Origin of the sequence: Saccharophagus degradans 2-40 (assembly GCF_000013665.1) — a bacterium.
In the GTDB taxonomy this organism is placed as follows: domain Bacteria; phylum Pseudomonadota; class Gammaproteobacteria; order Pseudomonadales; family Cellvibrionaceae; genus Saccharophagus; species Saccharophagus degradans.
In genome coordinates, this window is the sequence record NC_007912.1 from 3,332,843 (window position 1) to 3,390,513 (window position 57,671).

The window sequence follows — 57,671 nt, forward strand, 5'->3', positions numbered from 1 at the left end:
CGCTTCGACCACAACTAATAATTCCAATAATTAGGTATCACCATGACAGATTCAGCACTTCCCTCGGGGGAAAATAAATCGTTTGTAATTCTCATTAGTTGTATTGCAACTATTGGTGGGTTCCTGTTCGGCTTCGACAGCGGCGTAATTAATGGCACCGTTGATGGCCTAGTCACGTCATTTGGCGTAACAAAAACGGCAGTGGGTGTGCACGTTGCCTTTATGTTACTAGGTTGTGCCGTAGGTGCCGCAGCAGCCGGTCGCCTTGCCGATTTATACGGCCGCAGGGCAATGCTTATTGTTGCAGCCATATTATTTATTGTTTCTGCTTGGGGCTCGGGCGTAGCAACAGGCATTGTGGAATTTGATATTTATCGTCTACTTGGCGGTTTAGCCGTGGGCGCAGCCAGTGTTATGGCTCCAGCCTATATTAGTGAGGTAGCGCCAGCGCGATATCGCGGCAGGCTCACCACTATTCAGCAGGTTGCCATTATTAGTGGTTTAACCGCTGCATTTTTAAGTAACTATGTGCTTGCGCATACTGCAGGTTCTTCTTTAGAGCCTTTTTGGATGGGCATTGCCACGTGGCGCTGGATGTTTTGGATAGAAATTGCGCCGGCTGCTATCTTCTTTTTTGCACTTATGGTTATTCCAGAAAGCCCGCGCTTTCTTGTTGCCAGCGGCAAAAAAGACAAAGCACTTACTGTGTTAACTAAATTGTACGGCGCGCAAGCAGCCCCAGGTAAAGTTGCAGAAATTGACTCATCGTTAGATCACGACCACAAACCTCGCCTTTCCGATTTAATTAGTAAAGTTACTGGCAAGGTGCGCCCCATTGTTTGGGTGGGTATTGGTCTTGCTACCTTCCAGCAGCTTGTGGGCATTAACGTAATTTTTTATTACGGCTCTATTCTTTGGCAATCGGTGGGTTTCTCAGAAGATCACGCTCTGTTAATTAACGTTGTATCTGGTGCGGTAAGTATTGGCGCTGTGGTGTTATCACTTGTATTAGTAGATAAAATTGGCCGCAAGCCCCTATTGTGGATTGGCTCTGCGGGTATGGCTGTTACCCTTACCTTAACCGCAATTGCATTTGCCACGGGCACACTCGATGCGAATGGCGACCTACAACTAAGTGACAATATGGGCATTCTCGCCCTTGTGGCAGCCAACGTGTATGTTATTTTCTTTAACATGAGTTGGGGCCCTGTTATGTGGGTTATGTTGGGCGAAATGTTCCCCAACCAAATTCGCGGGTCTGGCTTGGCGGTTGCAGGTTTATTCCAATGGGGGTCTAACTGGGCCATCACCATGAGCTTCCCGGCCCTACTGGCTGGCTTGGGCTTAGCGGTTACCTACGGGTTCTACGCCTTGTGTGCCTTTATTTCTATCATCTTTGTTATTAAGTATGTAAACGAAACAAATGGTGTAGAGCTGGAAGATATGGAAGGCTAAACCTTCTGTAATTTTCACCCATAAAAAAGCCGAAACTTATTATAAGTTTCGGCTTTTTTGTTTGGGCTTGTAAAGTAATTGTTAAGCAACTCGCCGATAAGCAAATACTTAGAAAAAGTCGAGGTCGATATCTTCACTTTGCAATTCTGGCGGCAAGCCTTCGTTAAACCATTGCTGATTCTCCATCAGCTCCTCTGGGTCGCCCTCTTCCCACACTCGCATTTGTGTAGCGCCTTCGTCGCGGCGAATAAAAACCATATAATTCTCTTCACCAGCACCTTTAATTCTTACATCACACTCTGGGTATACGTTGTAAAAGAAATCTACTAATGGTGGTAGCGAAGCTTCCGCACCATTGCGCGCAACCATTTCGGCTACTATATAGCCGCTTTCTTTCGAGGGCTGCTCAATGTAAAAAGCGTCATCTTCGGCCTGCTCGAATAACACATCCACATGCTGTGCATTGTTATCACCCACTAGTTCTTTTAATACAGCGCTATAAATTTCGCCATCTTTTAACATAGTAAACACTGCTGATTGTTGTTTGGTATTGTCAAGCTTTATGTAAAGCGTAGAACGCAGCTCCATCGTACTTCTCCATAAGGGTGAGTGAAGCTGGTATTATTTCACTTTCACATGATAAAAACACTACACACCGTTTGGCTCATACAAACCAAATACGAGGCAGAAAGAAGGGCTAAAACGCTAAGCTGTACGGAAGGGGAAATAAAAAGCAGCCCCACAACTAATAGTTAGCTTGGAGCTGCCGAATGCCAACCTAACGTTGGCGAGGGGAAAGTCTACTTAGTTACCGGCATTGATAATTGCGTTAATAATATTGGGGTAAAGTTGATTGCCACTGGCGCGATCAAACAATGCCATACCACCATCACCGGAATAACCGTTATCCCAATAAATAGGCACCATTCCATGATCTACCGCAGATTGAGTAATGTATTGGTTCCAATACTCTCGGTAAGTTTCGTGCCCGGCCACATTCGCGCGCGATACAACCCCGTACTCACCTAAAATTACCGCTATACCTTGATCAACGAAGTTAGTTTTCATTTTTTGGAAAGTCGCATCCACATAAGATTCATTCGCCCATGTTTCGGTAACGCTAGGGTCAGTTGCAATTACGCCCCACTGAGTAATGTTGCTGTTGGTATTTAACGTAAAGTTATAGGGGTCGTAATAGTGTACTTCCATCATTAACCTGTTTGTTGCCGGGTCGGTTGGCACTACCGCGAAGTTCACCGTGTGATCTATGTTGGTATTAAACCCCTGTACCACTAAGTAACGGCTAGCATTAGCGCCACCGGTTGCACGTACAGCATCCACAAACGTTTGGTTAAAGCTATTTTGTACTGTGTAGTATTCGAAGGTGGGCGTACCGTAATCGCCTTCCACCATCACTTCGTTGGTGCCTGCAAACAGTAAGCGACTATCGTAATCTTTAAAGTGATTAGCTATTTGCGTCCACATAATTTGCAAGCGATTGTTAACATATTCTTGCTGTGCATATGTGGGCTGCATCCAACCGCCGTCCCAATGTTGGTTCATTACCACGTACATATCGGCGCTCAATGCGTAGTTCACTACTTCTTCTACGCGTGCAATCCAATTGCTATTGATAACAAAATTAGCTTCGTCCGAGAATTGGCTCCACGCAACCGGAATGCGAATAGTGTCGAACCCAGCAGCTTTTATGGAGTTAATTAATTGCTGCGTAACCATTGGGTTGCCCCACGCGGTTTCGCCACCAATCGCTTCTAGGGAGTTTCCAAGATTCCACCCCAAGCCCATTTGCTGCGAAAACTCTACCGCGCTTAACCCACCAGACGACGAACTAGAGCTTGATGAGCTGCTTGTAGAGCTGGTGCTCGAGCTAGAAGACGAGGATGAACTGGTAGACGAACTGGACGAAGAACTGGATGAAGAGCTAGACGTACCACAGCTGGACACCACGCCCCCGTCGCCCCATTGATCGTTACAGGTGTTTGCACCTATACAGCTTTGGTTGTTTTCCCACCCCCAACCAGTATTTTGATTGGCACAAACAGGGCGGTTTTCACCGTACCAATTACACATTGCAACACAGTTGCCGCCCGAAGAAGAGCTTGATGAACTGGACGATGAGCTAGAAGAGGTGCTTGAAGAAGAGCTAGAAGTCGAACTAGAAGAAGAGCTCGTCGAGGAACTTGAGCTACTCGATGAAGAAGTACTTGAGCTAGATGAAGAACTACTTGAGGAGCTGGAAGAACTTGATGAACTAGAAGATGATCCGCCTTCGGCAACACAACTAATAATGGTTACATTTCTATCGGCGCCATCACCCTGTAAGCCAAATTCGGTAGATTGGCTCGGCTGTAAATTACCATTCCATCCGGCATCTACGGCAACATAATTACTGCCTTTTGTTACTGAGGCGTTCCACGAATTAACAATATTTACATTGCCGCTATACGCCCATTCGACCCGCCAACCGGTAATGGGGCTAGAGTCATTATTGGTAACTTTCATTGCACCGGTAAAGCCGGCGCCCCAATCATTACTGATTGAATGCTCACACTCAAGGGCACTTGCTTGGCTAGCCATTAGCGATGCCGCAAACACAGCCCCACCAAAGCCTAGCGCACGCAGCGCTTTGCTGAATTGATGTTTCAACATTTTATTATCCTCTTATTATTTCGTTTTTTAAAAACTGAACTGCTTCTAGCCGCGCACTTAATACAAAGCGCGAGTAACGGCTTACTTCGCATTAAAAACACAGCAAAACAAAACGCACTTTTGCTTTAAAACGCAAAGCTAACCAACTTAATTAACCCAAGTTTGCGGGCTGCACAGCCCCACCGGTAATAGGTAAACAACGTGTAAGTTGGCTAATGCTGGTATCCATACACTGCATAATCCCCTGCCGCAGCAAGAGCTAAGGGAAACGATTAAACGCGCGATGCGCGGGAAGCATTCGACCGCTGCGCTAAGGCAGCTTAAAGAGGACATATGGATGCTTCGCAAACATGATTTGTGAGCGACGCCGGCTTAAAACCAGCTCCCACTCACTTAAATTATCTTTTTGGCAGCCTGATTATCACTTCACCACCATATTTTATTTGTAAATCACAATATCACAAGCAAAACATCGTTGCTAGGCAAACTAACGTGCGTAACTTAACAGTTAGCTAAACTTACCAAGCCGTATAGATGTAGCGCGGCTCTCATAGTTGCCATTGGGCAAAGGCCGCGTTTTAAGGTATTGTCCTGCCCTTAACCACTAGCCTGATGGAGCAACCATGCCAAGAGCCGCCGCGCGCCATATTTTGGTAAAAACCAAAAGTGAAGCAGAAAAATTAAAACAGCAACTTGCCAATGGCGCAGACTTTGGCACCCTTGCAAAAAAGCACTCTCTGTGCGCTTCCGCCAAGCAAGGTGGCGACCTAGGCGAGTTCAACCCTGGGCAAATGGTTAAAGCATTCGATAATGTGGTATTCAAAAAGCCGATTCTTACTGTTCACGGCCCCATCAAAACGCAATTTGGCTTTCATTTAATAGAAACCATTTACCGAGACTAGCCATGAAAATATATATGTATGTAGACAACCCCGACCTTGGTGAAAACGAACAGGCCATGGTAGATGCCATTGCGCAATGGGTGGGCGAAGACAACCCCCACGCCAAATTTATAAACGCGCGCGACGACGAATGGACACTGGGAATAGAGCTAGAAATGAAAAACAGAAAATTCCTAGCCGAGCCACTGAACGCTATGCACAAACTCGCTTTAAAATATAAATGCGACTTTGTAGTGGGCTACATAGAAGATGGCGAGAAAGAAGATGTGTGCTACTTTGGCAAAGAAGAAGGTAAGCCAGATTTATTTGAGATAGGGAGTTATTTAGGGTTTGGCTAAAGCTAATCTACAAACCCTAACCCCCCCTTATCGATAATAAATAATTCCTAATGGGTAATCGCTAGTTGAGCTTCTAGCGATTATCGAAAGCCTGCTCCGCTAACACCATTGCACCTAGAATGCCCGCTTTATCACCTAGGCCAGGCAACACTAAATATTCATTTATATTTTCTAAAATTGCAGGGCTTTGAATATAGCCGTTAAGCACTTGTACTGTTTTTTCGCGCACACTATTTAACATATGGGCTTGCCCCATTACGCCGCCGCCCAAAATTATACGCTGCGGCGAAAAGCTGCAAACAAGGCTCGCCAGTGCTGTAGCAACATAGCGCGCTTGAAGATCCCACGCTGGGTGATCTGCGGGTAACTCGTGTGCAGGTGTGCCCCAGCGCGCGCCAATAGCTGGCCCTGCAGCTACCCCTTCGAAGCATTTATCACCGTGGTATGGGCATTGCCCGGCAAAGGTATCGTCTGGCTGCTTGGGTACAAACATATGGCCGAGTTCTGGGTGCACTAAACCGTGAATTAATTTACCACCGGCTACTACACCACCACCAATGCCTGTGCCCATAGTAATGTAAATAAAATTATCTAACCCCTGCGCTGCGCCCCACCGCTGCTCACCCAAGGCTGCACCGTTTACGTCGGTATCAAAACCTACCGGCAAATCAAACAAGCGAGCAAATACACCCGCAAATTCAGTATCTGCCCAGCCCGGTTTAGGTGTGCTGGTTACAAAGCCATAGGTTGGCGAATTGCGTTGTAAGTCAACTGGGCCAAAGCTACCTATACCAATGGATTTTAACTGGCCTTTGTATGGCGCAAAAAAAGCGAGTGCCTTGCCTAGCGTTTCTTGGGGTGTTGTGGTGGGAAAGCGCACTTCAGTTAGATCGTCTGGTCCGGAGCCTACTGCACACACAAATTTTGTTCCGCCAGCTTCAATAGCACCAAATAAGTTTTTCATGGGTGACTCGTCAAATTTGTATCTAAGGGTTAAAAACCCATTAATTAAAAAGAAAAAGTTAAATCTAGTCGCGCTTCTCTTGCTGGCATTTGCACATTGGCTTCACCGTTTAACAGCCAATAAGCACGATCGTCAAATACATTGGTTACATTTAACCCCACTTGCATATGGCGATTCATTGGGTAGGCAATATTTACATTTACCAGCGAAGCCGCGCTATTGTTCGCGTTTGTATTAGTTAGGTTATTTGCATAGTCGTAAACCGATGTGTAGGTAACAGCGCCATTAATGGGGGCACTACCTAGCATTGACCACATCCAACCAAGGTTTATTTTTTTGCGGGGCACATCCAAAAAGGCATTACCGCTATTATCTTCTGTTTTTGACGAAGAAGCATTCGCGAACAGTTTTACATTTTTATTAATGGCATAATTTAACTCAAGCTCTATACCTGTACTGGTAAAACCCTGCTCAATATTTATGTATTCGCCAAACTGCGACCAATCCCGTGCTAAATAGCGTGACGTTTTGTTGGAATAAAAAGTAAGCCCCATCAACCAATTATTTAATTCTATGTAGGGTGCTAACTCTACGCTGCGAATGGTTTCTGGTTTTAAATCTTGTAGCTCTACACTGGGTTGTTCAATGCGCACCTCGTTGTTCACCCCCAGCTCTTTTACCGACGGGCCACGCAAGGCCTCTGCATATAAGGTTTTTACACTTAACCAGCGGTTAAACTTTTGCACAAAAGCAATACGAGGAGATACCTGTTGATAGCTTTCGCTGTCGGCACTGCCATTATCTAAGCGTGCCCCCAAGGTAAGCAACGAGCCATCCAATACATCAAATTCATTTTTATACTGCACATAAAAAGATTGTGTAAGCACCGTGGGTGTTTTGGGCGTAACGCGAGAGACACCCGCCACTTCAACGTCTTCGGCTTCGCCATAGCGGCTATCTAAATTAATACCCGCTGTAATGTGTTGCGCACCTTCTAAATGCCAGTGCAGCTCTGTTTGGGCCTGATAATTATGAAATGGATAACTGTAAGCGCTGCGTTCACTTTCTGTCGCATTGTAGTATTCCGCATCTTCCGATGAGTAACCGTACTTAATATAGGAGTGGGAGACTAAATTCGCTGAAAGCTCTTTTTCGTATTTTGCATATGCCAGAAAGTTCTTCCACGTAATGTGATTTTTATCGCTAGAGTAATCGGCCCAGAAGTTACCTAACCCGCCTTTTTTAGACGAGTACATAGCCCCTGCGGTTAAACCGGTTAGCGCGCCTTTATCCCACTGCCATTTACTAAAGGCAAACTCGCTTGTTTGATTGTCGAAGTTTAATTGCGAAGGGTTTGATGCAACGGGTTCTAAGCTTGCTTGCTGCTGGTAGTGGCTTGCGCTTATTAGCCCCTGTGCGGTATCTGTATTAATAAACCGGTTGAACTTAATACTGCTAGTGTTATCGCTAGCTTGTACTTGAACGGCTGTGCCAGGCTGGCTAGAGCGGCGGTTGCTCAGGGCAGGGTTAATGCTAATGACACCATAAAAAGCGCTTACACCATACAATGCCGATGCTGGGCCGCGTAAAAAATCAACTTGGTCGGCAAAGTGTAAAGGCAAATTATGATCAACTTGCGCAGTGTACGCTCGAATATGATTGGCCGGTATGCCATCTATAAGCAATAAGTGGCGATTGTTATCGAACCCGCCCGCCTTTTGACCGCGCGTTTCGAGCGTGTGTTCACCAATATTAGAATAAGTTGAATACCCGGGGGTTAGCGAGGCAAGTTGTGCAAGTGTATTCAAGCCCAGCTTATTGATATCTTGCGCGGCATAAGAAGTGACCGTGCCAGCCGCTTCAGTAATCGATTCGGGGTTACCACTCGCTACCGTAACACGCACCTGTAACAGGTCGGCCAACGGCATATTCCATAGTAGGGCTATGTCACTATCATCCTGCTCGGGCTGCGATTTATTACCCTGCGTATTCTGTGCACCCGCAGCAGCACAAGTAGACAAAGCTACAAGTGTAAAAAATGCTATACGGGACAAAAACGGGGTTAGAACCATGATGAACCTAGAATTATGCGCCAAGCACCTATATAGCATTTATCAAACTATGGAGGTAGGAAAAAAGCCTACAAAATACGAATAGGTACAGGAAAAACAACTAACGGATACATAGTGCCCTCAAAACATTGGTTACTATGCATTTTGTATCACCAACATCACGCCGGTTATTAAAATTAATGCCCCTGCACCTATATTCATTTTGCGCAGTACACTTGGCTTATTTAACTGGGTGCGCACTGCAGCTGCTGCAAGAGCATACAGTAGCATTACACCCCCTACGCTCACCGTTGCTAACAGCATAACAATAAGCGTGTCTTGGAAGGTGATGGTGCTCATATCGTGAAATGCGGGCAAAAAGCCTAGGTAAAACAGTATTGCTTTAGGATTAGCCAGTGTCGTTACAAACCCAACTGTCGCATTGTGGATCGCCCCCGAAGATTGTGCAGCTTGAATATGCATTGGCTTGGGTTTGCGCAATATTAAGCTCAAGCCAATAAAGAACAAATAGCCAATAGCAAAATAACGCGCCCAATCAAACAAATCCCCAAGCCAGTGCGCCGCTGCCGCCAGCCCATACACGGCGGCCACAATATATACATAATCCCCAAATACGATGCCCAGCACAGTCCAGCCACCCCGCTTAAACCCCGAAGCTAACACCTGCGCCACAACAATAAGCACACCGGTACCGGGAATAGCCGCTAACACAAACATAGCGCCAAGTAGCGCAATAATATTGGCTGTAGTCACTTAATACCTTATAACAACAAACAGAAATTCAAATGGCCGGCCAGCGAAGGTGGCACATAGCGCTAGTTTACAGGCATTGGCAGTGTTTCGCGCCCTTCAAAGTGGCAGATTTTGTATGCACAGTACCGCAAAGCTTTAGCCGCTTTTTTAAAGGCGCCACCGGGCGTACGTTTGTTTCTTTTGTGAATGAATTGCGTATAGAAGAAGCCTGCAAACAGCTCGCCTCTACCACTAACGACATAATTGATATTGCCTACGAGTGCGGCTACGGCAATCTATCTAATTTCAACCGGCGTTTTAGCCAAATTCAAAAATGTACACCCTGTGAGTACCGCAAAAAACACCTACAACGCCGCGCTTAGCTAATCCAATGGCTAAGCGCGCCAAACAATAAAACCTGCCAGCCCAATTGTTACATCAAGCCATTAATCCATCGCATTAGTAATAGGTGCCCCAGGGCAATCTAGAATCGCTCTACTTTTCCCAATCCTATTCTCTTTCTCTCGTCCCGGCTCACCAAGTGGTTTAACCATTTCACCGCTTATTGCTTTACCTTAACCTTTATTTGGTAGACAATAAAACATTAACAGGGCGCCGCACCATTACTGCATTGCACTGCCCCTACTAAATGGATTCCGTCATGTTTGATCAAAACAAAATTGTTACTATAAAAGACCAAATTGCCGACCAAATGCGGTCGGATATTATTGCGGGCGAGCTTGCCCCAAATACTAAATTAAACGAGCAGTCGCTTTCTAAACGCTTTGGGGTATCGCGCGGCCCTATCCGTGACGTTTTATTACAATTAACCAAAGAAGGCTTGCTTGTTTCTAAAAACAATTGCGGTGTATCGGTTAATAGCGTACTCGACCCCGCTATGCAAACCCTTATGATTCGTATACGAAGGGAAATAGAAACCCACGCCATTAGCAGTTTAAAAGGCAAGCTAGACGATGCCGACTTTGATGCACTCGACTCCATCCTCAATCGCCTTAAAGATGCTTTTAAGCAAGAAGATTTTATTGAGGTAACCAAGGCTGATATCGATTTCCATCGCTACTTGGTGTACAAAGCGGGCGGGCAAGAATTAGTAAACCTATGGCACCCAATCGTGCTGCGCATGCGAATGAACTATAAGCGTATAACTAACCCTAAAGCGTGTGTTGATGAGCACAAAGCTATTGCTAACGCGTTAAAAGAAGACAATATTAAAGCTGCAAAAGAAGCTCTATTAGCCAATATACGCTAATACGTTTTTGCGCGGCTTAAGGCCGCCCCCCTCCATCTATTTATTCCAAACAAAAAAATACCTGTAGAGCTGCCCCTACAGGTATTTAGCGTTTTACTAAAAAGCTTTTTATTTGCTGCCTAGCCTTTCGGTGTATATTTTCGCATTTACTTCTTTTGCTGCATCCACCATTTCTTGGTACGGCGTGTCGGTAACATCCACAAAACCCACATTGTAGTTTTCACCATCATAAGCTCTGCCCGTTAATGGCGAATCCATATACTGGAACCAGTGCGCGCCTACGAAGTAGGGGTTATCAATTACCGATTGCATATAATCTTTGTACATTTCACCTCTATCGGCCTGCGACGCAGCGTGAATTAAACCGGGGTGATACGAACCGTGATCCATAGCACCTATGTGAAACTCACCGATTATACTCGGCTTATCTAGCTCTGCTAAAAAAGCCCACTTCTGCTTAGGCAAGCCCTCTTTGTAGGAATTATAGCTAACCACATCGGCGTATTTTGCGGCAGCTTTCACTACCTCCATTGGCATTCCCCAATCAGGAAAGCGTGCGCCTAAATACAAGTGGTTCGGCATGTAATGTTCAACCGCGCCGTGTACCACCTTAAAATATTGGTCCGCATAGGCCGAAAGTAACATTGAGTAATCTGCGCGCAGAGTATCGGTTACCGGCAGCGCTTTTACATCTACGCCCAAATCAAACTCAGCCCAAGAACTAAGCTTTAACCCCCAGGCATTGTTTAACGCGGCTATAGTTTTGTATTTGGCTTTAAGCAGCTTACTAAACGCCTGCCTAGTAGGCACACCTTCGCTTGGGCGACCGAGGGTATGAATGGGAATACCGTATTGCGCCTTATCGGAATCGGGGCGACCGAAGCTTTTTTCGTTATCGATAAATACCCCTACGCACCAAGGGCTATTTTTAATTTCTTCTGAAACCACGCGTGCCGTTTCCATAGCGCGCACTTTAAATTCTGGGTCGAATACATCTGGCATTGCGCCCCAAAAATCCGCACCGCTAGATACGGTTTTAAAATCCCCTATTACCCAACCATTCGCGAAAAACGGTATGCGATTGTTGTCGTAATATGCTGGGTCAGTCCAGTTGCCTAGCGAGGTAAAGCCCCAGTTTAGCATTCTGTCTACCGTTACTTCGCGCCACTTATCCAAGTAAGAACCGGGGTAAGTTTCACCGTATTTACGCTCAAGGTTGGCACTGTAGAAGCTGTAGGCTTCACCGCGTTTCAGTGGGCCGGAATGCGCAGAGCGACGGTAGTTATAATGATTTGCGAGAGGGTGATCGTAATCTGGCAACCAGTTAAACATTGCCGCTCGTGTTGGCGATGCTAGGTGGCGCGTAGCAAATGATTTTTCGCTCACTGCCATTAAACCTTTTGAGTCTTCAGGTGTTACATCGTCGGCAGAGCGCTGAGCAACAGTAGCTTGATCGTAATCGTAACCAGTCATGGTAGATGAATTAGATAGGCGAATAATGTCTAAACCCGTAGCAAAGTAAGGGTACCCTTCTGGGTCTACTAGCATCCATTTACCGTTAATTTTTTCTGTGCGAAAGTACCCTGTAGCTTTTAGCTTGGGGCCGGCCAACCAACCGCCAAACTTAGAGCGACTAGGCATTGGCTTGCCATCAAGCTCGGCCAGTTCCACATCGCGCGCTGCATGCAATTCTTCTAAACTATGGATTTTACCCTTGTAATCAACTTTGGCGTTTTGGCCAAACTCGTCTACCAAACCGACAAGGAAGTTTTCATCTTGCGGCGGGTTGGGTTGAATACGAATATTATCGATAATAACTGTTTTATCGTGCATTGCGCTTTGCACACTTAGCGATATTTTAGCAATGCCCGACAAATCTAAATTTTTCACTCCCCACATCCAAACAAACTGCCTATCGTCAGATGTCCATGTAGGCGGGTTAGAACGCAAGCCAGAGGCGAGGTTTAAATCGTTAACGTCTCCACTATCGGGCACTTCTAAATCGTGACCGCTTAACTTGGCGTAGTACGATTGCATTTTACCCACTGGAATATCAATACTGCGGGTAAACACGGCGCCATTTTGGTCGGTAACATCTAAATAAAATTGTGTGGAATGATCGCCAACACTGACTATATCGAAATACAAGCTAGCAGAGGTAAACTCGCTCCAATCCCAAGGCTGCTCTGGCACAATGGCAAGGCCAGTATAACTGTGCTGCTTGGACTGCATCGCCAACTTTAACCCTTTACTCGGCTCGCCATTTATACCGGTATAGGTTTCTATACTTGCACGCGCATTTAAAAAATGAATATTTGAAGGGACTTGATCGTTTTCAAAATCGAATAACATAACGGGCGAAATATTATTTGAGTCTACACCCGATTCAAGCTTACTTGAATTACACGCGCCAATAAAAATTGAAGCGGAAATAACAAAAAGTGGGATAAAAGAGATATTTATTTTCACGAGACCTCCAATTGCACCCATTTATTTTTAAATAATAAGGGCAGCAAATAACTGAATTATTTTCGATATATTTACATGTGCTAAATTAAACCTGCCAATATTATTGACTGTGCATCCAAGCCCGCAAACGCCCCTGTAAAGCCAGCTAGCTCTCCCCTACGAGGGGCACCTTGCGCAACTCCCTTTGCGCTACAGCAAGGTTCGCAATGCACACTGCTGTTATTTCATTCAGCAAAATACACTGTCTTCTTCTCTAAGTACTGCTCTAAACCGTAACGACCATCTTCACCGCCTGCGCCGCTTAGCTTCCAACCGTTGTGGAAGCCTTGGTGCTGCTCACCAATACCGCGGTTAACATACACCTCACCGGCCTCAACCTCGGCAATATATTGATGAATATATTTAAGGTTTTGCGTAAACAAATACGTTGAAAGGCCATACTCACTGTCGTTGGTGTACTCTATAGCCTGCTCAATACTGTTAATTTTAACTACAGGTAAAATAGGCCCAAACGTTTCTTCGTGCACAAGAATATTACTTTGCTGCACATCACCTAGCAGTGTGGGTTCATACCAGTTGCCACCTTCAAAGCCAGGCACATGCGCGCGCTTACCGCCATGCAGCAAGGTTGCGCCTTGCTCAATACCCTTCTTAACCAGCGCATCAATATTTTCTATTTCGCTTTGATTAACCTTGGGACCCATATCGGTATCGGCAGCCATTGGGTCGCCCACTTTTATTGCTTTCACCTTCTCAAGTAGCTTATCCATAAAAGCGGGGTAAATAGATTCGTGTACATACAGGCGCTCGGCACAGGTACACACTTGCCCGCAATTGGCATAACGCGTAGTAAATGCCGCCTCTACTGCGCTTTCTAAGTTGGCATCTTCCATTACGATAAATGGTGCCTTACCGCCCAGTTCTAGCATTACTGGCGTTAAATGATCGGCACTGGTGCGGTAAATACGCTGCCCAGCAGGGGTGCTGCCGGTCATGGTTATTAAGCGGGTTATTGGGCTTTCGCACAGGTGCTGCCCAACAACACTGCCACGGCCGTTTACAATATTGAGTACGCCGGCGGGAATACCCGCAGCATTAGCTAGCTCGCCTAACGCCAATGTTGCAAGTGGCGTTTCTTGGGTTGGCTTAACCACGATAGCATTGCCTGTAACAAGTGCTGGGCCTATTTTTCTGCCCGCCAGTGCTAACGGAAAATTCCAAGCGGTAATTGCCACAACCACACCGCGTGGCACTTTGTGGATATATATTTTTTCGTTGGGGTTATCGGAAGGTAAAATATCGCCCTCTATAGTAAGCGCGTTATCACACGCGTATTCTATAAACGTTGCTGTGGCTTCTACTTCCATTTGCGCAACAGAAAGTAATTTACCCTGCTCGCTCACTAACAGCTTGGCTAAATCATCCGCCGCCGCACGAATATTCGCAGCGAATACACGCAATATTTTTGCGCGCTCTCTGTTCGTTTTTTTTGCCCACAGCTTTTGAGCTGCGTTGGCTGTATCCAGCGCCAACTGCGCATCCTCTACACATCCTGCGGGAATATCGCCTACCTTTTTACCGGTGCTTGGGCTTAGCACATCAATAGCGCCATCAGCTTGTGAAGCTATATATTCGCCGTTGATAAAATTTTTCATGTTATGAATTTTCATATTATCTCCCCATCCAGCCGCCATCGACGACCATCACGCTACCGTTAACATAGCTAGCGGCTTCAGAAGCTAAAAACACCACAGGACCTGCGAAATCTTCTGGCTTACCCCAGCGGTTTTGTGGAATACGACTCAAAATAGAAGTGGCACGCTCTGGGTCGTCGCGCAACGCTTGTGTGTTATCGGTTGCGATATAACCCGGCGCAATTGCGTTAACATTTACACCGCTGCCCGCCCACTCATTTGCCAATGCTTTAGTAAGTTGACCAATTGCCCCCTTACTTGCCGCATAGCCCGGCACTGTAATGCCACCCTGAAAGGTAAGTAACGAAGCAGTAAAAATCACCTTGCCAGAACCGCGCTTAACCATTTCGCGGCCCAGCTCGCGGCTTAGAATAAATTGCGAGTTAAGGTTTACGTTAATAACCTCATCCCACAGGCTGTCGCCATGCTCGGCTGCCGGTGCACGCAATATGGTACCCGCGTTGTTTACAAGAATATCAATAACTGGGTGCGCCGCTTTTACTTGCTCGATAAAAGTATAGATGGCTTCGCGGCTATTAAAGTCACATTTATATGCGCTAAATTTTCTGCCGGTTGCCTCTACCGCCTTTGCAACGTCTGAGCCTTCGCTTTCTAGGCTTGCCGACACACCAATTACATCTACGCCAGCTTGTGCCAATGCAACTGCCATTGCTTTACCTATGCCACGCTTACAACCTGTAACCAGCGCGACTTTACCTTCCAAATTAAAGCTGTTTAATACTGGGCTAGTCATATTAATTACACTCCACTAACGCTTTCATTCCGGCTGGGTTGTTATCCATGCTGGCAAATGCGGTACCTATATCGTTCAAACTGGTTACCGAGCTAATAAATGAATCCACATCAATTTTGCCGCTGGCCACAAGCTCAATAGCGTGCTCGAAGTCCGCCGATTCGTATACTCGCGCGCCCAGCAGTTCTAGCTCTTTCCAGAAGAACTGAAACAGGTCTACCTGTGGCTTTTGCGAATGGATTGCCACCATACAAATACGACCACGCACTGCGGCAACTTTGGTCATGGTTTCTACTGCTGCAGCCACGCCAGATACTTCAAATACTGCGTCCGCGCCTTTACCACCAGTCCACTCTTTTACTACCGCTTCAATATCGTCGGTTACGGGGTTAACGGTTTTAATACCGCGCTCTGCGGCAAACTTTAGGCGCGCTTCGCTCACCTCAGAAATCATTACCTCTGCGCCAACACTTTTTGCTACTAAGGCTACGAGTTGACCGATTGGGCCACCACCAATAACTAATGCTTTTTCACCCGCTTGCAAACGCGTGCGCGCTACATCGTGACAGGCAACAGACAGCGGCTCGATTAGTGCACCTTGCTTTAAGCTCACATTGTCTGGCAATGCGTGAAGCGTGCGCGCTTTAACTGTCCAGTAGCTTTGGAAGGCCCCTGGGCTATCTATGCCCATAAACTTTAGGTTATGGCACACATGAGAATGCCCTGCATTACACGCTGGGCAATCGCCACAGTAATCTAAAGGCCGAACAACTACGCGGTCGCCTACTGTATAGTCGGTCACCCCTGCGCCTACTTCCACTACCGTACCCGACATTTCATGGCCGATAATTTGTGGAATAGAAACACGCTGATCCATAACCCCGTGGTAAATATGCATATCGGTACCGCATATACCAGTGTAACCAACCTGTAGACACACCTCGCCTTCTGCGGGGGGCACTTTAGCGCCATCTACAACGTTAAAACTTTTATTTCCCGCATATTGTGCAGCTTTCATGGTGAACCTCGTTTAGGATTTTTTAGCCAAATGGCCACGTAATAATTCATCGACAAACACAACACCCGTGCCTTCTATATCTGGTGCTAGTGCGTAACCGTTTTCCATTGCTAGCGGTTGTGTTGTGTATTGGTCGATAGGAAAGGAGTGAACTTCTAAATAACCCGCATTGGGCTGAGACGACATAAGTGAAACGTGCAACTCTTGCATGCCGTGACTGCACACCGGTAAGTTGTGTGCGTTTGCTAAACTTGCAACGTTCAACCAACCAGTAATACCACCAATATTAGAAGCATCGGGCTGCAAAAAACCAAGCTTGGCTTGTTGCACGGCATAGGTAAATTCGTGAATAGTGTGTAGGTTTTCACCCATAGCTAGGGGTATTGATATTGCTTGAGCGATATCGGCATAGCCTTGGTAATCGTCTGGCAATGTTGGCTCTTCAAACCAAGTAATATTTTGGTCTTCTATGGCGTTAGCAAAACGAATGGCTTTTTCTTTGGTCATGGAGTAGTTGGCATCCACCATAAATGTGGTATCTTTGCCAATTAACTCTCGCACTGCGCGTACACGCGCAATATCTTCTTTAATATTATCTTTGCCAACTTTAATTTTTACAGCATTAAAGCCCGCGTCTAAATAACCTTGTATATTGCTTAATAGTTTTTCTTGCGAAAAATTTAAATCTATACCGCCGGCATAGCAGCGTGTTTTATTGCTTAAACCGCCCGCCACTTTCCACAGGGGTTGCCCCAACAACTTGCAGCGAATATCCCACAATGCAATATCAACCGCTGACTGAGCAAAGCTAACTAAACCACCGCGCCCAACATAATGTAAGCGCCAATAAATTTCTTCCCATATGGCTAGAATTTGGGTGGCGTCCCGCCCAACAAGCATAGGCTTAATTTCATCGACTAATAGCGAATAGATTGCCGAACCGCCGGACCCACCGGTATAGGTATAACCCACACCTTCTACACCATTTTGGCAAGTGATACGGCTAACTATTAGCTCAAAATAGGTATGATCCCCGTGCTTTGCATCAGACAACACTTCAGCTAGCGGAACCTTGTAATGCTCGACTGCTACGGATTTTATTTTAATTGGGTTACCTTGAGGCAACTCTAATTCCACTATACTTTCCATCAGGCATTTACTCATTTATTTTTACAATCTACAACCTATTGTAAATTGTATACAATCATAGTCAAGCGCTTTGTGCCGTTGAGCCCGCGGCCTTCAAACGATTGAGATACAAAAAACAGAAAGTTCGAAACAGATTGGTATAACAAAAGAGGCCCGTTTTGAGCAAAACGACACAAAAAGAAAAAAAGCGCTCCAGCTCACACCAGAGCGCCAAAGAGACTGGGCATTGGCTTATGCAAGACCAACACCCAAGGCTTGAACAACAATAAAACCTAGCTTGCAGAAGTCGACACGCGAGATGAAGCGGGCTGCTCTCCCGCTAAACCATCGGCAATTTGCTCGATTGTTTTGCCCTTAGTTTCTGGCAAAAACCACCACAACAACACCAAACCGGCCGCACCAGACAAACAGTAAAATAAAAATATTTCTGCCGCGCCCATAACATTTAACTGCCATGGAAACAGTTTTTGCACAAAGAAACTCACCAAACTGGTTACAAATGCAAACATGGGGATAGCCACACCACGCACATGAATGGGAACAATTTCGGAAAACACTACCCACATAATAGGCCCAATAGAAAGGTGAAAGGCAGCAATAAAACCAATAATACCTAGAATTACCAACCAGCCATTCATGGTTGCCGCCAATTGAATAAGCACCCCTTCGTAAGCGCGTGCAGATTCCGCCCCCAAATTAAGCGCCAATGCAGCTTTGTATTCTAGGTCGCTGCTATATTGCACCCCTATCATATTTTGCAGGGCACCCAATTGCGCCTGATCTAAAGTGCCCGCCAACTCAGCAAGGTGTGAAGCCTCCAACAAATAGGTAGCCTCGTTAAACGCCCAGAAACACATAAATAAACTGAGCACCGACCACAACAAACCAACAATAACCAGCGGCCTGCGGCCAAATTTATCTATGCACGATAATGCCACCACCGTAAACACCAAGCTCACAAGCCCAACGATAATTGTTTGCATAAATGCGGCATTAGTTCCTACACCAGTCTGCTCAAACACCATAGGCGCATAGAACAAAATTGCATTCACACCGGTAATGGGCTGCACTATGGCAAACGCCAAACCAACTATCATTGCGCGCTTTAAGCGAGAATCAAACAACATAGAAAATTGTTTAGCAAAAGACGGGGCCAACACTTCACCATGCACGGCATTGCAAATAGAAGCTAAATTTTCTTCCACCTTCTCGGCCGGCACCAACCTTTGCAAAGCGTGCTTCGCATCGTCAATTCTATTTTTAGCTATCAACCAACGCGGGCTTTCTGGAATGCGCAACAGCAGCAACAACCACACAAGTGCAGGTAAAATTTCTACGCCCAGCATCCAGCGCCAAAGGTTCTGCTGAAGGCCAACGGTTTGCACCCACTGGGCACCCGACCCCGCAAGCTCCAATAAAAAATAATTAAAGAAATAAGCCGCCGTTAACCCAACCACAATAGTAATTTGGTTCATAGAAACTAACTTGCCACGCATGTCCGCTGGTGCGATTTCTCCAATATACATAGAAGCCAAAGAGAGAGAGGCGAAGGCCAAACCACCAATAAAGCGCGCCGCTACAAGTGCCTCGTAACTGGGGGCGATTACAGAAAACACCGCGGATAAAACATAGAGCGCAGCAATAATAATAAGAGTGTACTTTCTACCAATTCGATCGCACAAAGGCCCCGCAGCAATTAGCGCAAACAACACACCGAAACCCGGTGCGCTAACCACTGAACCCAACTGCAAATCATTCAACCCAAACTCGGCAGTAACAAAGCGCACCGTGCCGGAGATAAGCGCGGCATCTAGCCCAAAGATAAACCCACCCATTGCAACAATGGCGGCAAACTGAAATGCGGTACGCGATGATACGCCCATAATTACACCTACTTCTCTTTAATAATTATCTTGCTAATTCGTTATTTTTATCTGCTTATGCGCCTGATAAAGAGTATCCCTACCCGTAAAAAAAGCAGCTTTAAACGCCACATTTATAACCTATAAAACTAAGACTTACTTTGATTGTTTACAATTAACCATTTACAATCAGCTCATCTTAACCATCTTTTGCTCGAATATCCACCTAAAATATACGGGAACTCACAATGATAACTAGACCATACACACTACTCACACTAACGCTTGCATTATTAGTAAGCCTTAGCGGCTGTGGCGGGGGCGGTAAATCCTCCACAACAGACCCAGACCCAACCACGCCAGAGCCACAACCCGATACAACCCCTGCAAGCTTTAGCTTCACAGCTACAACAGGTGCTTCTCTCAATAGCACTACCACTTCCAACACCATTACAGTAAGCGGAATTAACACCGCTACCACTGTTAGTGTAGTTAACGGCCAATACGCTATTGATAACGGCAGTTTTACCAGCGCCGAAGGCACGATTAATAACGGCCAAACCCTGCAAGTGCAGGTAACCAATAGCGCCAATTACCAAACCACGACTACGGCCACGGTTACAATTGGCGGAATATCAGCTAGCTACAGCGCCACAACCATGGCAGAACCCACTCAAGGTGTGGCAATTGATGTAAACCCCTATATACGCCATAGCGTGGGCGGCGTAGATTCTTTCGACCGCCGCAAATTTATTACCATTCACGCATCGAATACAGAAAATGACTGGTTTGGCGGCAACGACGCAAGCCTCGGGTTTGCAAATGAATCCGACGACCTTATTACTGAGTTTTTAGAGGGCTACGATGTGTACTTCGGCCGCGATACCGGCGGTATTAGCTGGCATCTTAGCCAAACACTAGAAGACCCAGCCAAACCAGGCTTTGCTGACGAAGCCAACATGACTTCACGCGGTAACGATACCAAAGGCTGGTACACCGTTAACCCATCTGAAATTGCCATTAAGCAGCGTCAGCACGAACATCGCAATACCGACATGATTATTGGCAGCCAGCAACATCCATTCTGGCCAGATGGTAAATTAACCGGCCAAGGTTGGGCGCTTTCGCAAACCGAGACCGAAGCTGAACCCTTTGGCACTGCAACCGGCCACTACATGGCAAACTTTTTAGCCAAATTTTATAAGCAAAGTGAGAGCGACCCTAACGGCCAGCCCAAACCTGTATATGTAGAAGTAATGAACGAACCACTCTACGACTTGGTTGATGCCGCCACTAACCCAACCACCCCCGAAAAAGTTTTCCTATTTCACAATACCGTTGCAGACGAAATTAGAAAACTAAACGACGATGTATTAATAGGAGGCTACACTGTCGCCTTCCCCGATTTTGATTCCAATAATTTCGAACGCTGGGAAAATAGAGATAAGGCCTTTATTGATATAGCGGGCGAAAAAATGGATTTCATATCCATACATTTATACGACTTCCCTAATTTTCAAAATACCCAACGCTACAGAAAAGGCAGCAATGTTGAGGCCACCTTCGACATGCTTGATCACTACACCACGCTTACATTAGGCGCACCACTGCCTTTAATTGTTTCCGAGTACGGCGCACCCGATCACGCATTATTTAAAGCTCCTTGGACGCCCTACCGCGACGGGTTAAAACTAAAAGCATTAAATTCACTGTTAATGAGTATGCTAGAGCGCCCTGACACTTTACTTAAAACTATTCCGTTTATTCCTGTTAAAGCCGAGTGGGGCCGAGATGGTGTACCGTACAACGATCGCTTAATGCGCCAAAAGTTTGAAGCAGAAGGTGAAACAGGTAACGAGTGGGTATACACAGACTTAGTTAAATTTTACCAACTGTGGGCCGATGTAAACGGCACCCGGGTAGACAGCTACGCAGCAGACATGGATATTTTGGTTGATAGCTACGTAGACGGTAGCACCCTATACCTAATACTTAACAACCTTGAATTTAACGACGAAACATTAACGCTTACCGACCTAGGCCTGAACAACAATAGCTTTGTTAGCGGCACTATGCGTCATTTACATACGGTAGATGGCAACCCAGTACTCAGCGAATCGGCGCTCGCTAACATACCTACAAACCTCACTATCGGGGGCGAAGCTACCATTGTACTTGCGTTAAACTTCGAAAATGATATTGCCATTAGCGAAACCAGTGAAGAAACCAAATACTACGCAACCACCTATAAGCAAGCCATAACGGCCAACACCGATATTAGCTTTGCCATTAACAATGTAGCCCTTGGCGATCAAGGTGAAGCAATATTGCGATTAGGCATAGGCAGAGACCACGGTCTTTCTTTGCAACCTAGCGTAAGCGTAAACGGCGTAGATGTTGAAGTACCCAGCGATTACCGCGGTTATGATCAATTCCATAACGGCACCGGCCGCCCCAACTTTTACGGTGTAATCGAAATACCCGTACCTTACAGCGCATTGCAAACAAGCAATACTGTGGTGGTTAATTTCCCAGACAGCACAGGCTTTGTAACCACTGCGGCGTTACAGGTATTTAATACCTCAACCTCAATTACTCGTCCTATGCAGTAATTATTTTACCTATTAGCAAATCACCTAGCGCCCGTTTTCGGGCGCTAGCTTTTTATGGACTATAAAAATGAAAAAAACGTTAGTCTCAACAGCCTGTTTTTGTTTCACACTAGGTTATTTAACACTAGTTAGTTGTACCGCAAAAAAGCAACCTTTAACGGTTACCCCCCCTGCTAACGCTTCCCCCGCAGTAAGCATAAGCACCAATAAAAATATGCACACAGCAAGGTTCACACTCAACCAAGCACGCAATATTCGTTTAGATATAACACTTATAAGCCAGGCTCACAGCGAGCGAATAAGCATTACCAATCACGCACAAATACTTGTAGATAACCTAGATATTCCCAATACTGGCGACAATACAATTAGCGCACATTTAGGTTTGTTGCCTGCAGGCGAGCACACTCTCAATATTTTCTCGCATCACGCCAATGTAAAAATAACTGCAATCACTGCAACCAACTATGCGCATACCCAACCAGTTTCATTCAAAGATATTACTCAAGCTGTTGAGCTCACCACTAACGCAACATGGAAATACGGTGGCCCCTCTATTGCAGACATAAATAACGATGGCTACTACGATTTTTTATTAAGCAACCACCACGAAGACCTGCCGCAATTATTCATAAACAAGGCGGGAGAAAAGGTAGAGCAACAAGCACTGCCACTGCAACAAGGTGACTTTCACGGCACTACGCTGGCCGATTACAATCGCGATGGGTTGCTAGATATTTTAGTAGCCCGCGGCGGTGGCAATGGCACACAGCCAACACCACCTATTTTATTGCGCAATGAAAACGGCAGTTTTAACAATGTTACCAATCAAGAAGGCCTCGCCAATATCGGCGCGCGCGGGCGCTCTGTGCGCTGGCTAGATATGGATTTAGACGGCGATTTAGATATGCTGCTTCTGAATGCGCGCAAATTAGAAAACGAAACTGCACCGCGCAATATAGTATTAGAAAACACACTTATTAGCGCCACCAACACAGCCGAGCACAACACATTTATTTATCGCGCTAGCAAGGTGTTTGAATCTGTAGAGGCAGAACGTGTATTGGTGACAGATTTTAACAACGATGATATTCCCGATTTAATCACCTACACACCGCTTACCTTTTTAAAAGGTAACGGTGACTTTACGTTTACCGATGTAAGCCAACAATTACTGCCCGCCCACCTAATTAACGCCCCCCATATAACCGGCGTAACAGAGTTAGATATAAACAACGACGGCAAACGGGACTACTATTTCGCGCGCGGAATGGTGTATTACGAAATGGCCAATCATTCGTTAGAGTTTAGCCCTGCGCGCAATCGCATAGACCTACGTGAAGCTGGCAGCAAAGGTAGCGGCCATATAGATTTCGAAGCCACAGGCGATGTTACACTGCAAGACTTCTTCCATTGGTTTCGCGGCTACAAGGGCGAGTTTCCACTGTATTTAGGCGAACAAAAGCATCCCACCACCCCGCCAGAAACGCATGCAGTGCACTTCACTCCCAACCTTTGCGCTGGCTGGCCCAGCAACTTAGACGCGAATGGTTGGTACCTCGGCTACCTAGGCAACAACCAATGGCGCTTTGGCTGGCAGCTAGATGGCAATTTATTTTGGGGCTTACGCGCCTCAATAATTGGGGCTACAAATATGACTCCCACCAAGCCCCCGCAAAATAACAATGTACAAGACCTACTTTTGCTTAGTACCGCAAACGGCTACCAAGAAATTGGGGCGCAGGCAGGCATACCCAGTGGCGGTAATCACCAAGGCGTAACAAGTGGAGACTTCAATAATGATGGCTACGAGGATCTATTCGTCTATCGCTTTGGCTTATTACATGGTCGCGTAGCTGACTGGCTGTTGCTAAACACAGGCGACAACCGTTTTATAAGCACTACCCGCCACGGCGCTACCAGCTCTGACGATAATGGCCACGGCGATATGGGCCAAGCATTTGATTTTGATTTAGATGGCCGCTTAGACCTGCTTAGCGGCAGTGACAACCCTGGGCGCTGGTACCTTTACCAAAATACGTCACCTACAGCCAACTACCTGCTTTTACGTTTAGGAAATAGCCCTTCGGGCACCGACCCCAGTGGTGCGCGGGTCAAAATAACCACCCCAACCCGCACCTACTACCGCACCGTAGGCTCTGCCGGGGAGATTCACTCGCAGAGCCTGTTAAACACCGTGCATGTAGGGTTAGGCGCCACACAGCAAGTAACAAGCATTCACGTACGCTGGCGCGACGGCACAGAACAAACTCTGGGCCCACACGCTGCCAACCAACGGCTTAGCGTTGGCTATACTCACCATTAGATTGAACGTTTCGGGGTCACATGGCGCTGCTCGCGAGGTAGCGCCATTTTATTCAATTAAATCAACCACTTTTAACTAAGTAGGCACGCCACATATGCCACGCCACTACGCCTAATAACCGCAACCCTTAGAAACGGCGAAAACTAATGGCAATATTGTCTACAATTTACAGTTGACTATAAATGGTTTATTTGTGACTATTAAGCCATCAGGTTATTAAGCATGCCAAATATGCATTAACCGGATTAATAAGAATCAAAAAATACTACTCGCTCACGAATGCACTTAGCACAATAACCACAGCATTGAGTAGACAAAAATAAATAGTCCTTTGGAGAGATCTACGATGTCAACCATCTACAACCGCTTCAAGCTAACCGCGTTATCCGCGGCAATGCTCACGGCATACGGCACCGCCTATGCCCAAGAAGATAACCCTGAAGCAGATGCCAACATAGAAGAAGTTATTGTTACCGGCATTCGCGCTAGTATCGAAAAATCGATAGATGATAAGCGTTTTTCTAAAAACATTGTCGATACAATTAACGCGGAAGACATAGGTAAAACTGCAGATCAAAACATTGCAGAGGCCTTATCTCGTGTAACCGGCGTATCGCTACAATCGCGCGATGGCGAAGGTACCACCATTACTGTTCGCGGTGCCAATGCCAACCAAAATAACATCACGCTAAACGGCGCAACGCTCACTAGTACAGACTTCAGCCAAGCCGTAGACCTAAGCGCATACTCAGCAGACATTCTCTCTAAAGTTGAAGTAGTTAAAACTCCCAGTGCCGATCACGACGAAGGCTCTCTCGGCGCTAACGTAAACTTAGTTACAGCCAAACCATTAGAGCTAAAAGACAATGTGCGTTCGCTGACTGTTCAAGGGCGCTATAACGATTTTGTTGACGACACAAACCACAAAATTTCGGGCTCTTTCTCGCATACATTTTTAGATGACACCTTAGGTGTCATTGTTACCGCCTATGACGAAACCAGCAGCATTCGCCGCGATCAGTTCCGCGTGGATGACTATGTAGCTTCCAATACAGCTCGTATTGCTCGCGATCAAAATGGCGAAGTTATTACTAATGTGCGCGCAATCGTTCCCTCTGCTATGGGTTACGAATTGCACCAGAATGAAAGCAACCGTCGCGGCCTAACCGCTGGCGTGCAATGGCAGCCAACCGATACTACCGATGTAATGCTAAACGTTACCCATTCGGAACAAAGTTTGGTTAACAGCTTTACAGGCTTAAAAACACGCCGCCCAAATACGCCTAACTTTTTTGAAGGCGAAGAAGTTATTCCTGGCTTTCCCGCTGCTGGTTTTACCGATCCACAGCAAGACTGGTGGACGATTGATACCGACACTCGCACTTTTACAAAGTACGTAAACCGCGCAGGCCCCGGCGACTTAACCACCTCTGAAGGTGGCAGCGATAACACCAACAGTGTTGTCTCGCTAGAATTAAATCAGGACATTACCGACACACTTCGTGTAAGCGTAAAAGGCGGTTACTCCAAAAGTGAACAAGTCACCATCCCCGATAACGCTTGGCTAAACATGCAGAACTACATGCATGTACCCGGGCAAGTGGTAATGGCAATTGGGCCATACGGTAGCGAAGGTGGCATTGAACCCGTTGGTTACGACTGTACTAGCGGCGAATGTACAATGGTTTTTGGCAGCGGCTTTGTAGACTTAGGTGAAAACATTACCGCTTATGAAGAAGTCGATGACGACGGCATATTACAACAGCGTCCAGGCTGGTGGGATAATACCGCCACCACCACTTTCAACCCACAAGATCTTCGTGCACAAGGTATTTCATTCCTAAGCCGCACCGATCGCAAAGTTGAAGATAAAAACCAATCGTTCCAAGTGGATTTCGATTGGGATGTAGATAAATTTGGTTTAACCACAGCGGAATTCGGCGCGAAGTACGCTTCGCGATCTAAATTTGTGGACGATCAATCTTATCAATTTTCTAGCTCCGAAGTAGCCGACATTATTCGCAATGATGAAGGCCACGCAATTGCAGTACCGGGTGGATCACTGCTTGATATTAGCGGTGAAATGATCACGACTGGTGAAAGCTTCCCCTACGACGACTTTATGTCTTCACTTGGTTATGGCCGCGACAACGCCACCATTGGCTGGACACCCGTATCTGGCGTTAAAGCGTTAGAATTAACGCAAGGTGCAGCAGACATTGTTGGTACTCGCGACGACACGGATACACGCAGCGCCGACTTAGACACCATTGCCGCGTATATAAAAACCAGCTTTGCATTTATGGACGATCGCTTAACCGGTGATATAGGTTTGCGTTATGTAGAAACCGAAGTTGTGGCCACAGGTTACTCTGGCTTTACTTTCGCCTCAGACCGAGGCAACAACCTAGAGCGCGTTTTCGATCACGTTAAACTAGCTGAGCTGCGCGACACCTCTTTGCCTGCTTGCCCTGAACCAGGCATGTACTTCGAAGATGAAAACGCACCGCTGGCAATTGAACGCCACCTAGAGCGCATAGATGGTTTAGGTTACGACGTAAATAGTGGCTCCCCCGATACTTGGACTCCAATCCCAGATGCGGGCGCTTGTCATGAACCACTGCTAGCGGCACGTGCAGAATTTATTACCTCTGGCGCAACCGGCGAAGCTCCGTTTGTAAACTGGGAAACCATGCAACGCCACGCCGATATTTCGCAATCACACATCTACGCGTGGGGCGCAAACTGGGGTAAAGAGTTTGACGAGAACGGTGCTTTGGTTAACACCAATCAAGAAGACCGCTCTATTGTGGCAATTCCCACTACAAACTCGCACAAGTACTCCACAATTTTGCCGAGCTTGAACCTAAACTACATTATTAAAGATGATTTGATCGGTCGCTTTGCCATATCCAAAACAATGGCTCGCCCACCTATCGATCAACTCCGCCCAGGTTTCAGCGGTACCGAAGATCCATGGCCAGGCCGTACCAATAACCAAGTGGATATGTACAACACCAAGCTAGACCCGCTTGAATCTAAAAATATCGACTTTTCTTTAGAGTGGTATTTTGACGAGTCTGCCATGGTTGCCGGTACAGTGTTCCACAAAGACATGACTAACTTTGCCACCGTTGAATCTCTGCGTACCTATTTAGACGATTTGCGTAACTTAGACACATCTGTGCCTTACGATTCAAGCCAACTAGCCGTTATTGCAACCGATAACGCCGCGGATGACTACGGTTTAGCAAGTTGTTTTCCTAAACGCAGTATCGCGGATTTCCCATTCGATACGCGCGATGAAAACTGGAGCGACGACCTACGCGACCTTTGCGCACAATTTAACGTGAACAAAACCGTGAATGGCTCGGGCGCAACGGTTACCGGTATTGAATTGCAATACACACAAAGCTACGACTTTTTACCAAGCTACTGGGCAGGTTTAGGTACGTCTGTTAACTACACCTACCAGCAAAGTGAATACGACAAAGAGCAATCGTCCATTGATAGCAACATTACCTTACCAAGCTACCCAGTAGCCGATACGCCAGAGCACACTTATAACGCGACCGTTTTTTGGGAGCATGAAGACGTGCAATTGCGTTTAGCATACCGCGGTAACTCTGACAGCTTAGTAGGAACAGATAGCAACAATGGCCGCAGCGGTCGTACCTGGAACCAAGGCTCACTTTGGAATGAAGGTCGCGCAACATTAGATTTCTCTGCATCTTGGCAAGTAACAGATGCTGTGGATCTAACCTTCCAAGCTATCAACCTAACCGATGCAGAAAATAGAACCTATTTCACTAGTCGCACCTTGGCAATCGACCCCATTCGCGATGAGAACGGCACTATTACCGGCTGGGAAGAATACGACGAAGGCACACCAATGGATAACGACGCAACAACATCTCGCACTGTTGCTCGCTACAAAAACGGTAGAACTTTCCGTTTAGGTGTACGCGTAAACTTCTAACAATAACTAATGCTTGGTGCCAACTCCCAATGAGTTGGCACCCACGTAAAAAGTGGTTTTAACTATGAAAAAATTAAACACGACTAAAATTTTACTTAGCGCAGCCGTTGCTGCATCACTAAGTGCATGTGGCGGCAGCGATAGCAACAGTAAAAGCAGCGCAAACAACGCGCCAACACACAACGGCAATCTATCGGTTACGGTTTCGGAAAACGACCGCGCAAGTACAATTAACTTATTGAACGGCGCAACAGATTTAGATGCCGGCGATGCATTGCGTGTTAGAGACCTAACAACAACCGAAGCTGATCTATCTGGTGTAACAGAAAACTTTTTCCAAATTACGGTTACACCTAGCGCCTACAAAGACTCACTAGACAGCGGCGAAACCAAAGAAATCGTATACACTTACTCGGTGAGCGATGGTAAACAAGATACTCCACGCACACTCACCATAGCAATTGAAGGCTATGATGAAGCACCAGTGTTTAGCAATCTTACTCGCACCTTTAGTGAAGAAGCAGGCTCGCGCACTTACAATTTACTTGAAGGCGCAACAGACGCAGATGGTGAAACACTTAGCGTTGCAAACTTTAGCCAAGCTGAAACCAATATTGACGGTGCAGCAACCTATGCAAACGGCAGCGTAACAATTGATTCCTCCGTTTTTGCCGATGACATAAAAGGCGGCGACACGGTTACATTTGTATTCAACTATGAAATAGCCGATCACAACCACAGCTTGCCACGCACTCTCACGGTAAATGTTACTGGTGTATCAACAGAGCCAGAACCACCAACAGTGAACGACACCATTACAGCAACAATGAGCACAGCCGACAGCCAAGTAATGGTAGACCTTGTCGCATCGCCAGAAATTATCGACTGGAACGGCGATGACGTTACTGCAGACCTCTCAACCCTTACACCGGTTGGCGATGCGCCTGCGTTTAACTTTGCTTTATCTAGCGGTAACACTTTAGTAGTAGAACCTGTTGCCTTCTACAGCCGCCTAGCCGAAGCAGAAACTAAAAGCTTTGCTTACACCTATACCGTTTCTGACCCTGGTGGGTTAACAGCCCAAGCGACTGTTTCACTTAGCGTAACCAAAGATACCGTTGCTGCACATAACGTAATGCCAAACGCAAGTTTTGAAGATGGCACTATGGCAGGTTGGACACAAGTACCGACACAGGCAGATGGCACAGAAGTAGAAAACTTTGCCGCAGTAGTAACGGACGCAGCTAACGCCAAGCAGGGCACCAATTACTTGCAAGTAACTGGTGATGTAAAGCTCTCTTACGATTTAACCGGCCTGCTCGAACAAGGTAGCAGCTACTACGTAGAGCTACCTGCACGCGATAAAAGTTGGGGGAACTGGTACGGTAGCATTAGCGAAGGCCTGACCCTACTTACAGAACGCTTCCGCTTTTCTGATCACGGCTGGAACCCCGGTATCTACCTAAGCCACACAGGAACATTTACAGTAGATGATCGCTATATAGAACCGGCTCTAAAAATTGAATCGGCTGGCAACCTTAAGCTAGATGATATTCGCTTAGTAAAATACGCATTCGAACAAGCGAATAATATTCTTAGTGAGCAAGACAGTACGTTTGAAGATGGCAGCGCTGGTAATTGGGTTTTAGGCGGTAATTCCACCATCTCAAACACTACGGTTATTGATGGAGACTACAGCATTTACGCAACTGGTGGCGGCGCAAACGATATTGTTATGCCCGCTGGCAGCATCCAAAACGGTAAACGTTACTTGCTAGAGTTCGACATTTACAGCCCTGATTTTGCACCCGACAACCACCCTACTCGCGCTTGGATTTTAGATTCAACCGCAGTTGATGGAAGCGGCAACCCCATAAATACCAACGCAGAAGTATTTGCTTCTACCGCTGAATGGCGAACCATCCGCTTCTTGGATGCCGCGACTGTGCGCTGGTCAATGATTTTCGATATTGATCACACCAGCCATTTAGATGATTGGGCAACCCGCGAAACCATGCTGCGTTTAGAAACAAATATTTGGGGCCAAGGTTATACCTACGCGATTGACAACGTACGGTTAATAGAAATTCCTTAATCGGGTTCTGAACAGAGGTAACCCACAGCAACCTCATGTATTTCTGTAGCACTCTGGGCGCAACCTCCGCGCCCAATTCCTCGATTTATCCATCCCTTCAGCAATGATCGGGTGGATTTTTTTTGCCTATTTTTAGTTAGGGCTATACGCACACATTTAAGTAGAACGTAAAATAGATAACCATTACGGCAGCCAAATATGAAAAGACGAGATTTTATTAAAGTAGCCTCCACAACTGTCTCTGGAATGCTAGGTACAGTTGTTACACCCAGCACAGCCGCTTTACAAGCTGCAAAGCGGCCCAACTTAGCAGCGCTTTCACCCGTAGACCCCATACCAAACAATGAGCAGCGCAATTGGCTGGGTAAAGCTTATTGGGGTAACAGATTACAAGACTGGCAAGTAAACAACGGCAGAATAGAATGCCTTCGCGCAGAGGCGAGCTTTGAAGTGCGCACTGTTGCCCTGTTAACTCGCGCCCTAAACAACGCCCACAAACCCGCCCGCTTACGCATGCATTTGGGTAATCTCACCCCGTCTAAAAATGGTTTTTGCGGCTTTTTATTGGGTATAGGTGCAGGTAAGTTAGATTACCGCGCATGTGCCTTAGCCCAGCGTTACGGCGGGGAAAACGGCGGCTTTATGGCGGTAATTGATAGCTCCGGCGAACTTAGCTTTCGCGACTTTAGCAACCAAAACAAGCCAATAGCTTACGAGCAGTTACAACGCACCACTCATAGCCAAACTAAAAAACCGCTAGCCGATAAAGACATTATTTTAGATTGCCATATAGACCCAACCGACCAAGCAACGTTTGATGTGCGCTTAATAGCAAGCGACGCCAAAACTGGCGAAGAGCTCGGTTTTATTGTAAGAACCCAGGTTCCAGCCTCCGAACTACTAGGCGGTATTGCAATGCTTTCCTCACCGCCAGCCAAACAAGCTGGCGCACGCTGGTGGTTTAATCGCATAGAAACTGGCGGAGAAAAAATAAGTATTAACGAGGAACATGCACTTGGGCCTGTTATGGGCTGTTTGTACAGCTTAAATAAATCGGTTTTAAAATTAACTGCGCAGTTTTTACCTATCGCAAATCCACACAAAAAACATGTTCGCTTAGAGTACAAGGCAGCGAAGGATAACACCTGGAAACAGGGTCAAACAAAACCCATAGAAGACGGTTATGTAGCCTGCTTCAGACTGAGTAAGTGGGATTTCTCGCAAGCCTATGAGTATCGAATAGTATTTACCGACGCGCCCAATACCGCGCTGTTTTGCGGCACAATTGTTAAAGATCATCAATCAAGCAAACAGCTAAATATTGCACTTTATTCATGCATTATTCCCACAGCGAAAAGTTTAGATAGAGAAGTTTACGAAAAACTCATTCCACAGGAAGCCATTCTAGGGCGCTATACGCCCGATAATATTTTATTCCCCCACAACAAACTGGTAACACATTGCGATAGTCACGCACCGGACCTGTATGTATTTGCTGGCGATCAATATTATGAAACCTACCCCACCCGCTATGGCCGCGATACACCTGACGCAAAATTAGATACCCTATACCGTTGGTATTTGTGGTTTTGGACTTTCCGCGATTCGGTAAGACACAGGCCCGCCATCGTAATCGCCGACGATCACGATGTGTTACAAGGCAACCTATGGGGCAACGGCGGTAAAGATTCTAGCGATAACACCGAAGAAGGCGGCGGCTTTAGCTGGGCAAAAGATTTAGTACGTATGGTCTATCGCATTCAACATTCCCACAACCCTGATGCGTTTGACCCCACACCCATTAAACACGACATTCCCGTTACCTACGGCGAATTCGAGTACGGCGGTGTAAGCTTCGCCATTATAGAAGATAGAAAATTTAAAACCCCGCCCAATACCGAAGTGGACCCATTACTCACCAAAGGCGAGCTGTTGGGTAAACGACAGGAAGATTTTCTGAAGCACTGGAGCGAAAACAACACTCACCTACCAAAAATATGTTTGACTGCATCCATGTGGGGGTCGCCTCAAACCAAAGGGAATGCCGAGCCTCTGCTAGATTACGATGCCAACGGCTACCCACCGGATGGCCGTACACGCGCCGTAAGCTTAGTTAAAAGAGCCAACGCACTAGTATTAGCAGGCGACCAACATTTGGCAATGGTTGCTAAACAAGGCGTGAATGATTACGAAGATGGAGCATTATTTTTTGCAGGCCCTGCCGCCGCCGCGTTTTGGCAACGCTGGTTTGAAGGTGAAGGCAAGCTAGAAAACAAACGTAACAATCACCCTAACACCGGTAATTTTATTGATACTTTTGGCAATAAAATGCGTGTACTCGCGGTTGCCAACCCCAAATTAACTTACGCAGAATTTAAAGCCAGTAACAAGCACTGGGGTAATTTTGTTGCCGATCACCGCTTAAAAAGTGAAGGTTACGGAATAGTTAAAGTGGACCACACTAAAAAGCAATATACGCTTGAGTGTTGGCCGTGGGATGTGGACCCGAATACCGGAGCACAGTTTGAAGGCTGGCCTTTTGTGAAAAAGTGGCAAGACAGATGACAGTTTGCGCCGACCTGTAGTTCTGTAAAGTATTTTTTTTATATTATCTCTAAAAGAAAACCGGGCTTAATAGCCCGGTTTTTTTATGCTATGTGTTGTGTGAGAATTTACACTAAACACACTTCACTTTTCAGCAGTCAACCTTATCTATTTGGCTCAGAAGTAAATTCCGACACAATTAAGTTTGCTACCGTTAACTCACCATTGTGGCGGAAGTCCACTGCGATGGTATTAGTAGATTGCAATAATTCTACAGGTACTGGAATATCAAGTACGCCGAAGAATCGTTCTGCACGGTTTGCTTTCGGGCCTTTCCAATCTATTGGCGCCTCTATGGCAGTGCCGTTAACAGTAATGCTATCTAGGCTTAAATGGCCGCCCACTTTATCGTCTTCGTCTGGGTAAAGCGATACAGTTAAGCGCAATATTGCTTCGCTGTAGCCACTTGGAACCGAAACGTTATTGATATAAAGCGTTTTAGCACCGCCTGCAACCGAAATGCGATGTGGTTCTATACCGCCACTTACACTCTCACCAAAGTACTTTTTCTCTACTACGGTGTTATTTACCGCAACACTGCTTGCAAGCGTATAACGTAATACCACAGTCGCATCGGCGGCTAGAGTAACCGTTTTAGGTGCAGCGCTCATATGATGGCGATCAAGATGCGTCTCTTGAATATCGAAATGCATGTTGCGCAATTCAACATTTTGCACGCTGGCTATACCGCTTACATCAAGGTTGACCGTTGTGTCGGCCGCTTCTAAGTTGTTAAGAATAACGAACAGCTCGTTACCTTTCACATAAGAGTCAACCTGTACATCCACATCAGACGATTTAGAATCGACACGAGTGCCGTCTATATCTGCCCACAACTCGTAGAACTTTATGTAAGAAGACCATTCCCAATTACCACTGTTGAGCTCATCCTCAATTAACATGGCGTAATGGTAACGAGTAGTACAGGCCACTGCATCATCGTAGCCACAACCACCAGGCAGGTAGCCCCACAAAGGTTTGGCAGGAGTAAATGGTAGAGATTTTATTACGTAGTCTGGGCGCTCTAGGAACTGCATTAACATGCCATTAAACGCTTTGATACTTGCAATATCGTAACGCTCTTCGTGGGCGCGATTATCCCAAGCCCCATTAACTGAGCCGTACTCCGAAAGTACGATTGGTTTACGGTTGTTAAAGCCGTTACGTTTTACATCGTACCACTCCATCATTTCTAGCATGGCAGAGGTGTGCCCACCACGACGAACAACAGTAGTATCACCAACATTCTCTCCTGGCCAGTCATAAATGTGCACAGAGTAAAAGTCCATGTTGTCGCCGGCCGCATCCATAAAGCCTTTCCACATTACATCCCACTGATACCAATCTTGGTCGCGAGTATCATCTACAGTGGTAGCCATAGCATTGCGATAAAAAGCGCGAGCTTCTGCCTGCAATACTTGGTCATCGTTTGTAATCCACTGATCGTAAGAGTCATCGGCAAAACGCGAAATGCCATCGCGACGATAGAAGTCGTGCTGTCCCCAAGTCATACCACCAATGGGAGGTGCTTCTGCGCCAAGGTGATCGCGAATTTCTTGCGCAACCAAGTTGTGGTACTCCCAGATGGCCTCTTGATTGGTTACCATAAACTGACCGGTTTTCATTTTCATATCCGGTTCGTTTACTACTTCCCAATACTCGGGCAGCTGCTCACCTACATAGCCGTTTGAAGCGTTCGCAAAATAATGCTCCATATACTGTCCCACCCATGCTGCAGATGTTTCAATATTTTTAGGCTGCCAACCGCTCCAGGTAAACGCGTTAGGGAACCAACTTAAGGTAGGGTACAACGCGTGCGGGTTAGTACCGGCAATTAATAATTGTTTTTCGGCACTAAAACGTTTGAACAATGGGTTTTGGTCATGCGCTTCTCGCAACCCTTTACCGCGCTCAACCATGTAGTCCATATTTGGCCAGTTGGGCTTATTAGGATCTTCGGTAGTGTCGTTAAACTTCCACGTTGCCGAACCGTTATCACGCCCCATGTAAACATCTAGGGTGTTGAATAGGTAATTTAACTTATCGGTATGCCCTACCCAATCTGGCTCGTGAATAGCCGTGTGAGCAGTCATGTGACGACGGCGGCCGAAATCAAATACACCATTTACAGAGCGCTTAAAGTTAGCATTAACACTTACGTTAACAACATGTGTATTTGCCACTTGCGACGAAGAACAACCCTGTTCGTTAGCGAATTCTAACGCAGGCGTATTTGCGCAGGTGTCTTCGCTGTTTGCAACACCGTCGTTATCGGCATCGCTTCCAGAAAACACACTACACCCTTGGGCATTAACGTTCATACCGTAAGGCGTATTACCACATTGATCGGCACCGTTTAAAACGCCATCAAAGTCATCGTCGTCACCACCAGTACTTGTACAACCTAAGGCGTCAACAAAATCTCCTGCTGGTGTTGCATCGCATTGATCAATTTTATCGTTAATACCATCTTCATCAGTGTCTAATTGCGACGGTACACAACCTTCAGCGTTTGCCGTTTCATTGGCGGGGCTACTTGGGCAGTTATCTGATGTATCTGGTACACCATCGTTATCCCCATCTAGCGCTGGGTTAATTGGCCCAACACGAGTCAAAGTGATGCTATCAATATTAAATTGAAAATCAGCAGACCCTGCACCTGTAATACGAATAGTGTTTATACCACTATAAATATTCAGCTGGCTTTGCGCGGTGAGATTATAAAATGCATCCCAACCACCTTGATCCGTTACGGGTGTAACACTCTTCAATGTTAAGTCACCTTTGTGATCTGTAACCATTAGGCCAACGGCTACATCAGAGGCCACACCAGTACCCACTCTGAAGCTGGCTTCATACAAACCGCCTGCATCTAAGTCGACATAGAACTCTAGGTAATCACCGCTGTTAAAATAATTAACCGCGTTGCCTGGCGATAGAGAATAAATTTGTACTTCGCCACCTACCTTTTGAAAGTGCTCGGCTTCTAACTTAAACGAGCCACTTACAGGAACGGGGTCGCCATCGGGCTCTGGCTGAGGTTCTGGTTCTGGCTCTGGTTCTGGCTCTGGCTCTGGCTCTGGCTCTGGCTCTGGCTCTGGCTCTGGTTCTGGCTCTGGTTCTGGTTCTGGTTCTGGTTCAACATTTCCCAGGGTGAGCTCGAAGAAATCTAAATTCCACTGCCAGTCATTAGTGCCAGCACCAACAAGTTTAACTTTATTTGAGCCAGCAGCTAACTCAACGGTTTGCGCACTGGCAACAGAGGTAAAGTTATCCCAACCAACAGCCGGCACAGGTGTTTTACCCTGTGAAACCCAAACATTATTTTTTAAAACAAAAAACTCTACTTCACTACCGGAAGCAACACTGGTACCAATAGAGTATTTTAATGCGTATGAACCGGCAGCCGGAGCAACTAAGTTGTATTCAACGGCATCGCCTTTGTTTACAAAGTTTATCGCCGTTTTTCCATTAACAGTATAAATACTCACCGGTGTAGGCTGACCATCGGCGAAAGTTCCGCTCTGCGCATTAAAGGCTTCGGCTTCAGTTTTTACTAATTGAGGGCTAGGATCGGGATCTGGATCAGGCTGAGGGTTAATAGCGCTCTCTAGGGTGAGAGAAATAGAATCTAAATTCCATTGCCAATCATTAGACCCCGCACCATATACACGTAAATTTACAGTGCCCGCAGGTAAGATTACCTCATGACTTGCATTTAAAGGCTGAAAACTATCCCAATGACCAACAGGCACATTTGTTTGCCCCTGCGATTCCCAGCTACTGCCATTTTGTACGAGTAACTCAATAGCCGCACCACTGGCTACAGATGTACCAATAGCATATTGCACATTGTAATAACCGTGGGTAGCTACATTAATTTGGTAATCGGTATAGTCTGCTCGGTTTACATAGTTAATAGCGGTTGCGCCATTAACACTATAAACGCTAACTTTATTGGGTTGTCCGTCCACGTAGGTGCCACCCTGCGCCACAAAGTTTTCCGCTTCGATTACATAATCGGCGGCACCAGCAGCAAGTGGCAGTACACTCATGCTTGCAGCAATTGCTGCTCGCAATATATGTACTTTATTTTTATTTAAATTTCGCATGATAAAAGCGACTCCGAATTTTTTTGGTAGTCCAATTTCATTATTGTTTTACTCCAACCTCGTGATTTTTCCGTTAATCACATAGAGTTCTGCGCAAGTATTGCCAAAGCAAAGCGCTATCCCTGCAACTAAATACTCACTTGCAAAAGTGCTGCCCACCAAAAGTAGAAAAAAGTACTGCTAAATGTGTAATAACAAATGGCAAACTATTAGTGCATGCACATTTAAATTTTTCTTTGAATGCGGCTGTAAAAAGCCTTTTGAAGTGCCAGTCAATTTATTTTTATAAATTACAACGATCTGTTACTTAAACGCTCAGAACACATTATTGAAGACAGCAGAAACTTTATATCATTTTTGTATACAATTTACTATAAACATTATTCAGATATACTACCCCCCTATCAGAATTGGTATTTGGCGCAGAAAAATATTGAGGAAATAGCGATCAAAAATGAAATTAAAATAAGTCTATTTTTCAAAGGGTTAGAATTCGCAGGCTGCAATTAGGAGAAACCCGAGATAAAAATAGGCGCCAGAAAGGCAAAAATTGCTTAGCGAAGAAGGTTAACTAAAAGGTAAAAATTAGAGCAAAGTCACACCAACGGGGGAAGTATTACACCTACTGGAAATGTAAAAAGAAGGGAGCCCCACGGCACTGTATGGGCAAGAGCAAAACAGGTAGGACACCCCGTTAAACCGCTCCCTTTAACCAATCACTAACTAATTCCAGTGGCAATAGCCTAACGCCATTTTTGTATACAATCAACAATATTGCAAAATATTCCTATAACTCGCTTTCTTAGACGGATTGGCACAGCCGCGCCAAACATCATTGTATATTGTTGACAATAAAGGCTCTCACAGCTAATCTCTTACTGAACCTTAATAGCACTACAAGAGAATACGGAAGCGAATGACTAGCACCCTCATAATTGGCGAAAGCATGGTAGAGCTAACTCATCACACCGATGATTTGCTGCGAAAGTCGTTTGCTGGCGATACTCACAGCGCAGCGGTGTACCTTAAGCGTTTGGCCGGCGATAGTGAAGACGTAAGCCTACTTAGCGCGGTGGGCCTAGACGGGTTAAGTAACGAGCTTATAGAAGCCCTCAATAAAGAAGGGGTTAGTACTCACACTGTATTACAGCACCCCACTCGCACAATAGGGCTATATATGGTGCACACCGATTCGCAGGGCGAACGCAGCTTTCAGTATTGGCGTTCGCAGTCGGCTGCACGCGCCACTATGGCATTACTAGAGCAACAACCAGCGCTGCTGGCCGATTTAGCACCAACCAGAGTGTTTTTTTCGGGTATCACGCTTGCCATCTTCGATAGCACCGCACGAGCGCAACTGCGCGAGCTGCTCGAACAGCTAAAAATGCGAGGCACACAGGTTATCTTCGACCCCAACTACCGGCCAGCGCTGTGGCAAAACAAAGAAGAAACAAAAGCCGAATACCAGTGGGCGTTTGCAGTTAGTGATGTCGTACTCCCTGGCTTAGACGATTTGAACAAGCTTTACGGCACAAGCTCAATGCAAAGTGCTGTAGCGTTAGTTAAGACCCTTTGCAGCGGAGAAGCTATTATCAAAAATGGGGAACACGGCGTAACCTACCTCAATGCTGACACACAATTTTCGGTAGAGGTTGCCCCAGTAGCCAAACCTGTCGACACCACGGCTGCGGGCGATTCGTTTAACGCGGCCCTAATGGCCGCTCGCAGTAAAGGGTTGCCTCCACAGCAGGCCATTGAATTTGCCGCCAGCGTGGCCGCCATCGTAATACAACATAAAGGGGCCATTATCCCCAGAACAGAATTGCAGCACGCCATTAATCAGTTAAATACCTAATGCCTTGCAACAAACCATTTAATAAACCTCTAACATCAAACAAGCTAAGAATATGAGCGATTCAAAAGTAAATAAAAAATTGAGTAAAGCTAGCCTGCGAGCCATAGAGCGCGGCTACGATGAAAAGGGGCCTGAATGGCTGTTTGAGTTTGATATTACCCCACTAAAAGGCGACTTAGCCTACGAAGAAGGCGTAATTCGTCGAGACCCCAGCGCAGTATTAAAGGTGGACGATGAATATCACGTTTGGTACACCAAGGGCGAAGGTGAAACAGTAGGCTTCGGCAGCGACAACCCCGAAGACAAAGTCTTCCCATGGGATAAAACAGAAGTTTGGCACGCCACCTCTAAAGATAAGATTACTTGGAAAGAAATTGGCCCTGCCATACAACGCGGCGCAGCTGGGGCATATGATGACCGTGCAGTGTTCACCCCCGAAGTCCTGCGCCATAACGGCACCTACTACCTTGTATATCAAACGGTAAAAGCGCCCTACTTAAACCGATCGCTAGAGCATATAGCCATCGCATACAGCGATTCCCCCTTTGGCCCATGGACCAAATCCGATGCGCCAATTTTAAGCCCAGAAAATGACGGCGTTTGGGATACGGACGAAGACAATCGATTTTTAGTAAAAGAGAAAGGCAGTTTCGATAGCCACAAAGTACACGACCCCTGCTTAATGTTTTTTAACAATCGTTTCTACCTGTATTACAAAGGCGAGACTATGGGCGAAAGCATGAACATGGGCGGCAGAGAAATAAAACACGGTGTAGCCATTGCCGACTCGCCACTTGGGCCCTACACCAAAAGCGAATACAACCCTATTACCAATAGTGGCCATGAAGTTGCCGTATGGCCCTACAAAGGTGGAATGGCCACCATGCTAACCACCGACGGGCCAGAAAAAAACACCTGCCAGTGGGCAGAAGACGGCATTAACTTTGACATTATGTCGCATATAAAAGGCGCACCAGAAGCAGTAGGTTTTTTTAGACCAGAAAGCGATAGCGACGACCCTATAAGCGGCATTGAATGGGGGCTAAGCCACAAGTACGACGCCAGCTGGAACTGGAACTATCTATGCTTTTTTAAAACGCGTCGACAAGTTTTAGATGCAGGTAGCTATCAGCAAACAGGCGATTCCGGAGCAGTATAACTAGGTGTTCCGGAAAAATATAAATGGATGTTGCTATGTAAATTTTAACGAGCCCATTTATGTTTAATTGTGATTGTAATCAAGCTAGCACCGCGAAAGAGCCTCTTTCGCGGCATCAACTAGGTGACACAGTAACGAAGTACGCATATGCGTTTACTGGTCAGTTTAATTTCCCTGTCCAACGCCCAGCATCATCTTTCGCAAACATACTTCTCCAACAGTTTAAGCTTCACGGCGACTTACCGTTTAGGCCCGGTAGGCTCCATACACATTTCCTAGGCCCTACTACGTTACCCGCCGGTATGGCTCAATTACTCTCACCGTCGACTTTGAGATAATAATTTATGAAACTCATTGCTACTTTCGTACTTTTAATTACTTTACTTGGCAGCTTACCGGTATTCAGCCAAAGCATTACTGGCCAACTAAATATACCCAATTTAGACACAGAAAAAGACATGCTCATTCACCAATTACTTGATTTAGCATTAAGTAAAACGGGAAGTAATGTGGAGTATATTGCGCAACCCAATCAGCTAAGCGCGGGCCGACTTGTAGAACGCGTTGAATCGAATAAAGTTGATGTTTTTTGGGCTGGCATGTCGCCCGAAGTTGAAGAAGCGCTGGCACCAATTCGCATACCTATTTTTAAAGGGTTGCTTGGTCACAGAATTTTTGTAATACGACGAGGAGATGAGCACCGTTTTAAATCGGTTAAAACATTAAGTGACTTGCAACATTTTTCTGCCGGTCAAGGCCGCTTCTGGGGAGATACAGACATACTGCAGAAAGCTGGTTTACCCGTAACAACCACAGTAAAAGGTGCCAATTTATGGCCCATGCTCGACGGCGGCCGATTCGACTACTTTCCGCTTGCAGTGCATGAACCTTGGAGCGAAATCGACGCTCGCCCAGATTTAGATTTAACAGTCGATTCGAACGTACTGTTAGCTTATCCATTTGCCATGTATTTTTACGTTAATAAAAATAATACCGAGCTATACAAAGCCATTGAAACCGGTATGAACATAGCCATAGAAGATGGCAGTTATGACAAAATGCTTTTCAATTCATCGATGCTAAAAGACGCACTGGTTCGAGCAAAAGTGGCCGACCGAGCAGTTATTCGCATAGCCAACCCCACTATGCACCCCGACACCCCTGTAGACGTTGCTAAATATTGGTTCGACCCCACTGCCAAGTTATTTTGAAGCTATTTAAAAGTGCTTAAAACCGTTTTTATGGGGCTTACGCCCCATGCAACGCATTAAGTGGTATTTCACACATCTATTTAACGTCTCAGAAAATCTACTGCTATTATTAAACAAGCACGCTCAACAGAGTATTAACAAAGCAAGTATATTGCTTTTTTCTTTGTTCACCCTATTTCTGAGATTAAAATGAAATATCGCTGGCTACTGCTATTCGTTTTTCTAACGCTTTGCCATAGCGCCCTAGCGCTAAATGGCAAAGTTATTACACCTGCCGTAGACACCCCAAAAGACGCTTTGATAAATGACCTGCTGCAGCTTGCTCTAAGTAAAACCACCGCATGCACACTGTTTACGGTCTACCCAGAGCGATTATCCACAGGCCGTATGACAGAGCAAATTATTAACGGAAAGCTAGACGTATTTTGGGCAGGCATGTCGCCATCTTTAGAAGAAACGTTGCTCCCCATTAGAATCCCTATATTTAAAGGTCTAATTGGGCACCGTATTTTTGTAATAAAAGCGGGGGACGAAAAAAAGTTCAGCGATATAACAACACTACAACAACTAAAACAACTTACCGCTGGCCAAGGCCAATTCTGGGGCGATACCGCTATTTTAGAAAATGCCGGCCTCCCCGTTACCAAAGCAGTAAAGGGTGACAACCTTTGGTCTATGCTGGATGAAAAACGCTTTGACTATTTAGCGCTAGCCATACATGAACCCTGGACAGAACTACAAAGGCGCAGCAATTTAAGCTTAGCCGTAGAACCAAATATTTTGCTTATTTACCCTTTCGCAATGTACTTTTACGTTAACCCAAAAAACACCTTACTGTACGAGCAAATCAAAACAGGCATGAACTTAGCAATAGAAGATGGCAGCTACGATGATTTGCTATTTAACTCGCCTATGATAAAAGAAGCGCTCGCTCTCGCAAACGTTAGCACTCGCAGTATAATCCGCATAGAAAATAAAACTATACACCCCAATACACCTATACATATAAAGCACTATTGGTTTGACCCGCTTGCCCCGCTACCTAGTCCTTAACTTTAAATGTAACTGCGGGGCATTCAATTTCATAATTAGTGCAAAGGGTATTGATGGTTTCAACTGTTATCTTTTTGTTATCAAACACCTCCGCTACAAACGCATCTAAATTAACGGACCCTTTACTTTTCTTTAGCAGCCTATTGTTTAACTCCTCGAAATAGAGTACCGCCTTTGCCGTTACTTCACCGGTTGAGTTTTTACCTAGTAGCGTGGTTACATTTTTTGACCACTTTTCTAGATCGGCTAATACAATGTTGCGCCTTGTGTCGGTTAAGCCTCCTGCACGGTACAACCACTCTATTGCGTAGAACTCGGCCAAGCCTTCAGCTACCCAATCGTTATTTTTATCCCCAGAAATACCGCTTACCACGTGAAATATTTCATGCAAGATAGTGCTCGTGCCATTCTCACTTACTAGAGGGCGGTCTTCGTGTAAATATAGCGAATTAGGAGACGAAAGCCCGCCACGCCACATGGGCTTACCTGCACCCACTATAAGAATTTTGGCGGGGGTAACCTCAAAAGTGTTGGTCACCTGCGGCCAAACAAAAGTCAGCATGGTTAGAATATCCATGCGCCTAAATTCACTCTCTTTAGGCGCGCTAACCGAAAGGTATGTCTCGCCTAGCTTTACGCGTCGCGTACCTAAATCCCCAGCAATAAACCAGCCTATAGGCCTATCAAAACGTCGACTAGGGTTATCGATAATATACGCATCGCTTTCACTGTGATCCAACGCTTTGGGCCAACCAGAATTAACACTGCTCCAATTTTCAGGTAAATCAAACACTAACACAGATTTTGATTTAGCCCCTTTTTTTGCTCTCACTCTTGCAGATGGAATTAAGTCATCCCCGCGAAATATTGCCCATTGCGGTGAAATATAAGCGTCGTACTGCTTACCACCAGATTCTTTTTTACGTGCTCGATTAATGGCTACATCGTAAGTAAGCATCGCATCTTTTGCTGGCGGCACCCACTTAACATTACCTTCCGCAACGGTTAGTTCACCGTTACCGGTAAAATTGGTGTGATATTTTTTGTCGATATTAAAATCTAGCCAGACTAAATCTCGCGCATTGGCGATTTCAATACGCACCTTTGCCGATGAGGTTTCAGGGTGTAATACCACATGGTAAGTAAGATCATAATATCGCTCATCACTATTATTGCTTGCTTTGCTTGTGTTGCTTGCACCATCTGCACACGCAGGCAAAGCCAGCACCAACAATATAAATATATACACGCGGGTTACACGAATTGAAAAGAGAGCCATTCTAGTTAAACGCCTTTCTAGTTAGGTTAGCGAAATTAAAACAAGGTAAGCGTGCCTTAAGATACACGGTTTGAACAGGAGCTAAGTCGAATTTTTGAATGTGTAATCAACTTTTAAACGCTTAAATAATTACTTGGGTCCAATACAAAAAAACCCGGCTATTGCCGGGTTCTAATTCAAACATGTTATTCACACATCAAAGGGGTTAATTAACCTTCAAATGGGTGACGCAACACAATAGTCTCTACACGATCTGGCCCAGTAGAAATAATATCTGCAGGAATACCTACCAACTCTTCTAAACGGCGAATATAATTTACCGCTTCAACGGGGAGTTCTTCCATAGTTTTAGCGCCAACTGTAGATGCGGTCCAACCAGGCATAGATTCGTATACAGGTTGTACATCGGCCCAACCTTCTGCATCACACGGAATACCAATCACAGCGCCGTTGCTATCTTTATAGCCAACGCAAATTTTAACTTCGCTTAGGCCATCTAATACGTCTAACTTAGTAAGGCACATACCAGTCATGCTATTAATGCGAACCGCGTGGCGAACTGCAACAGCATCAAACCAACCAGTACGACGTTGACGACCAGTGGTTGCACCAAACTCGTGACCTTTTTCACCTAAATGTTTACCAACGTCACATTCAAGCTCTGTAGGGAAAGGACCAGAACCCACACGCGTGGTGTAAGCCTTAGTAATACCCAGCACGTAATCTAAATACAATGGGCCAAAACCAGAGCCAGTTGCTGTACCGCCAGCGGTAGTATTTGAAGACGTTACAAACGGGTAAGTACCGTGATCGATATCTAACAGGCTACCCTGTGCACCTTCAAACAAGATGTGCTCGCCGTTTTCGCGCGAGGTGTGCAGCATATCAACCACATCGGCAATCATTGGGCGAAGTTGAGCACCCAACTCTAAGGCTTTGTTTAATACTTCTTGGTAATCTACTGGCTCTGCACCGTAGTACTGAGTAAGTGCGAAGTTGTGGTATTCCAATACTTCGGCCAACTTAGCAGCAAAGCGCTGCTCGTTTAACAAATCACCCAAGCGCAAACCACGACGAGACACTTTATCTTCGTAAGCCGGCCCAATACCGCGGCCTGTGGTACCAATTTTCGCATCACCACGTTTAGATTCGCGCGCTAAATCTAGCGCTACGTGATAAGGCAAAATAAGTGGGCAAGCTGGCGAAAGCTTAAGCTTGCTGCGTACTTCTACGCCATTGGCTTCTAGCTCTTCTATCTCTTTGATAAGCGCTTCTGGGGATAACACCACGCCGTTACCAATCATGCACGTTACACCATCGTGCAATATGCCCGAGGGGATAAGATGAAGTACGGTTTTCTTACCTTCGATAACCAAAGTGTGGCCAGCGTTATGGCCCCCTTGGAAACGTGCCACCTGGCTTACTTTTTCTGTAAGAAGGTCAACAATTTTACCCTTACCTTCATCACCCCATTGGGTGCCTAGTACGACTACGTTTTTACCCATTGTCAATAAACGCTCTTTTAAAAGTTACTCTTGTCACTTAATTGTTTTTAAGTGATTGAAAAAATTAACGCCGATTAATTACTTAATCGGCGCTACTACGAATTCTTCGCCCTGCTTAATCAATTTACGATTACAGTGCTGGTGTTTGTATGGTGCTGTTTGCCCTGCTAGGGCACACACTACGCGCTCACCACTTGCGCGCAGCTGCTTAATCTTCGCCCAGATACCGTCTGCGTCGCTATCCTCTACATAAATACCAGAAGGGGCTAACTCACAGCGGCCGGTTACACGGCTAATAGACATAAGATCGGCTGCAAAGCCTGTTGCCGCGCGCGCGCGCCCAAAGGCTTCACCAACATGATCGTACCTGCCGCCATTGGCGATTGCGTTGCCAAGGCCTGGGGCAAATGCGCCAAAAATTACACCGGTGTAATAGTGATACCCGCGCAATTCGCTCAAGTCGAAATAACGCTTGGAATGCGGGTAGCGCTCGGTTAACACAGAGTCGATCATTTCGAGCTCGTCGATAGCCGCAGACACTTCTGCCGGCGCATCTTCAAATAGGGCTTTAGCTTCAGCGAGAATATGATTGCCACCCGCTAGGCGAGGTAACGCCAATAACCATTCAGCCATTTTTGCATCGGTTATGTTATTGGCAACCCAAGACTCAATGCTATTTATAGATTTGGCTTGCAGCAGCTCGAAGTACACTTCTTCTTGCTCTTTGCTAATACCGGCTTCTTCGATTAGCGCACGGTATACGCCAACGTGACCAATATCTATGTATAAGTCTGGCAGGCCTGCGGCCTCTAGCGTTTCTAACAATAAAGAGATGACCTCTATATCGGCGTCTAGGCCACTTTCACCAAACAGCTCTACACCAACTTGAATAGGCGTGCGCGACGCCAAAGGCCCCTTGGGCTTGGTGTACATCACATGGCCCGCGTAGCAAAGGCGATTTAAGCCTTCGCGCTGCAAGCTGTGGGCATCCATTCGGGCTGCTTGAGGGGTTATATCCGCACGTATACCCATGGTTTTGCCAGAGAGCTGATCGGTTATTTTAAAGGTATCTAGGTAGGCATCTTCACCTGAACCGGTGAGAAGGGAATCGATAAATTCAACCATAGGTGGGATAACATAGTCGTACCCCCAGGACTGAAAAAGGTCTACTAAGCGTCGACGCAAACCTTCTACTCGGCTTGCTTCCTCGGGGAGAACTTCTTCTATACCGTCTGGCAATAGCCAACGATCTACTTTTTTCATTCTATATCCGTAATTACTTTATAAGGTAGAGCAAGCTCGCGCCGGTTAACATACACACCAAGCCTGTAATTCGCAGGGTGCGATTATCCACTGTGGCGAGCTGAGCCGCCAGCTTTCGCCAGCGATTTGGGTACAAAAATGGCAGAATGCCCTCGATTACCAAGATTAGGCACGCTGCTTTTGCGATTTCTTCCCACATATTCTGTAGCTTTTAGCTGCTAAAGCCTTTGGCACAAAGCTATTTGCGCACCTTTGTCCGCCAACATGAATCGGCGGCATAAAAAAACCGGCTTGTGTTAGCCGGTTTCCTTATTTTACCACGAAGTGAACGCGGGTAAACAGCTTAAAAAATAGCCTTAGCCAACTTTTTACGCTTTACTTTTTCTTATTTGTACTGTTGAAGTACTCAAAGAACTCACTTTCAGGTGATAACACCAATACATCTTGCTTGCCGCTAAAGGTGCTGCGGTAAGCTGTAAGGCTGCGAACAAACGCATAGAACTCTGGGTCTTTGTCGTAAGCAGATGCATAAATAGCAGCCGCTTTCGCATCGCCCTCACCGCGCAGTAATTCAGACTCTTTATACGCCTGCGCTTCGAGGATAGTTTTTTGACGCTCGGCATCCGCCCGAATGATGGCAGCTTGCTCACCACCTTTCGCTCTGTGCTCTTGCGCTTCACGCTGACGCTCAGCAGCCATACGACTAAAGATAGGCCCACTCACCGTATTCGGCAGGTCGATTTTCTTCACGCGAACATCGACAACTTCTACACCTAAAGATTCTTTGGTGAAGCCGTTAAGCTGTTCGGTTAAGTTGGTCATCAACACTGCACGCTCGCCACTCACCACTTCTTGCAGTGAACGCTGCGCGAACTCGTTCCGTAAACCTTCGTTAATACGCTGCTCGAGTAAGCGCTGTGCACGTATCTCGTCACCGTTGGTAGAGGTATAGAATCGGCTTACATCTACAATTCTCCACTTGGCAAATGAATCCACCTCTACTGCTTTCTTCTCTACGGTAAGAAACTTAGCCGCACGAGAATCCAACGTAAGTACTCGCGCATCAAAAATCTTAACTTGGTGCATCAAGGGCACTTTAGCGTGTAAGCCCGGCTGTAAATCTGACTCAACCACCTCACCAAACTTTAACAGTACCGCGCGCTGAGTTTCGTTCACCACATACAGCGATTTAGACGCAACAATTGCGACAATTGCTAAGGTGGCCAATATAAACAATGTTTTAGCATTCATAATTAACGTAACTCCCTGCGACGAGATTGCTGTGCCGCTGCTTCGCTGCGCAATTGATTCATTACTTGGTCCACTATCGCGTCCACGTCTTGCGGTGTAGCCGCCTTAGCGGTTGAAGTACGCGTAGCCTTAACTATCTGATCGAGAGGCATGTAGAACATATTGTTACCGCCCTCAACATCCACCATTACCTTGGAGCTGTTTTCCATCACTTCTTGCACAGTATCTATGTACAAACGACGACGGGTAACTTCTGGAGCCTTTTTATACTCAGCTAACAAGTATTCAAAACGCTTCGCCTCACCCTCTGCCTGTGCGATAACTTGCTCTTTATAAGCTGTAGCTTGCTCGATAACACGCTGAGCTTCACCACGCGCCTTAGGAATAATACCGTTGGCATAGGTTTGAGCTTCGTTTTGAAGACGCTCTTCGTCTTCGCGCGCCTTACTCACATCATCAAACGCAGATTGAACCTCTTTGGGGGGATCGGCTTCTTCGATGTTCACCTTGTCAACGTTGATGCCGGTTTTGTAGTTATCTAAATACAATTGCAACAGCTCACGTACTTCAACTGCAATTTGCTCACGGCCTTCGGTAAGCACGTTGTGCATAGGTGATGAACCAACCACATGGCGCAAGGCACTGTTGGCCGCTTGCTGCAAGCTCATCTCTGGGTCACGCACTTCTAAAAGGTAAGCTTTAGGATCGATACGTGAATACTGAACAGACATACGAATATCCACAATATTCAAATCTTTGGTAAGCATTTGTTGACCCGTGCTCCACTCCTGCAAACTCAGTGAATCCACTTTGCTTACAGAGTCGATTAACGGTGGGTTCCAGTGCAAGCCTGGGCCTTTAGTCTCGCTATATTTACCGAGGTGCAATACTACAGCGCGCTCTTTTTGGTCTACCTGATAAATACCGGCAAACACATAAATAATAGCCACAACAACTAACGCGAAAATAAGAATAGTGCCATTAAAGCCACCTTCGTTGCGTCCATTATTGGTGCCGTTTCCGCCACCTTTACCGCCGAATAAGCCGCTTATTTTGTTTTGAAAGTTACGTATAACTTCGTCTAGGTCCGGTGGGCCGTCGTTACCACGATTTCCACCCCAAGGGTCTTTATCGTTGTTACCACCCGGTTCATTCCAGGCCATAGGTTTCTCCGTTATTTATGTAATTGATTTTAAGTTTTGATGGAATACGTTAGCCGGCGACAACACTTGAAGCTTGGTCGTCGTCCTGCGCCCAACACAAATCGTTGATGGTGAGACTTTCGGCCGAAAGCATACGATGCAAATCCGCCTCGGGCAATCGTATTTCGATAACACATGTACCATCGCTTTGGTGACTTTCGCCAACCACTGCGTTTTGGCGGTACAAGCGCGCCCGCAAGCTCCCCATTGATGCTGGCAACAATACTTTTTGGTGAACAATGTTATCGGATAGAAGCTCTGTTATTGCCTCCATCAATTGCTCTATACCCGCACCAGACTGCGCCGACAGCCACACGGCAACGGGCTTGCCTAAATCATCACGATCTATTCGCGCATCAACATTGGATAGCAAGTCTATTTTGTTGTGCACCATTAACACCGGTAAATCGCCAGCGCCAATTTCGTTCAACACTAATTTAACCTGTTCAATATTGCGCGCGCGCTCGTCATCGGCGGCATCCACTACGTGCAGAAGAATATCAGCACTTGCAGCCTCTTCTAAGGTAGCGCGAAACGCCTCCACTAAACGGTGGGGCAAATTGCTAATAAAACCTACGGTATCGGCCAATATTGCTGGGCCAACATCACGCAAGCCGATGCGACGCATGGTGGGGTCTAAGGTAGCGAATAGCTTGTCTTCGGCGTATACACCGGCATCTGTAATGGCGTTAAACAGCGTAGATTTGCCGGCGTTGGTGTAACCCACCAAAGAAAGCGTAGGAATTTCTGCTCGATTGCGCGCGCGTCTGCCTTGCTCGCGCTGCTTGCGTACGCGATCTAAACGTTTGTGAATAGATTTTATACGGGCGCGAAGAAGCCGGCGGTCGGTTTCGAGCTGGGTTTCACCCGGCCCCCGCATGCCTATGCCGCCTTTCTGGCGCTCCAAGTGAGTCCACCCGCGAATTAATCGAGTAGACATATGCTGCAGCTGCGCCAGCTCCACCTGAAGTTTACCTTCATGAGTGCGGGCGCGCTGGGCAAAAATATCTAGAATTAATCCGGTTCGGTCAAGCACACGACAGCCGAGCGCATGCTCTATATTGCGCTCTTGGCTGGGAGTAAGTTGATGGTTGAATATCACTAACTCAGCATTGTGCTGCTTAACCATGGCCTGCAGCTCTTCCAACTTACCCGTTCCAACAAAGTACTTGGAGCTGGGGGTTGATCGACTACCGGTTAGGAAGTCTACGGGGTCGCCACCGGCCGAGAGGACGAGTTCTTCAAACTCTCGAGGATCTTCAGACTGTTCTGCTTGGGAAATTTCCAGGTGAACTAGAACAGCTAGCTCACCGGATTCAGGTCTATCAAAAAACAAAGAAAACTCCGATTAACCCCCGTTTTCGTCCTCTGCGGACGTGCCATCTGCATTCAATAAAGGAACGCGAACTGGACGAGAGGGAACAACAGTGGATATAGCGTGCTTGTAAACCATTTGGCTTACGGTGTTTTTCAATAAAACTACAAACTGGTCAAATGACTCTACTTGTCCTTGCAACTTGATTCCATTTACAAGGTAGATGGATACAGGAATGCGCTCTTTGCGCAGGACGTTGAGGTAAGGGTCTTGTAAGCTGTGCCCTTTTGACATGTTTATTCTCCTTTAAGAATATAAGTAAGTAATACCCACCAAACTATCGAATCGGTTGGTCGCGCCCCAAAAAGGGGAATAAAACGCGCCAAAACGGCTAGCGGAGGTAAAAAAAGCGTAATTAGAACTGACGGTTCATTATATTGTTCTTTTGGCCAAATAATTCAAGGCTTTATTCACAATTTCTTCAGAAGAAAGCAAATTAGCGTCTTCATCTTGAGTATAGATCCATTCGAGCCCCTGCCAACTGCGTAACCAAGTAAATTGCCGTTTTGCCAATTGGCGGGTGGCGGCTATGCCTTTTTCTCGCATTTCGTCATAACTGGATACGCCCGCAAGGTAATCCCACGCTTGGCGGTACCCCACCGCACGAATAGACGGCATATCTACATTCAGGTCGTTGCGGCTATACAAAGCTCTGACCTCGTCAATAAAGCCTTGTTCCAACATCATATCAAAACGCTGGGCAATTCTTTGGTGAAGAAGTGTTCGCTCTCGCGGCGCTACACATATTTGCACCCAATCGTATGTATCAATTAACCCGTTATTGGCTTGGCCCCGCCACGCCGACATGCGCTTGCCCGAAATTACATACACTTCCAGCGCGCGCGATATGCGATGGGAATGATTGGGATGAATATTGGCAGCGGTTTCTGGGTCAACACTTGCCAGCTCGCTGTGCAGTGCAGGCCAGCCCTCTTCGCTCGCGCGCTTATCTATTTGTGCACGCACGGCTGGGTCTGAAGCAGGCATGTCGGATAGGCCTTCCAGCAGCGCTTTAAAGTACATCATTGTACCGCCCGCAAGTACCGGTATTTTACCTTGCGAATGTATCGATTCTATTTCAGCTTTAGCATCGCGACAAAAATCTGCTACCGAGTATGCTTCCGCAGGATCGCGTATATCAATAAGACGGTGAGGAGCTAATGCCAGTTCACTAGCAGTTGGCTTGGCAGTACCGATATTCATATCGCGGTACACCATAGCGGAATCTACGCTAATAATTTCGGCGCCCAACTGTTGGTGTAGCGCAATAGCTAAATCTGTTTTACCTGCAGCCGTTGGCCCAACCAACGCAATAGCTAAAGGCTTTCGATCGCCTCTTGGCGCGCTTAAGCGGTCGACTAGCTCTTTATTTGATTCAGCCAATGGCTTACTGCCCCCGCATAAAGAGTTTATCTAGCTGCGCTAATGTCATTTGCGACCAAGTTGGCCTACCGTGGTTACATTGCCCACTGCGCTCTGTGGCTTCCATATCGCGCAATAGAGAGTTCATCTCGGGGATAGTTAATTTGCGATTGGCGCGCACTGAGCCGTGACAGGCCATTGTCGATAAAATTTCGTTAATATTGTGCTCAATCCGACTGCTGGTACCGTACTCGATTACATCGGCAAGCACATCGCGCACTAAATCTTCGACTGTTGCGCGGTTTAGAATTACCGGCACCTGTCGAATTAAAATGGTTTCTGGCCCCGCCGTTTCTACCGTAAACCCTAAACGAGCAAATAAGCTCGCGCTCTCTTCAGCCAGGGCAGCTTCTTTTTCGCTAACGGCCATAGACAGTGGTACTAACAGCGGCTGAGAGGCCAGTTGTTCGTGGTCGAATTGCTGCTTTAATCGCTCGTAGGTAATGCGTTCGTGCGCCGCGTGCATATCCACCACTATCAAGCCGTTGGCATTTTCGGCCAAAATATAAATACCCTTTAACTGGGCTATTGCGTAGCCTAGCGGTGGTATTTCGGCGTTATCTTCCTGCAAATTGTTCACCGGAGTTTGCGACGAATTGGTGTACTGCAGGTTTGAAGGTGACCCCGTTGGCGAGGTTAAGTTTGCGTATTGAGTAATTTGCTCGCTTACATTACCCACATTAGCAGGCGAGTACGCCGTTGAGTAATTAGCTGTCGAACTTGAATGGTAACTACCCGCGCCATTCGATGCAGCGTTACTGGTGCCCGCCAAGCCCAATGCGGACTGCACTGGCTGCTGTTGCGATAAAGAGGCAATAGAAGGCTGCTGATAAGTAACAGGCTGCTCTGCCGAGGGGCGAACATCCGCAAGCGCTTTGTGCAGGCTGCTAAACAAAAAGTCGTGCACTAAGCGGCCGTCGCGAAACCTTACTTCGTGCTTAGTGGGGTGAACATTCACATCCACATTGGCTGGGTCTAGCTCTAAATACAGCACATAAGCGGGGTGACGGCCGTGATACAACACATCTTGATAGGCCTGTTTAACCGCGTGCGCCACTAGTCTGTCTTTAATCGCCCGACCATTAACATAAAAGTGCTGTAAATCTGCCTGACTGCGTGAAAAAGTAGGTAACGCCACCCACCCCCACAAACGCAAACCGGTGCGATTAATATCTACATGCACGGCGTTTTCCATAAACGCAGGGCCACAAATTTGCGCAACGCGACGCTCTTGCTCGGCCAAGCTATTTGCTGGGCGCCAGTTGTGCACAACCTTGCCGTTATTTTTTAAGCTAAAGCCCAACTCAAAACGCGATAGCGCAATGCGTTTTAAAATATCTTCTATACGTGAATATTCTGTTTTTTCTGTGCGTAGAAATTTACGGCGCGCAGGGGTATTAAAAAATAAATCGCGCACTTCTACGGTGGTGCCCTGCGGATGAGCTGCAGGCGAGAGTTCCGCCTCCATATCGCGCCCCTCGGCCTGCGCACACCAAGCAGTATCTTGCTGGCCGTCGTTGCTGGTTAATTTCAACCGTGCAACAGAACTGATACTGGCCAACGCCTCACCGCGAAACCCCAAAGTGCCAACGGCTTCTAAATCATCTAAGTGATAAATTTTGCTGGTAGCGTGACGGCTAAGAGCTAAGGGCAAGTCGTTCTTACCTATGCCGCACCCATTATCGCGCACGCGCATTAACTTTACGCCACCGTTTTCGATTTCTACATCCAGCTGTTTTGCACCGGCATCCACACTGTTTTCTACCAGTTCTTTAATAACAGATGCAGGGCGCTCTACCACTTCACCAGCGGCAATTTGGTTAGCCAATCGCGGGCTAAGCTTTTTAATTTCAGGCATATTAACTTGTAGGAATGGTTAGCTTTTGGCCAACTTTGATGTTTGTATTGTTTAAGCCATTAGCTTCTAAAAGCTGCGCCACGGTTGTGCGGTAGCGCTTGGCAATAGATGAGAGGGTATCACCTCTAGCGATTATGTGCTCAACCGTGGCAGCACTGCCACCAGAACCTTTGCCGCCGTGCTTTTTCCAAGCCACGTAAGAATCGGCCGGTGGCACATCGTAAAAATAACTTTTAACACCGTTAAAAATTGCTGTGGCCAATTTTTTGCGGTGGCTATCGGTGCTTAACGCTCGCGCTTCGTCGGGGTTTGATATAAACCCTGTTTCTACCAGAATAGATGGTACATCTGGCGATTTCAAAACAGCAAAACCCGCCTGCTCGACTTGGTGCTTGTGAAGCTTGGTAATTGCGCCCATTTGTTTAAGCACGCGATCACCCACGTTCAAACTGTTAGCAAGAGTTGCATTCATGGATAAATCCACCAACACACCCACTAACATTTCATCTTTATCATCGAGGCTCACATCGCCCACACCGCCAATTAAATCCGCTTCATTTTCTTTTGACGCAAGAAAACGAGCTGTCTCACTGGTAGCCCCGCGACGAGATAGAGCAAATACTGACGCGCCTTTCGCTTTGGGGTTTTTAAATGCATCGGCATGAATAGAAATAAATAAATCTGCGCGTATTTCTCGGGCTTTATTGCGGCGCGCACGCAGTGGAATGTAGTAATCACCTGTTCGCACCATTTGCGCCTTGTACCCGGGTTCGCTATCTATGAGCCGCGCTAACTCTTGTGCAATTTTAAGTACTACATCTTTTTCGCGAACACGCTTTGGCCCCAGTGCGCCAGGGTCTTCACCGCCGTGGCCAGCATCAATGGCAATGACGATATCGCGCTTGCTTTCCGGTGCTTTGGCAACGGTTTGGACTGTTTTTACGGTAGCAGTACCTTCATCGTATAAATCTATTACCAATCTATCTGGCTTGTCGGCAAGCGCTAACAGTGCAAAACTTCGTGGTTTTACCTCTGTTTGTAAATCGAGTACAACGCGTAAATCGGTTTGGTTGCGTTTGCCATAGCGCATTTTGCCAATAGGCGAGCCGCTAAAGTCTAGGCCGTCGGTATTGGCTGCGAACTTGGCGTTTTCTATATCAATAACTAGTCTTGCGGGGGAATCCAAGGTAAATATTTTATGCTCAACAGGCCCAGTTAAATCGAACACCAAACGTGTGTTATCTGGTGCGCGCCAAACACGTACACCCTTAACGTCTGCCGCCATTAACCATTGGCTAACAAGCATTAGTACTAGGCAAAATGCGATTTTAAACCTGTAACCCACGATAAGTGCGTCCTTCGTTGTGACGTTATTTGTATAATTAATCGTTAGCGAATATTGGTAAAGCTTCCACAGCTTTTATTCATTTATGTTATCCACCCAATTCATGCCATTTGTTGTTAGCCCACAAAGTGTAGCGCTACGGCCCTCCCCACTGGGCACTACCTTAACCAGAATATCCGCTTGAGGCAAAACACCTTCGCCCTTTTCAAACCATTCGATTAAACAAATTGCTTCTGCACTAAAGTAATCGCGAATCCCCATATATTCTAGCTCTTCAGGGTCGCCAAGCCGGTACAAATCGAAATGGTAAATGGTGCGCTGGGCTAATTCATATGGCTCGACCAATGTATAGGTAGGGCTTTTAACCGGACCTGAATAATCAAAACTATGCAGCACTCCGCGGCAAAAAGTGGTTTTGCCCGCGCCAAGGGTGCCATCTAAAAATATGACTGCTCCTGCGGGAATCATCTTCCCCAGCGCAGCACCTAGCGCTACGGTTGCCTCTTCGTTTACCAGGTAAATTTCTTTTTCGACTAACGCCTGCACCACTAGTTTAACAACTCCCTAATAAATGGAATTAAATCGGTCGCCATTACACCACGCACACCCGCTTCTTGCACGGCCAAATCGGCGGCATCACCGTGGGCGCACACGCCCAACTGAGCAGCTTCAAATAAGGTTAAACCCTGCGCAATCAAGGCGCCAATCACGCCACTAAGTACGTCGCCCATGCCACCGGTTGCCATTCCTGGGTTGCCAACATTCGCCACCACTAATTGATCCGCACCGGCAATAATGGTTCCAGCGCCTTTCAAAACGACTACACCGCCATATTTAGTTTGAATAGCGCGGGCTGCGGCAAACCTATCGGCTTGAATTTCTGCCACAGAGCAGTCTAGTAGGCGCGCCGCCTCTCCTGGGTGCGGCGTTAGCACCCAGTTATCGCGTTGCGTTTTTCGCACTACGCGCCCTTCTGCCAACAAATTCAATGCGTCGGCATCCATTACCAAGGGTAAGTCTGTAAGTGTTGCTTGCTGCAGCATTTGCTCCGACCACGAGTCACGCCCAAGGCCTGGGCCCAATACAACAACCGTTGGTTTAGCCAATACAGGCTCGATAGCCTGGCCTGACGCCACACCTATTACCATAAGCTCTGGGCAACGGGCGAGAATAGGCGCAACATGAATGGGCTGGGTAGCAATACCCGTTAACCCTGCCCCCGTGCGCGCAGCAGCTTCGCCTGCCATAGCGGCAGCGCCACCCATACCCACATCACCACCTACTACTAACACATAGCCAAACTGCCCTTTATGAGCGTCGGCTTCGCGCTCTGGCAAGCTTGGCATAAGCGCCAAGCGCGATGTGCGTGTAACCTCGGGTTTAATGGCGTCATATATGGAAGCGGGTACACCTAGGTCATCAAAATACACATCACCGGTAAAGGCTGGGCCTCGGCCGGTTAACAAACCGCGTTTTACACCAATAAATGTAATAGTCGCCGCACACTTTATTGCGTCGCCCCACACTTTTCCGGTATTGCCACACAAGCCAGAAGGCAAATCTACCCCTAATACTGGGGCTGCGGAATTATTTGCCCAAGCTATTGCACGACTATAATCGCCCTCTACTTCGCGCGATAAGCCAGTGCCAAACAGCGAGTCAACTATTACCGTACTAGCATCAATTTGAACCGTATTTAACTCAGAACCGGCTATAACCGTTACGCCTTCCTGCTGGGCGTAGTTGTACGCCTTAAGTGCGTCACCGCTTAGGCCAGCAGGGTCTGCTATCGCCACAGCGTGTACATTCAGTTTTTTCTGCGCAGCCAAAGCCGCAATAACATAGCCATCGCCACCATTATTACCGGCACCACATAGCACTACTACAGACTCTACTTGGGGCCATTGTTCTAGCAGTAATTCAAATGCTGCGCGACCGGCGCGCTTCATAAGTACAATACCGGCAATATTTGCTTGCTCAATGGCGAGGGCATCTAACTGTTTGACTTGTTCACTGGTGTACAAACTGGTGGGAAGTTCTGGTGCGGTCATAGGAGATCACTATTCATTAAATGACTATTTGGCCAGCCGTTAGCTAACCAAATGCGTTATTACATTTTGAGCCTAGGTTTTTACGCGTATACTTGGCGGCCTAGACATATTGTTGGCGATTATACGGCACTACTCGTAAGGGTTATAGCGCTGTGCAAATCATAATCGTTACCACAACCCTCAACACTGGCAATAAAGCACGCTATGAACCAGCCACTCCATACACTCGCGCAGCTGATAAAAGAGTGGAGTCGTGAACTTGGCTTCCAGCAGGCAGGCATTACCGATACGGACCTATCTAATCAAGAAGATCGTTTTCGTGCGTGGCTCGCAGCGGGGTATCAGGGTTCGATGGAATGGATGGCGGAGCACGCCGATTTGCGTTTAGACCCAGAAAAACTGCACCCGGGTGCCTGTCGAATTATATCGGTGCGCTTAGATTACCTGCCCCCCGATACCAACCAAATTAAAATTCTTAAATCTGCAGATACTGCGTACGTATCGCGCTATGCACTGGGCCGCGACTACCACAAGCTTATTCGCAAGCGCCTCGCAACTCTGGCAAAAAAAATTGAAGCGTGGGCGGTCGAAAACCAAATAGATGTACCTCTAAGCCAGCGCCCATTTGTAGATAGCGCCCCAGTAATGGAGCGACCACTCGCAGAAAAAGCCGGCCTAGGTTGGACAGGCAAGCACACTCTTATCATTAACCGTCACGCGGGCAGCTACTTCTTCTTGGGGGAGCTATTTACCAACCTGCCTCTA

General features: G+C 46.6%; 40 protein-coding genes (1 of these 40 cut by a window edge). 15 read left to right on the forward strand and 25 right to left on the reverse strand.

Annotation, left to right across the window (positions count from 1 at the left end; genetic code table 11):
- The first annotated feature begins 42 nt into the window (after positions 1–42).
- Complete coding sequence (locus tag SDE_RS13790; protein ID WP_011469111.1) at positions 43–1,455, forward strand: sugar porter family MFS transporter; 1,413 nt, start codon at positions 43–45, stop codon at positions 1,453–1,455.
- A gap of 108 nt (positions 1,456–1,563) precedes the next feature.
- Here SDE_RS13790 and SDE_RS13795 read toward each other — a convergent pair whose 3' ends face one another.
- Entirely contained in the window at positions 1,564–2,043 is a 480-nt protein-coding gene (locus SDE_RS13795) for a hypothetical protein (protein ID WP_011469112.1), read from the reverse strand.
- Between the two features lie 216 nt (positions 2,044–2,259).
- Positions 2,260–4,125 (reverse strand): cellulase family glycosylhydrolase, encoded by a 1,866-nt coding sequence (locus SDE_RS21390; protein ID WP_011469113.1) that lies wholly within the window; start codon positions 4,123–4,125, stop codon positions 2,260–2,262.
- Positions 4,126–4,748: 623 nt separating this feature from the next.
- Between SDE_RS21390 and SDE_RS13810 the strand changes: the two genes are divergently transcribed.
- The gene (locus SDE_RS13810) at positions 4,749–5,027 is read left to right on the forward strand and encodes a peptidylprolyl isomerase (protein WP_011469114.1); all 279 of its coding nucleotides are present in this window, start codon (positions 4,749–4,751) and stop codon (positions 5,025–5,027) included.
- Positions 5,028–5,029: 2 nt separating this feature from the next.
- Positions 5,030–5,365 carry a hypothetical protein gene (locus SDE_RS21395; protein ID WP_011469115.1) on the forward strand — a complete coding sequence of 112 codons (336 nt, stop codon included), beginning with the start codon at positions 5,030–5,032 and terminating at the stop codon, positions 5,363–5,365.
- 73 nt (positions 5,366–5,438) lie between these two features.
- Here SDE_RS21395 and SDE_RS13820 read toward each other — a convergent pair whose 3' ends face one another.
- From SDE_RS13820 to SDE_RS13830, 3 genes are all read right to left on the reverse strand, one after another.
- Positions 5,439–6,329, reverse strand: a complete 891-nt coding sequence (locus tag SDE_RS13820; protein WP_011469116.1) for an ROK family protein — start codon at positions 6,327–6,329, stop codon at positions 5,439–5,441.
- Positions 6,330–6,373: 44 nt separating this feature from the next.
- Positions 6,374–8,401 (reverse strand): TonB-dependent receptor plug domain-containing protein, encoded by a 2,028-nt coding sequence (locus SDE_RS13825; protein WP_011469117.1) that lies wholly within the window; start codon positions 8,399–8,401, stop codon positions 6,374–6,376.
- A 135-nt stretch (positions 8,402–8,536) separates the two neighbouring features.
- Positions 8,537–9,154, reverse strand: a complete 618-nt coding sequence (locus SDE_RS13830; protein ID WP_011469118.1) for a LysE family translocator — start codon at positions 9,152–9,154, stop codon at positions 8,537–8,539.
- Positions 9,155–9,255: 101 nt separating this feature from the next.
- On the opposite strand from SDE_RS13830, the gene SDE_RS13835 reads away from it, so the two are divergent.
- Together SDE_RS13835 and SDE_RS13840 are read left to right on the forward strand one after the other, a co-directional pair.
- Entirely contained in the window at positions 9,256–9,516 is a 261-nt protein-coding gene (locus SDE_RS13835) for a helix-turn-helix domain-containing protein (RefSeq protein WP_158303879.1), read from the forward strand.
- 278 nt (positions 9,517–9,794) lie between these two features.
- Positions 9,795–10,403: a GntR family transcriptional regulator gene (locus SDE_RS13840; RefSeq protein ID WP_041324711.1), complete on the forward strand. Its 609-nt coding sequence runs from the start codon at positions 9,795–9,797 to the stop codon at positions 10,401–10,403.
- Positions 10,404–10,511: 108 nt separating this feature from the next.
- Here the strand turns inward: SDE_RS13840 and SDE_RS13845 are convergent, their stop codons facing one another.
- The 6 genes from SDE_RS13845 to SDE_RS13870 all read right to left on the reverse strand — a co-directional run bounded on the left by SDE_RS13845 (position 10,512) and on the right by SDE_RS13870 (position 19,370).
- Complete coding sequence (locus tag SDE_RS13845) at positions 10,512–12,872, reverse strand: beta-galactosidase (protein WP_226986429.1); 2,361 nt, start codon at positions 12,870–12,872, stop codon at positions 10,512–10,514.
- Between the two features lie 224 nt (positions 12,873–13,096).
- On the reverse strand, positions 13,097–14,542 hold the full coding sequence (aldA, locus tag SDE_RS13850; RefSeq protein ID WP_011469122.1) for an aldehyde dehydrogenase: 1,446 nt from the start codon (positions 14,540–14,542) through the stop codon (positions 13,097–13,099).
- A gap of 1 nt (position 14,543) precedes the next feature.
- Entirely contained in the window at positions 14,544–15,320 is a 777-nt protein-coding gene (locus SDE_RS13855; RefSeq protein ID WP_011469123.1) for an SDR family oxidoreductase, read from the reverse strand.
- A 1-nt stretch (position 15,321) separates the two neighbouring features.
- On the reverse strand, positions 15,322–16,338 hold the full coding sequence (locus tag SDE_RS13860) for a zinc-dependent alcohol dehydrogenase (RefSeq protein WP_011469124.1): 1,017 nt from the start codon (positions 16,336–16,338) through the stop codon (positions 15,322–15,324).
- Positions 16,339–16,350: 12 nt separating this feature from the next.
- Positions 16,351–17,475 carry a mandelate racemase/muconate lactonizing enzyme family protein gene (locus SDE_RS13865; protein WP_275450092.1) on the reverse strand — a complete coding sequence of 375 codons (1,125 nt, stop codon included), beginning with the start codon at positions 17,473–17,475 and terminating at the stop codon, positions 16,351–16,353.
- A 284-nt stretch (positions 17,476–17,759) separates the two neighbouring features.
- Positions 17,760–19,370 (reverse strand): MFS transporter, encoded by a 1,611-nt coding sequence (locus SDE_RS13870; RefSeq protein WP_011469126.1) that lies wholly within the window; start codon positions 19,368–19,370, stop codon positions 17,760–17,762.
- A gap of 227 nt (positions 19,371–19,597) precedes the next feature.
- Between SDE_RS13870 and SDE_RS13875 the strand changes: the two genes are divergently transcribed.
- From SDE_RS13875 to SDE_RS13895, 5 genes are all read left to right on the forward strand, one after another.
- Positions 19,598–21,961 carry a cellulase family glycosylhydrolase gene (locus SDE_RS13875; protein ID WP_011469127.1) on the forward strand — a complete coding sequence of 788 codons (2,364 nt, stop codon included), beginning with the start codon at positions 19,598–19,600 and terminating at the stop codon, positions 21,959–21,961.
- 67 nt (positions 21,962–22,028) lie between these two features.
- On the forward strand, positions 22,029–24,287 hold the full coding sequence (locus SDE_RS13880) for a CRTAC1 family protein (RefSeq protein WP_011469128.1): 2,259 nt from the start codon (positions 22,029–22,031) through the stop codon (positions 24,285–24,287).
- 346 nt (positions 24,288–24,633) lie between these two features.
- A complete protein-coding gene (locus SDE_RS13885; protein ID WP_011469129.1) occupies positions 24,634–28,266 on the forward strand; it encodes a TonB-dependent receptor in 3,633 nt (1,210 codons plus the stop codon).
- 64 nt (positions 28,267–28,330) lie between these two features.
- Complete coding sequence (locus SDE_RS13890; RefSeq protein WP_011469130.1) at positions 28,331–30,361, forward strand: cadherin-like domain-containing protein; 2,031 nt, start codon at positions 28,331–28,333, stop codon at positions 30,359–30,361.
- Positions 30,362–30,559: 198 nt separating this feature from the next.
- On the forward strand, positions 30,560–32,926 hold the full coding sequence (locus SDE_RS13895; protein WP_011469131.1) for an alkaline phosphatase D family protein: 2,367 nt from the start codon (positions 30,560–30,562) through the stop codon (positions 32,924–32,926).
- 143 nt (positions 32,927–33,069) lie between these two features.
- Here SDE_RS13895 and SDE_RS13900 read toward each other — a convergent pair whose 3' ends face one another.
- Positions 33,070–37,077, reverse strand: a complete 4,008-nt coding sequence (locus SDE_RS13900; protein WP_011469132.1) for a carbohydrate-binding protein — start codon at positions 37,075–37,077, stop codon at positions 33,070–33,072.
- A 916-nt stretch (positions 37,078–37,993) separates the two neighbouring features.
- On the opposite strand from SDE_RS13900, the gene SDE_RS13905 reads away from it, so the two are divergent.
- The 4 genes from SDE_RS13905 (at position 37,994) to SDE_RS13920 (ending at position 42,355) form a co-directional block, all read left to right on the forward strand.
- Entirely contained in the window at positions 37,994–38,932 is a 939-nt protein-coding gene (locus SDE_RS13905; RefSeq protein ID WP_011469133.1) for a sugar kinase, read from the forward strand.
- Positions 38,933–38,984: 52 nt separating this feature from the next.
- Complete coding sequence (locus SDE_RS13910; protein ID WP_011469134.1) at positions 38,985–40,091, forward strand: glycoside hydrolase family 117 protein; 1,107 nt, start codon at positions 38,985–38,987, stop codon at positions 40,089–40,091.
- 344 nt (positions 40,092–40,435) lie between these two features.
- Positions 40,436–41,302, forward strand: a complete 867-nt coding sequence (locus SDE_RS13915) for a transporter substrate-binding domain-containing protein (RefSeq protein WP_011469135.1) — start codon at positions 40,436–40,438, stop codon at positions 41,300–41,302.
- Between the two features lie 189 nt (positions 41,303–41,491).
- Positions 41,492–42,355 (forward strand): hypothetical protein, encoded by an 864-nt coding sequence (locus SDE_RS13920; protein WP_011469136.1) that lies wholly within the window; start codon positions 41,492–41,494, stop codon positions 42,353–42,355.
- Here the strand turns inward: SDE_RS13920 and SDE_RS13925 are convergent.
- From SDE_RS13925 to SDE_RS13985, 13 genes are all read right to left on the reverse strand, one after another.
- Complete coding sequence (locus tag SDE_RS13925; protein WP_011469137.1) at positions 42,345–43,634, reverse strand: hypothetical protein; 1,290 nt, start codon at positions 43,632–43,634, stop codon at positions 42,345–42,347. The genes SDE_RS13920 and SDE_RS13925 overlap by 11 nt on opposite strands.
- A gap of 209 nt (positions 43,635–43,843) precedes the next feature.
- The gene (locus SDE_RS13930; RefSeq protein WP_011469138.1) at positions 43,844–45,139 is read right to left on the reverse strand and encodes an adenylosuccinate synthase; all 1,296 of its coding nucleotides are present in this window, start codon (positions 45,137–45,139) and stop codon (positions 43,844–43,846) included.
- 78 nt (positions 45,140–45,217) lie between these two features.
- A complete protein-coding gene (locus tag SDE_RS13935; protein ID WP_011469139.1) occupies positions 45,218–46,402 on the reverse strand; it encodes an ATP phosphoribosyltransferase regulatory subunit in 1,185 nt (394 codons plus the stop codon).
- Positions 46,403–46,415: 13 nt separating this feature from the next.
- Entirely contained in the window at positions 46,416–46,601 is a 186-nt protein-coding gene (locus SDE_RS13940; RefSeq protein WP_011469140.1) for a DUF2065 domain-containing protein, read from the reverse strand.
- A 176-nt stretch (positions 46,602–46,777) separates the two neighbouring features.
- Positions 46,778–47,653 carry a protease modulator HflC gene (gene hflC, locus SDE_RS13945; protein WP_011469141.1) on the reverse strand — a complete coding sequence of 292 codons (876 nt, stop codon included), beginning with the start codon at positions 47,651–47,653 and terminating at the stop codon, positions 46,778–46,780.
- 2 nt (positions 47,654–47,655) lie between these two features.
- Complete coding sequence (gene hflK, locus SDE_RS13950; RefSeq protein ID WP_011469142.1) at positions 47,656–48,816, reverse strand: FtsH protease activity modulator HflK; 1,161 nt, start codon at positions 48,814–48,816, stop codon at positions 47,656–47,658.
- 49 nt (positions 48,817–48,865) lie between these two features.
- A complete protein-coding gene (gene hflX, locus SDE_RS13955; RefSeq protein ID WP_011469143.1) occupies positions 48,866–50,191 on the reverse strand; it encodes a ribosome rescue GTPase HflX in 1,326 nt (441 codons plus the stop codon).
- Between the two features lie 12 nt (positions 50,192–50,203).
- Positions 50,204–50,464 (reverse strand): RNA chaperone Hfq, encoded by a 261-nt coding sequence (gene hfq / locus SDE_RS13960; RefSeq protein WP_011469144.1) that lies wholly within the window; start codon positions 50,462–50,464, stop codon positions 50,204–50,206.
- A 138-nt stretch (positions 50,465–50,602) separates the two neighbouring features.
- Positions 50,603–51,613 carry a tRNA (adenosine(37)-N6)-dimethylallyltransferase MiaA gene (miaA, locus tag SDE_RS13965; RefSeq protein WP_011469145.1) on the reverse strand — a complete coding sequence of 337 codons (1,011 nt, stop codon included), beginning with the start codon at positions 51,611–51,613 and terminating at the stop codon, positions 50,603–50,605.
- 4 nt (positions 51,614–51,617) lie between these two features.
- On the reverse strand, positions 51,618–53,510 hold the full coding sequence (gene mutL, locus SDE_RS13970; protein WP_011469146.1) for a DNA mismatch repair endonuclease MutL: 1,893 nt from the start codon (positions 53,508–53,510) through the stop codon (positions 51,618–51,620).
- Between the two features lies 1 nt (position 53,511).
- Complete coding sequence (locus SDE_RS13975; protein ID WP_049762794.1) at positions 53,512–54,816, reverse strand: N-acetylmuramoyl-L-alanine amidase; 1,305 nt, start codon at positions 54,814–54,816, stop codon at positions 53,512–53,514.
- Positions 54,817–54,930: 114 nt separating this feature from the next.
- A complete protein-coding gene (tsaE, locus tag SDE_RS13980) occupies positions 54,931–55,404 on the reverse strand; it encodes a tRNA (adenosine(37)-N6)-threonylcarbamoyltransferase complex ATPase subunit type 1 TsaE (protein WP_011469148.1) in 474 nt (157 codons plus the stop codon).
- Positions 55,404–56,906 (reverse strand): bifunctional ADP-dependent NAD(P)H-hydrate dehydratase/NAD(P)H-hydrate epimerase, encoded by a 1,503-nt coding sequence (locus SDE_RS13985; RefSeq protein WP_011469149.1) that lies wholly within the window; start codon positions 56,904–56,906, stop codon positions 55,404–55,406. The genes tsaE and SDE_RS13985 overlap by 1 nt, the downstream gene beginning before the upstream one ends.
- 204 nt (positions 56,907–57,110) lie before the next feature.
- On the opposite strand from SDE_RS13985, the gene queG reads away from it, so the two are divergent.
- On the forward strand, positions 57,111–57,671 hold the 5' portion of the coding sequence (gene queG / locus SDE_RS13990; protein ID WP_011469150.1) for a tRNA epoxyqueuosine(34) reductase QueG. It continues 549 nt past the right edge of the window; the window shows 561 of its 1,110 coding nt (coding positions 1–561); its start codon is at positions 57,111–57,113; its stop codon lies off the right edge, out of view.

What these genes read in the sequence shown, in the direction of transcription:
- SDE_RS13795 (WP_011469112.1), bottom strand. Translation starts at nt 2,043, where the DNA reads ATGGAGCTGCGTTCTACGCTTTACATAAAGCTTGACAATACCAAACAA.
- hflK (WP_011469142.1), bottom strand. Translation starts at nt 48,816, where the DNA reads ATGGCCTGGAATGAACCGGGTGGTAACAACGATAAAGACCCTTGGGGT.
- SDE_RS13895 (WP_011469131.1), top strand. Translation starts at nt 30,560, where the DNA reads ATGAAAAGACGAGATTTTATTAAAGTAGCCTCCACAACTGTCTCTGGA.
- SDE_RS13880 (WP_011469128.1), top strand. Translation starts at nt 22,029, where the DNA reads ATGAAAAAAACGTTAGTCTCAACAGCCTGTTTTTGTTTCACACTAGGT.
- SDE_RS13870 (WP_011469126.1), bottom strand. Translation starts at nt 19,370, where the DNA reads ATGGGCGTATCATCGCGTACCGCATTTCAGTTTGCCGCCATTGTTGCA.
- SDE_RS13910 (WP_011469134.1), top strand. Translation starts at nt 38,985, where the DNA reads ATGAGCGATTCAAAAGTAAATAAAAAATTGAGTAAAGCTAGCCTGCGA.
- SDE_RS13975 (WP_049762794.1), bottom strand. Translation starts at nt 54,816, where the DNA reads ATGCTTGTTAGCCAATGGTTAATGGCGGCAGACGTTAAGGGTGTACGT.
- hfq (WP_011469144.1), bottom strand. Translation starts at nt 50,464, where the DNA reads ATGTCAAAAGGGCACAGCTTACAAGACCCTTACCTCAACGTCCTGCGC.
- SDE_RS13935 (WP_011469139.1), bottom strand. Translation starts at nt 46,402, where the DNA reads ATGAAAAAAGTAGATCGTTGGCTATTGCCAGACGGTATAGAAGAAGTT.
- hflC (WP_011469141.1), bottom strand. Translation starts at nt 47,653, where the DNA reads ATGAATGCTAAAACATTGTTTATATTGGCCACCTTAGCAATTGTCGCA.
- SDE_RS21390 (WP_011469113.1), bottom strand. Translation starts at nt 4,125, where the DNA reads ATGTTGAAACATCAATTCAGCAAAGCGCTGCGTGCGCTAGGCTTTGGT.
- SDE_RS13890 (WP_011469130.1), top strand. Translation starts at nt 28,331, where the DNA reads ATGAAAAAATTAAACACGACTAAAATTTTACTTAGCGCAGCCGTTGCT.
- SDE_RS13900 (WP_011469132.1), bottom strand. Translation starts at nt 37,077, where the DNA reads ATGCGAAATTTAAATAAAAATAAAGTACATATATTGCGAGCAGCAATT.
- SDE_RS13905 (WP_011469133.1), top strand. Translation starts at nt 37,994, where the DNA reads ATGACTAGCACCCTCATAATTGGCGAAAGCATGGTAGAGCTAACTCAT.
- SDE_RS13810 (WP_011469114.1), top strand. Translation starts at nt 4,749, where the DNA reads ATGCCAAGAGCCGCCGCGCGCCATATTTTGGTAAAAACCAAAAGTGAA.
- SDE_RS13925 (WP_011469137.1), bottom strand. Translation starts at nt 43,634, where the DNA reads ATGGCTCTCTTTTCAATTCGTGTAACCCGCGTGTATATATTTATATTG.
- SDE_RS13790 (WP_011469111.1), top strand. Translation starts at nt 43, where the DNA reads ATGACAGATTCAGCACTTCCCTCGGGGGAAAATAAATCGTTTGTAATT.
- mutL (WP_011469146.1), bottom strand. Translation starts at nt 53,510, where the DNA reads ATGCCTGAAATTAAAAAGCTTAGCCCGCGATTGGCTAACCAAATTGCC.
- SDE_RS13825 (WP_011469117.1), bottom strand. Translation starts at nt 8,401, where the DNA reads ATGGTTCTAACCCCGTTTTTGTCCCGTATAGCATTTTTTACACTTGTA.
- SDE_RS13920 (WP_011469136.1), top strand. Translation starts at nt 41,492, where the DNA reads ATGAAATATCGCTGGCTACTGCTATTCGTTTTTCTAACGCTTTGCCAT.
- aldA (WP_011469122.1), bottom strand. Translation starts at nt 14,542, where the DNA reads ATGAAAATTCATAACATGAAAAATTTTATCAACGGCGAATATATAGCT.
- SDE_RS13875 (WP_011469127.1), top strand. Translation starts at nt 19,598, where the DNA reads ATGATAACTAGACCATACACACTACTCACACTAACGCTTGCATTATTA.
- SDE_RS21395 (WP_011469115.1), top strand. Translation starts at nt 5,030, where the DNA reads ATGAAAATATATATGTATGTAGACAACCCCGACCTTGGTGAAAACGAA.
- SDE_RS13915 (WP_011469135.1), top strand. Translation starts at nt 40,436, where the DNA reads ATGAAACTCATTGCTACTTTCGTACTTTTAATTACTTTACTTGGCAGC.
- SDE_RS13855 (WP_011469123.1), bottom strand. Translation starts at nt 15,320, where the DNA reads ATGACTAGCCCAGTATTAAACAGCTTTAATTTGGAAGGTAAAGTCGCG.
- SDE_RS13985 (WP_011469149.1), bottom strand. Translation starts at nt 56,906, where the DNA reads ATGACCGCACCAGAACTTCCCACCAGTTTGTACACCAGTGAACAAGTC.
- SDE_RS13860 (WP_011469124.1), bottom strand. Translation starts at nt 16,338, where the DNA reads ATGAAAGCTGCACAATATGCGGGAAATAAAAGTTTTAACGTTGTAGAT.
- SDE_RS13940 (WP_011469140.1), bottom strand. Translation starts at nt 46,601, where the DNA reads ATGTGGGAAGAAATCGCAAAAGCAGCGTGCCTAATCTTGGTAATCGAG.
- SDE_RS13885 (WP_011469129.1), top strand. Translation starts at nt 24,634, where the DNA reads ATGTCAACCATCTACAACCGCTTCAAGCTAACCGCGTTATCCGCGGCA.
- SDE_RS13930 (WP_011469138.1), bottom strand. Translation starts at nt 45,139, where the DNA reads ATGGGTAAAAACGTAGTCGTACTAGGCACCCAATGGGGTGATGAAGGT.
- SDE_RS13820 (WP_011469116.1), bottom strand. Translation starts at nt 6,329, where the DNA reads ATGAAAAACTTATTTGGTGCTATTGAAGCTGGCGGAACAAAATTTGTG.
- SDE_RS13840 (WP_041324711.1), top strand. Translation starts at nt 9,795, where the DNA reads ATGTTTGATCAAAACAAAATTGTTACTATAAAAGACCAAATTGCCGAC.